Genomic DNA, 56,033 nt, shown 5'->3' with positions numbered 1-56,033 from the left:
AAAAGAAAAGGGCTATATCTTAAAGCTTGGTGACGCTGTAAGGGCGAGAATAATCGCTGTCAGTGAAAAGAGCAAAGTAATTAGAGAGAACAAGATCGGTCTTACTATGAGACAGCCCGGATTGGGCAAGCTCGAATGGATACAAAAAGAAAAAAGAAAAGCCGAGAGTGGTGAGTCAGAATGAGCGAAAAAGCCTGCAGGCACTGCCACTACATAACCAACGAAGATCGATGCCCAGTTTGTGGGAGTAGAGATTTGAGCGATGAGTGGTTTGATCTTGTTATAATCCTTGACCCCGAAAATTCCAAAATAGCTCAGAAACTTGGAGTGAAGGTTCCCGGGAAATACGCCATAAGGGTCAGGTAGAATGTGCCGGGACTTTTACTTTAAACTCACAGAAGTCCTCAGAAAGGAGCTCAAAAGTCCCCTGGGTAGGTTAGTTAGGGGAGAAATGCCGCAACCCTATTTAGCCTCCCGCAAAGAGCTTGAAAGCGCACCCTATTTGGTTACGGTGGGAGATGTTGTTACTGAAAACGTCCTCAGGCTTGGCATAAAGCCTTCCGTTGCAATCTACGACCACAAAACCAAGAGAAAGGAATACGATCCTGAGATAGAACTTGGGGCTGTCGTCTTGACCACAAAGAATCCGCCGGGTACAATAACGAAAGCTTTATTAAATGCTATCAAAAAGTCCTTTGAACTTGCCAAAAGGGGAAAAAGAGTTTACATAAAGGTAAACGGTGAGGAGGATTTAGCCGCCATTCCGGCTGTCCTCTATGCTCCGGAAGGGGCTTTGGTAGTTTACGGACAGCCGGATGAGGGGATAGTGCTTATAAAGGTCACACCCGAATGTAAGCGCAGATGTGCTCAACTACTTAGAAAGATGGAGGTGGTTTACGATGGAGATTAGGGTTACTGAAGTTAAAGAAAACAAGCTCCTCGGAAGAAAGGAAATATACTTTGAGATTATCCACGAAGGTGAGCCAACTCCTTCAAGAAAGGACGTTAAAGGAAAGCTTGTTGCAATGCTTGACCTAAACCCAGAGACAACTGTTATTCAATACATAAGGAGCTACTTCGGAAGCAGGGTCAGCAAGGGTTATGCTAAGGCTTATGAGAGCAAGGAGAGAATGCTTTACATAGAACCCGAATACATATTGAGGAGAGATGGACTAATAAGTGAAGAGGGGGAGTGATGTAAATGGCTAAGAAACCCTCACAAAAATGGAAGCTTTATGAAGTTAAGGATGGAAAAGTCGTTAGGAAGAACAGGTTCTGCCCAAGATGCGGTCCTGGAGTCTTTATGGCAAACCACAAGGACAGATGGACCTGCGGTAGGTGCGGCTACACAGAGTGGAAGAAGTGAACTCTTTTCTTTTTCTGGTGTTTTTATGATTTATCAAGGCCTTAAGATCAAGCTTCACCCCCAGGTTTATGAACCCGCTGAGGACACCTTTTTGTTAGCCAGGAATTTGAAGGTTAAAGAAGGGGACGTTGCTCTTGACGTTGGGATCGGAACGGGGATAATTGCCCTTCTAATGGCCAAAAAAGCAAGATTTGTTCTTGGTGTGGATATCAACCCTATCGCCGTTGAACTTGCAAAGGAAAATGCAAAGCTAAACGGTATCAAAAACGTAGAGTTCCGCGTGAGCGACCTCTTCCAGAACGTTGAAGGAAAGTTTGACATAATAACGTTCAATGCCCCTTATCTTCCAGGTGAGCCAGAAGAGCCGATAGACCTTGCCTTGGTTGGGGGAGAGAATGGGAGAGAGGTTTTGGATAGATTCCTTGAGGAGTTTCCGGATTACCTTAAGGAAGATGGTGTTGTCCAGATAGTTCAGTCCTCAATAACCGGAATAGAGAAAACCCTAAAAAAGCTTGAAGCTAAGGGCTTCAGAGCAGAGATAACGGCTAAGGAAAGGTACTTTTTTGAGGAAATAGTTGTAATAACCGCTAAGCGAGCCTGATTCTCGGAACTTCTTGAATAAACCTAACTTTGGGCTTGTACTCAACCTCGTCGTCTTCTTCAAAGAAGTCCCTTTCAATAGTCCTCTCACGTGTTTTGATTATAATTGTTGGTTTTAACTCGTGCATGGAAGTTCGATATGCATGATAGTATTTAAGTCTTTCGCCGAAATATTTTTCGACGGTGAAATACTCAGGGTATTGCAAAAATTTTTAAACCTTCTCTTGAAGCAAAATTAGGTGAGGCTAATGGATGTAAAGCCAAACATGCCTGAGGAAATTGCGAGCCTTTTCAAAAAGCAGCATTACGCTCTCGTAGGTCATCACAGCTCAGTTAAGCTCTGCCATTGGTTAAAGGAGAGTATAAAGCACGATCGCTTTTGCTACAAGCAGAAGTTCTATGGAATCCAATCCCACCGCTGCCTGCAGATGACTCCGGTAACTGCATGGTGCACCCACAACTGCATTTTCTGCTGGCGTCCAATGGAAGGATTCCTTGGAGTTGAGCTTCCGGAGCCATGGGACGATCCGAGCTACATAGTTGAGAAAAGCATAGAGGCTCAGAGGAAACTCTTAAGCGGCTATTGGGGAGTCAAAGACCAGATAAACGTTAAGAAGCTTGAAGAGGCCATGGAACCCAAGCACGCGGCAATAAGCCTCTCCGGAGAGCCCATGCTTTACCCCAAGATAGGGGATCTTGTTGAGGAGTTCCATAAGAGAGGGTTCACGACGTTTATAGTTACCAACGGAACCGTTCCCGAGAGACTTGAAGAGATGATAGCAGAAAACAAGCTTCCTACACAGTTCTACGTTTCCTTAACGGCTCCAGATGAAGAGACTTACCAGAGAGTAAATGTGCCAATGATCCCGGATGGGTGGGAAAGAATAAACAGAACCCTCGAACTCATGAGGGACTTGCCAGTGAGGACTGTCATAAGGCTTACCCTTGTTAAGGGCGAAAACATGCACAACCCAGAAGGTTATGCGAAGCTTATAATGAAGGCAAGGCCGATGTTCGTTGAGACCAAAGCTTACATGTTTGTGGGCTTTTCAAGAAATAGGCTGACGATCAATAACATGCCAAGCCATGAAGACATAAAGGCCTTTGCCGAGGAGCTAGTTAAGTATCTCCCGGGCTATCACATAGAAGACGAGTATCCTCCAAGCAGAGTGGTTTTGATAATGAGGGACGACATCAGCAAAGAGGATCGGTTTATAAAACACTAACTCTTTTTTCCGCAACCTTTATTTGTTTTGAATGAGTAATACTCAATTAGATAATTGATAAAAGCTATTTAGAGGTGCTAAGAATGAGGAGGATTGCTCCTGTTTTGCTTATCATGATCATTGTGCTTCCTTACGTAGCTGCAGAATCTATTCTTGACGCATCAGCGAGGTTCCTTTTAGAGGGAAGGGATTACATGAAAACTACTCAACAGCTTAGTCTCTCGCTAATGGCTTTAGCGTCTAGCTATTCTGGAGTAGAGAATATTACGATAAGTGACGTTGATTACTTTGTTGACGCTCTCCTAAAAAGGCAAAACCCTGATGGTGGCTGGGGGTATTATGAAGGGAGCGTGAGCAATGTAGTCGATACATCCTATGCAGTGATCGCCTTGAAAAAAGCCCTTAGCCTATATGAGGGCGAGAAAGCTTCTTCAATCTCCCGCACCATTAAGAGGGGCGTTGAATTCTTAATTAACTCGCATAATGGAGAAGGGTGGGGATACGTTCCAAACACTCTAACCGAGTTCTATCCTACAGTTATGGCAGTCTGGGCACTTGGTGAGAACGGGTACTCAAAGGATCACCCATACATCCGGAGCGCCATTAAATATCTTGAGGAAAATGAGCCCTATGGACTCCGTAAAGGAGAGGCAGTGGCCCTTAAGCTTTTGGCTTACCATGCCGTTGGCTACATTTCTCTTGGATTAGTAGAGGAAGCTCGGGATTTAGTTAATTCCCCGGAGATTACCGTTAAGGAGCAAGCGTTTCTTACCTATGCTCTCCTTCTATACGAGGGGCTTACTTTTGAAACAGCAAAATTACTCGCCACACTCGAAGATTTGAAAGAAAAGAACGAAAGCCTTGTTTATTGGGCCAACAAACCGGGAGAACTAGTGGGAAGGGAAGTGTTTGTTACATCTGCCCTTGCTATTTTGAGCTTTGCGGAGGTTAGTGGGGGATTAATGCCTGAGCTAGAAACCCCTTTTGAGGCATCATGCTCAGAATTAGAAAAGGTACAAAACGAGGATGGGGGATGGCCGTACATTGTTGGCTTCTCTTCTACGGATAGGGCTACGTATTATGTTTTAAAGGCCCTCAAAAGATGTTATTTCATGGACGAAAGTATAGAGAAAGGTTTGGGATGGGTGAAGAAAAGGATTGACGAAAACATGGAGATATCATCTGAAAGGGGAGAGCTATACCCGCCTTATATCTATAATCTGTTGACCCTTCTGGAGTTCAATCTGGTTAATGAGAGCGAAAGAGCGAAGCACATAGCCTTTATAAAGAGCCTCAAAAAGGAAAATGTGGCATGGGGGGACGTCCTGGGCTTACAACCATATGACACTGCCCTAGCAATTAAAGCGCTCCTAGCTTTGGGAGTTTCTCCCCAAGATGGGGACATCATCAAGGCAAAGGAATGGCTTCTGTCTTTTCCCACGGAAGGCTGGGGAACGGTAATAACGACCAAATACTATACAAGGTTTTTCCCCTCTGAAGTCTCAACTACGATTGAAGTTCTTGAAGCACTGGAGCCTCTGGTAACAAGACAAGAAGTTGAAAAGCATCTAAATTGGCTTCTTGAACAAAGAACCGAGGATGGAGGATGGCCAAATATCAAAGAGAGCTATATAGTTGGGGTTTTAATGTATCAAGGACAGCCGAGCGTTGAACTTACCATACGGGCTACGGAAGTCCTCTATGCGTTTGGTATTGATTACAGGCAAGAAACCCTCAAGTGGTTGTTGCCTAAGAGAAGAAACAACCTTTGGGGAAGCAGTGTTGTTGATTCAGCCCTTGCGACTCTCTATTTCTCCACCTTCGAAGAGCTTCCAAAGCCAGTGAATCTCTACGAAGTGGTAAGAGCACTCCCCGAAGGAAACTTCAAGATACTCTACACATTTGGAAGGGAGAAAGTTGCGGTTTCAGTGAAGAATTCCCTTGACAGTTTGTTTGGAACCAATTTGACAGTTGAGCAGTTTAAAGAGATCGGTGACGGCAATTACATTGTGTTAGTCGATCTTACAGAATTTGATCTTTCCAAATACAACCCATATATCGAGCTTAAGGTGGACAACGAGAGCATTTATCTAAACGGAGAGAGCTATAAGAGAGACAACACCTTCCTGGTAGTCCCGGGAAAAACGAGCAAGGGATACATCCTCTTTATCCTATACCCGAGGAATTTAGGCAGTGCCGTTAAAGTTTTCTTTGCATCTAACATTGTCAAATACCTCAGTGGTGTTGCCTGTGTTGTTACCTATGAAGACAAAAATCAAAACGGCATCGTTGAGCTTGGAGAACTAAAGGCAGAATTTGTGAGGTGAAGCTGCTGTGAGGGCTTTAATCATTGGAGTCGGTCAGTGCGGGACGAAAATAGCTGACCTATTTGCATTGGTTAATTTTGAGGCACTTGCGGTAAATACTTCCAAAGGTGATTTGGAGTATCTAAAGCACATCCCCCAAGATAGGAGGATACTAGTTGGAGAGAGCCTAACCGGAGGAAAAGGGGTAAATGCCAACCCAGTGTTGGGAAGAGAGGCCGTTAAAAGAGACCTGCCCCTAATAATGAAAAAAATAAGCTCCATGGTTGGCTACAGCGACGTTGATGTATTCTTCCTTACCTTTGGCTTTGGAGGTGGAACAGGGGCTGGAGGAGCTCCAGTTCTTGCAGAAGCCCTAAAGGAGGAGTACCCGGATTCGCTTGTGGTTGCAATAGGTGCTTTGCCCCTAAAGGAAGAAGGCATAAGGCCCACAATAAACGCGGCAATAACCATAGACAAGCTATCCAAAGTGGTCGATTCGATAATAGCGATAGACAACAACAAACTGAAGGAAAGCTCTGAGGACATCTCAAAAGCTTATGAAAAGATAAACTACACAATAGTTGAAAGAATAGCTTCCCTTTTGGCTTTAATAGATGTTCCCGGAGAGCAGACCCTTGATGCAAGTGACCTTAAGTTTGTCCTAAACGCCTTTGGTAGCTTTGCCACAGTTGGATATGCAAAAGCTGATGCCAGCAAGGTTAAGAACCTCTCCCGTCTGATCTTGAAATCCTTTGAGAATGAAGGTCTTTACCTTGAGGCCAATATAGAATCCGCTTTGTATGGTTTGGTTGCCATTCACGGCCCTCCGGAGCTATTAAAGGCGAAAGACATCTTTGAAGCCCTTGAATACCTCACAAGAAAGATAAAGGGCAAGCAGATTTTCCGCGGCTTTTATCCAGATCCGAGAGAGAAGGAGATAGAGGTTGTCACGCTTTTGAGCGGCATATACGAGAGCAAGAGCATAGAGGACATAGTCATAACGGCCAAAAAATACGCTCAATCATTCATGAAAGCAAAGGAAGAGGCTGAAACAAAGAAAAAAGAGCTTTTAACCGGACTGCCGGACTTTGACGATATTTATTCAGGTGAGGCCGATGAAAGACTCGGTTGAAGTTGCTTTGGAGCTCAATGAAAAAGAAGTTTATTCCCACATAGCCAAAGAAAGTGCCGAGGACATGATAAGGATAATCTCCTCCATAGACGCTGAGAGAGCAAAGAACAGGGGAGAAGTGATATACTACGAGGACGACTGGGACGATTTAATAAAGCAGAGAATTGCAAAGGGAAAAAGACACACGGCATTTGACTTTTACAATCCCTCTCTTCTTACGATCTGGGAGAACAAAGTTAAAGATATGAAACGAATTAAAAACACCTTTAAGCTTGCCCTAGCTTTCATCGGGGCTTCCATTGCTTTAGGGATTGGCCTTACTATCATCTATTCCGAACCATGGGTGCTTATACCGCTGAGTGCCCTTCCCCTTGTGGTGTTCTTGCTCGATTACAAAAAGCATGCCCTCGATATGAGCTACTACCAGCTCACCCAGCTTTTTATCGATAAACTGCGGGAGCTTTTGAAGAAGTATGAACTAAATGCGGAACAGTATAAGTTTAAGATTTTCAGCTATGACTACTTTGGAATCTCAATTAAAAAGCTCGGAGGTAACCTTTTTGGGGTTGTAAAGGAAGAAAATAAAGAAAGTGTTAAATAACTTGCAGTCCTTATTATCAGTGAATGGTGAGAAAAATGAAAAAAGGACAAATATCGCTTGAGTTTCTCTTTATTTTCGTGCTGTTCATGGTGCTTCTAACCTTCTCAATTAGGAATATAACGTTCTCAAGCGAGCAGTCTTCGGATATGTTGAGGATTCAGGTTAGTGAGGAGGCGAAGCTCTTTGCAAATACCGTTTCCAACGCAGTTTCTCAGGTTTATGCCCAAGGCCCGGGTGCAAAGGCAACTGAATACTTCACGTTTAGATATCTAAACGATGAGTATTTTCTTACAAGGGCATTTGGGATGGATAATAAGCCCTACATTGTCGTTGGTTATCAGAATGGGACTTATGTAGCAATACTTGAGTTTAACGAGACTATTCTCTTTACCTCTTATAACACAAGTACGGATACTCTCTCAGCAAACATGACCGCAATTCAAAGTGAAACAGACACTTTAAAAAAGAATTTCTTTCTTGCTGGTTCTCTTTATGGAAAAGACCTCAGCAATGCCAGTATTTACAGCGTTGCGGGGATTAGTGTGGAGTATAATGGTACTACGTATTCACCCTCAATCTTAATACTAAACATAACCCCCTATAATGGGATACTACTTCCCCCCGAAATTCTCCCCAAAACGCTGGAAATAGTTGTTGAATGGAACCCAGATAGAAATGAAACTTGGGTGTTTAACTCTACGAGCGGAGAGCTCAGGATAAACATTAACCCCGGTGGTTAGCATGAGGGGTCAGGTAAGCCTTGATTTTCTTTTTGCATTTGTGCTGGTAACTTTAACGGTGCTGAATCTCATACAGCTATCAAGTAGCGAAATAGCCCATGCTGAGAGCTTTGATGTGATGGCAAAGGTTAGGGTCTTTTCGGCTGAAATAGTTGACCACACTGCAAAAGTTTATGCTGTTGGGGAAGGATACAGCCTTAAGGAAGAGGCGCCCCAAATAAAGGATGCAAAGTTTACAATAATATTTAACGGAACTAATAACAAAATAACCGTAAATGCTAATGTGAGTGGAAAAAACTACTGGATAGTGAAAAACTCAACCGTCCCAATAGCGAATGCCTCGATAAGTGTTTATAGTGGAGAGAGTTTTTGGATAAAAACTGTGAGAATAGGTGATATGCTCTATGTCAACATCACGAACAGCACAAACGGCAATTGAGATGGTATTTATCCTCTCGGTAATTTTCATAGGGTTAATCCTAATCGTGCCTGCCTACACGGAGAACAACACAAACATAGCTATAGTTAGCTCTGTAAGAAGCTCTGCATCAAAGGCAATCGCGTATCTAAACATGGGTGTAATGAGTGATGAAGAGCCCTACCAAATACTAAACCCAATGCTGGAAGAGATTCATAAAGCTCAAGGAAACCCCCACTTGGCAATCAAAACCCTAAAATCGGAGGAAAGTAAAAGCGCCGTTAATATAACCATAAACATAACCACTCCATTTTCCTCCGTGGCCAATATTGCCGATCTAAATGAAACGATAAAAGACTTTATTGAGAAAGATCTCATTCGAAGCTTTAGGTTTACAAACTCGTCTGGCAGTTTAATTTATGGGGGGAAAGTTGTGAGAATAGAGGTAAAGGTGGAGAGAGGATGAAGAAGGGGCAACTGCTTTCAATAGATGCCTTGCTTTCACTTGTAATCGTTGTCATGGTTGTGGGGGTAGTTATGAATACGAACGATATGATTAAGGCTGAGATAACTAACCTCTTGGACTGGTACGATAGGGCGAACATTGCCAACAACATGCTTGATGTTTTGACCAAGCGTCCCGGTTATCCCGAGGACTGGGAGAGCAATGTGAGTAGTGTTAAAATGGTAGGATTGAGGGATAAAAAGTATCCGTTTGCCCTTAGCTATGAGAAGATAATTGCACTGAACAGATCAAAGGAGGAATTTAAGGATATTTTTAATCAGCTTGCTCGTGGAAAGGACTTTTTGCTTGAGGTTTATATTTCAAATATCACTCTTAATATTTCTGGCAGGTTTCCAAGGGTTTATTTGGATAACATAACCTTTGCAAATCCGAGAGGAAATCCTCCGGGAGTTAATCTTGATATCACAAACAAGACTGGAGACAATCCGGATAGTGATAATGGGGAATTCAGAGTAAGTTACATTGAGATCAGAAACTTGAATGGTGCTACATATGTAAACGAGGCTATTTGTGATTTGCCTGATCTTACTGGTAATAATCTCCAATTAAATCCGGAAACGGGCATCTATTACTTAAAAGTCATAACGGTTGACCCAGTCTGGATAAAAGCAAAAAGAGGTCAGGGGTATATCGAGCCCTCTCCATTATATCTCCCCCCTGGCACAGTGCTTGAAGTTCATATGAACGATCTTACTCAGAGCAACTTTAAAATAACTTTTGTAAATTGTCCGTTTATTTTCAAGTTTACCGGGCAAGGAAATGTTTTCATAACTATTTCGGGCTATGACAGTACGTTTCCCACTCTTAATTTCACATATGAGTCTGCTAGAAATCTTTTTGATTTAGACAAACCTCTTTACAGGATAGCAATGATAAATGGAACGTTTGAAAGTGATATGAACAAGATAAAGTCCTCAATGGATAGATCTCCTTGGACAGAACCTGTCTACAGAGTTTTCCCGGTAACAAAATTTATTTACAACCTTTCTTCTGGCCCGTCCAAAGAAGAACCAATCCTTTATGGATACTATAAAGAGTATGGAACAAAGAACGTAATAGTAAAAATTAAGGTTAACTCCACATTGAATGGGAATATGACTTTAATAGGAGCTTCAGAAAAAGGCCTTAGAGGTATTTTTGTTTATGGAAACTCCACTGATTTAAGTGCTTCCCTTGTTTGGTACGAGAATAATGAGCCAAAACTGAAGAGGTACCACGGGGAGAACGGAACAATAGCAGTGCCTTTTGAGGATTTGTTTCCTTTGGAGAATACCAAAAGTAAATTGATATCCCTATGGTTCTACTCTCTTGAGGGCTGGAGCAGGGAAGACGTGAGTATTGAATTTGTGCCCGATATTAAGCCTTTCCTTGAACCTGAATTTGATGAAACTTTAATAAGGCTGGTTGTGTGGGATGACAGATGAAGCGGAGAGCGTTTATTTTTACACTCGATGCATTACTGGCTTTAATCTTAGTCATGGTATTTATAAGTAGTTTGGGCGTCTTTACCACAGATACAAACATTCATGGGACTTATTTTAGAGAACAGGAAAAACTGACTGCGGAGGATCTTTTAACTATGTACAAAACGATACCTCTAAAAAACCTTGTTCCCCCAGAAGTTCTGTTAAACTGGACTGTGGAAGGCATTATTGATGAAAATTTTGTCTCTCCAGAAATGCCACCTCTTGAAATCGTTGCCACTTACTGGTCTTTAGATGCCGTGTTCCCAAAGAGAGGATTGAAAAACAAAGCCGAGAAAATATTGGGATACCTGCTAAGCATTACATTGAACGGCTACAATTATGAGCTTTTAATAGAAAATTATACAAGCCCCTATCTAAGGAACGTCTCCACCAGTTACTCGGAAGCAAGAGATGTTTCTGCTGCAACATTGATTCTTTCCGGGTATGAATTTAACCAGACTCCCAGAGGTTATGTTGCAAGAGCGTACATTACCCGCCTAACTAGTAGACGTGCCATCTACATGTACTTTACAGGTGCTGCAAATTCAACTTCTTCAAATATTACTCTCGAATTTTTGGTACCTAATGAAGAAGAGAATCTATTGCCGCCAGATGCCAGTGTAGCTGGAGTAAAGTGGTTCTTTGAACCAATTGATGAGAATTCTACAATAAACTTGTTCATAGATGGTGTTAAAGTGGAGTGCGGTTTAAATGGGCCTCCATATCTCCTGGAAGATTTTGATCCGAATAATACCCAGGAGTGTTATATGTTGGAGATTTTGAGAGAAAAAGAGGATCTCAGACAGCATGAATTCAAAATTGTGATCTCAAATGCAAGTAATGCTGGAATACGGCCAAACGGTTATATAGTCCTTTATTATGATACTGCCAAGCTAAACGTTGTAGAGTACCCAAAAACCTTTTACTTTGACGGCATCGAGGCAAATGGTTCATTTGAAGCAGTTAAAGGCATTTTCATTCCTGGAAACCTTACTAGTGTTACGGTAAACGTTAAGTTGAATCCCAATCCTAAGAATCTTGAACTTTCTATAATTGTTCCCAATGGGAGTGCTTACTTTGTTAAGGGGCCATATACTCTTACTTATGATTCTACTACTGGATCGTACTGGCTGACTTTAAATAATGATAATGGAGAGTTTGATGCTCTTTCCAGAAAGTATGTATGGTTCAAAATAACAGTCAATGCATCTGGGTCTATAAAATTAGAGCCTGAGAGCTCTTTTATTAAGGTTGAATACACTCCGGATATTCCGAAAACCTTGTACACCATGGACATACTCGAAGAGGTGAATAGCACGAACCTTGTATCCTCGAGTGATTACGACTTCGTGTGGAACGTCACCATGCCTTCATACGCAACTCCTTTGTGGGCGAGATTTAACTTTGTTCTAGACACTTCTGCGAAGATTACAAAATTGGCGGTTTCTCCAGGATCATCCACCAATTGGACTTTAGTGTTCAATGCTTCGTCGTCAACTCCTCTCACTTCTGCGAGGTGGCTATTAATTAATAACATGAAAGACAGCTCTAATGAAGCAATAACTGCCCTTGTCCCGGGAGAAAACTATGTGGGTATGAGCTTAAATGAGAGCAACGAGATTCAGAAGTCTCGGGTTGAAAATTACAGTATAGGAGAGCTCGTATATTCCATTGAAGTTTACGTTCCTTACGGAGAAATAAAGCCTTTCCTGCTACAAGGATACCCTGAAGTTGTTGCGTACAATCTCACGTACAAATATGAATACGATGATAAAAATAGGAGCATAATTGTAGGAGACCCACAAGCAATAACTGAAGGAAGGTACATGAACATAACGGTAGCAAACTTAACTCCTGAGGAATATGCAGTTGATGATGCAATACTTTCGCTTTTTAAGAAGCTCGGGGGAGACGGGTGGGATGATCCGATAGATGTGGATATTGGAGGCACAAAAATAAGTTTTGTTTCTTTGGAAGGAATTCCCAAAGCTATTAAGCCGATACGAGTAACACTAAGGGTCTGGAGGGAAGACTGATGCGGAGGAGAGGCTTTATCTTAAACTCTGTAGTTTTGGTGCTTTTAATCCCTATTCTTCTCCTCGTGGCTACTTATGAAGATATTTCCTCATCTATCCTTCAGTCCCAAAGCGAAAGATTACAGGTGGAAAAAACTTATCGTGTTGTAGGCTACTTTAAGGAGGACTTTGAGAATTTGCTTGAAATCTCTACTAGGAGAGCACTTGCTTTGGTTATAGATTATGTAGTTACCCAGAAGCAGTTTATAGATAATGCAAGCTTGGCAATAGAGCATCTTATTCTGGAGGGAACCTACATAGGCTCTGAGACAAATTTAGACAAGTACAATAAAACGAAGGAATTTATGGAAGGCTATACTATAAAGGACTGGTTCAGCACCCTGCGGGAACAATTGGAAAAGCAAGGATACGTACTCGTATTTCCCTCCAATGCAAGTGATTTTGCAAACGAACTTGAAATAACAGTTGCCCCATTGGACTCGTTTCATATAGTGGTTAACGCCTCAATACCACGAGTCCTCATTGAGGACTTCTCTGGGAAAGTGATTTACAATGGAAGCCTTGACAGTGTATACGCAGTAGTGCCTATAGAGAACATGGAAGACCCCTTAATAGCGTATCTTACTGATGGAGGGTTCTCTCAGGTTATTAGGGCGTGCAATTATCCTTACCCAATCATTAATAGGCCAATAATAGCTTTGGAAGGATTTGGGTATAACTCCGGGAGACTGTCTGCTCCGGTTACTACATCCCTAGAGCGTCTGGAGAGCTACAAGATATACGTTGGAAAGAGCTACATACCAATAGATGATCCTCATATATTGGGACATATCATTGGCTCATCCTATGTAATACCTAGCCCGGGAGATAATAGGCCTATAATCTATTCAACAGTCATAAACAACACAAAAATATCTCCGACGGACGTCTTTAGAGATGGGGACTTTGCAGCAATGATCGTAGAAGAAATAGGCACACAAAAGTGGTGTTCTTCGACCTATAGGTATCGGAAGAACTTTACAGTTGAGGTAGGTGATCCGGGGAGCATAGTTTTACTCAAAATTCCTTCTTCTGAACTTGGGGATGTCTACCATAGTGGTACTCTAGCTTCCCTACAGATTTATGAAAAATCCACTTGTGCACCCGTTCCCTTCTGGATTGAAGAGTGGGGAGATGATTGGATATACATATGGATAAAGAAGGCAAATACGGATGAATACGCTATTTACTATGATACCTCTCCTGTAGGGCTTACACCGGGTACTCCCTATGATCTCTTTGATCTCTTTGATGATTTTTATGATTTGATTAATTGGGAAGTGCTGGGAAATGTTACGTATGCAGATAGCATTCTTACTGTCGGGCCCAATACTACCGCTAGTGTTTTGGAGTCAAAGGCTTCGTTCGATTATCCAATATTCGTGAGATATAAAATGGAGGGAGAGGGTGGAGGAATAGCCCTAGCCCCAGCAAGCAAAGGTGAAAATATGATAAAAGTAGAGATATTCAAAGACGACCTTCCAGACTACGCAGATATTCAGATTCCGATAAAGATAACTAATCAAAGTCTCCTGCAATTAATAAAGAGCAATAGCTCCTTGGCTGAAGCAGAAATTAAAGTCTATAATTCTTATTTTGAAGAGGTGCCCTTCTGGATTGAATACTGGAATGAGACTGAGGCCTTGATATGGGTTAGAAGTGATCTTGAGGGCTCCCCCACAATTTTTTACATTGAGTACAACACAGGCAATATGACAAGAGGAGTAGGAGATCAAGTTTTTGAGTTTTTTGACGATTTTGAGGACAGTACATGGGAGGATAAATGGGAGATACCACCTGAAGAAAGAGATAACATCGAAGATAACATCGTACAAGTCAACGGAACACTAATAATAAAAAATGGTAATAACCTACTCGCTTTGAGAAGTAAGCTTATTGAACTCTATGAAAATTACTCAGTGAGGTTTAGAATGCGACCTAGAGATATTGGTAAAGATTGGGACGCAGGAATTGGAATTGAGGACAAGTGGTCTGAAAACAAAACATCTCAGCTATTACTATTTACGGATGATGCTGGAGAGGATACAGGTAGTACCACAGGTAATAAGGATAGTGACGAGAACTATTTGGCAATTCGTAGATCCTGGAGCGGAGATGTTGAGGATATTGATGTCCCAAGAGGAGATAATAAGTTTCATACATATGAAGTTCAAGTGTTCTATTATGTAGACCAGAAGAAGGTAAATAATGTGAAATTCCATGATATTACAAAAAATAGGGTTAACGAGGGTAATCAGAAAGTGCAACAGCCTCTTTATTACATGTATTTGGTCTTGGACAACGAGAAAAATGATAACTGGGCATACTACGACTGGATAGCAGTTAGAAAGTATTTGGACGAATCAAAGCTCAGCTACAGTATTAGCAATGTAAGCGAAGTTCCTTCTGTGCAGTATCTCGATAGTAGTGGATCTTTGAAGATACTCAGAGATTGGGAACAAAATGGGACGAGTAATGGGGCTACAATCGATTACACTGCGTATTACACTTATGAAGTTAACTTCACGTACACCTCCACGAATCTCACAGATAATACAGGCAGATTTTCTTTATCGCAGATTTCTGATATTCCTGAAGGAACTCCTATGAAAGTTCAAATAATTATTAACAGCTCTCAAGAGGTATATTTAGAGGTATATTTCGATTGGATAGCTGTCGGAAAGTATCCTTATCATGTTGCGACTGTCACTCTTAATGAAAGCGAATCAAAGGTCGGAGCCGCTGTAGGGGAGAGAAACGCTAGGGCATATAACCTCCAGCCATTTATTGATTGCCTTGTAGACTGGAGATACTTTGGCATTGATGGTTATCCATCGTTCTTTGAGCGTTTAGAGGGTAGTGACAGGAATAGAGAATATTACAAAGAGCTAAGTAGAAGAATGCAAGAGGCTGTTTATGGGGGATATAAGTATCCAATTGGCCTTGTTAGCTTGGTACTGCCAAGGAACCTTCCTCCAAATCTTGCCTTTTTGAGGGGCATAAACCAGACGGCAGTTGATTATGTATACTTAGATTTGGATGGTGAATATTTGTATCCGGTACATGATGAGAGAGCGTATAAAGTTTTGGGAATATCAACAAACGGTGGATATAGTTCGCCTATAGTTGATACGGACTTTTATCTTGATCCCTATACTGCAGAAGCAATATTTGGAGAACAGGCAGCGTGCGATCTCCTAGAAGGCTATGCATGTGGCTGAGGTGATAATCATGAACTTTGATGAAATCTTCTATAAAGTCGGTGAAGCGGCTGAGAAATCAGTAAAATGGCTCGAAAAATGCTTAAAGGAGATAGCAAAGCCGAAACCCTCAAAAAACCCTCCGAAATTCAAAATCCTTAAAAAGCTGATAAAGAGAGAACTTACAGTTCATGAGCTTTTAAGTTTAAACCTTCAGCTCTCCTTTATCCTCTATCTCGTGCTTTCATTATTGGTAGTCCTTTTTGGAAATGAGCTCTATTTGACCTTGACTTTTGTTGTTTACTTCCTCTATCTTAGGTATACTATTTTAAAAAACCGGGAGTTCTTCATTGAAGTTGAACCTTACAGATTCTTTTATTACGGGCTAACAACTATCGGCTTTCTCTCCTTTCTTGGATATCTTCTGGTAAGGCGGTTCGCAAAGAACGTCTACTATTTCTACGCTTACTTGGTACTCATTTTTATAGTGGTGCTGGCATTTAGGCACATCTACAAATCAAAGTTTACCAGAGATTGGACTTATGGGGTTGTAGAGGAAGTAAAAGGTGAACTTGTGAAGATAGACGTCCATGATGATATAAGGGCCAATGTAAAGCCCGGCAAGTACTGGGTCGAAAGTGCAGAAGAAGTTGAAGTTGGGGACATTGTAAAGGTTCTCGTGGAAGAGAGGATATTCAGGAGCTCTATTCCGAGGAGAGTGCTGGAAGTTCATAAAGCAAAACCCTCATCATCAGAAACTTCAACACAGCCAAAGGCTGAAAGTGAAGAGAGCAGTAGCAAGTAAATCGACGTATACGGTTCTCTTTTGTAAGTTTTCACGAATCCTTCTCCGTTCTTAATTACGAGAGGCTCTACTTCTTCGGTAGCCGGTTTGATAATGAGCTCTCCCTTATTAACTTCACAATCCCAATTAAGGCCGTTGCAGATTCTTTTAACAAATGCACATGCCTTTTCGTGCTCTTTGATGCTTACGCGGTAATAGATGGTGTAGCCCATGTGCATCCCCTATTTACTTTGTTTAATAGTAAAAGGAGAACACTTAAAAATGTTTTTGTTTTTATTCCTTATATGCTTAAGTCTATAAGGGGGCAACTTTTTCTTTTCAAGCCTCGCTCTTCAGTACGGGAAGAGGCCAGAAGGCTACTCTTCAACTTTTCTTAAGTCTATCCTTTTTATTCCCAATCTTTCGTAAACATTATCTGAGCTTATTATTTCTCCTCCGCAGTTTGCCGCATGGAATGCATCAAAGACATTTGCATTGTATTCCCTAATGTAAAGAGCGGCTTTCAGATATTTTGTATCATCTATATTGCATATTGCCATAACGCTTCTTGTGATTTTAATAGGATCAAGATTATAGCGCTTGGCTAAGAGCATTAGCTCAATAAAAGTGACTTCTGAGGTCGTGATTTGGTCTTTGTATTTATTAAGTATCTTTTTTGCATTCTCTTTTAACCAGTCATTTGGTTTTAGAAGAGCAAGGAAAAAATCGGTATCCGCATAAATCATTATAATTCCTCCAGAGCTTGCTTTATTATGTCTTTCTTGAGTTCCTCAATTGACTTTTCTGGAAGTTTTTTTCCAATTTGCTCCAGTTCTTTTATAGGATCTTTGGGTTTGGGGATTATTAATATTCCTTCTGGGGTTTCTACTAGGTATACATCTTTAGTAAGTTTCTTTCTCATGCTCTTTGGGATGTACACCCTGCCTTTGGAATCTATTTTTGATATCATTTTCCCACCACATAAAAATAAGTGGGAAATTATTTAAATTTTTCCACAAAACATTTAAAGCTCTCCACAGAGCTCCGCAAAATTCCTGTAGATATCGCTTCCCTTTTCCGTGTGTGCCACTTCTGGGTGGAACTGCACTCCATAAATCGGCAGGCTTTTGTGTTTCATTGCCTCAACGGGGCAGAAGTCGCTCTTAGCTAAAAGCTCAAATTCTTTTGGAAGCTCCTTTACCTCATCCATGTGGCTCTCCCAAACCTTAAGCTTCTCTGGAAGCCCTTTGAAAATCTCATCTTCCTTTATTATCTCAACCTCGACGAGGCTGTATTCGGCTTTTTCTCCCCTGCCCACTTTACCACCAAAGTGCTTTGCTATAAGCTGGTGGCCAAGGCAAATACCGAGTATTGGCACGTTGAATTCTTCGTAGTGCTCTAGGATTGCTTCACAGTTGCCCGTTCTTTCCAAAGTTGGGCCGCCTGAAAAGATTATACCCTTTGGGTTCATCGACTTTATTTCTTCGAGGGGTGTTGTGTTCGGGATTATTTTAGCTTCAACGCCGAGGTAGCGGAGGGTTCTCCAGATCCTGTGCACGTATTGTCCGTGATTATCCATTATGATTATCATCTCCCCTCACTCAAACTCAATCGTTGCCGGAGGCTTGTTCGTTATGTCGTAGAGAACCCTTCCCACCTGTGGAATTTCGCTCGTTATGCGGAAGGCTATTCTCTGCAGCACTTCAAAGGGAACGTTCATTGCATTTGCAGTCATGCCGTCCAAGCTCTCAACTACTCTGACCGCTATTGTCTCTTTGTAGGCCCTTATGTCGCCCTGCACGCCAACTGTTTTGACTCCCAAGAGGACGGCAAAGGCCTGCCATGGCTTTAGACCGGCTTTCTCAATCTCCTCTTCAACTATGGCGTTAGCTTCCCTAACGATAGCGACCTTTTCTGGTGTTACCTCCCCCAAGACTCTTACGGCTAATCCTGGTCCCGGGAAGGGCATGCGGTTGTATATCTTCTCAGGAAGGCCGAGCTCCTTTGCCACTTGCCTGACCTCATCTTTGTAGAGGTCTCTTAGCGGTTCTATGAGCTTAAGGTTCAGCCTCTCCGGAAGTCCGCCGACGTTGTGATGGCTTTTAATTTTTCCTTGGCTTTCAATCCAGTCAGGGGCTATCGTGCCTTGAATCAGAAAATCAGCGTTTATTTCTCTTGCAACCTCCTCGAAGACGTCTATGAAGGTTTTCCCTATTATCTTTCTCTTTTGCTCGGGGTCTACCACGCCTCTTAACGCATTAAAGAACCTCTCCTGAGCATCGACGTAGATTAGGTTAAGTCCAAATTCGTCTCTGAACGTCTTTATAACGAACTCTGGCTCTCCCTTTCTCAAAAACCCCGTGTTTACGAAGACAGCATAAAGCCTATCGCCAATGGCTTTGTGAGCGAGTATTGCCGCTGTAGAGCTGTCTACGCCTCCGCTTAAAGCGATTATTGCCTTACCATCACCTACAGTTTCTCTAATCTCTCTAACCTTCTCTTCGATGAATTCCTTCCACATGATCGCCACCTTCAACATAAAATTGTAAAATTTGATTTAAAAAACTTATCATTTAAACATGAAAATGTAAAAACTATCTCTCAAGGGGATAGTTCGGAGCTTCATTTGTTATTGCAATGTCATGTGGGTGGCTTTCTCTAACTCCAGCCTGGGTTATTATCACGAACTGGCCCTTCTCTTTGAGCTCCTGTATGTTCCTCGCTCCAACATACCCCATTCCGGCTTTTAATCCTCCTACAAGCTGATAAAGCACTTCGCTGACCTTTCCTTTATAGGGGACGACCCCCTCAACGCCCTCCGGCACAAACTTCCTCGTTTTCATGTAACCCTTTTGATAGTATCTCTCTGCTCCACCTTTCATCATGGCTCCTAAGCTCCCCATTCCTCTGTACTGTTTATATTTTCTTCCGTTTATTGTTACTTCTCTTCCGGGGGCTTCTTTTGTTCCGGCTAAGAGGTTTCCAAGCATAACTGCGTCTGCTCCAGCTGCTATGGCTTTGACTATGTCGCCGGAGTACCTTATGCCTCCGTCTGCGATCACTCTAATTCCATACTCCATGGCTCTGTCCGCCACCATGGAGATTGCCGTTATTTGGGGCACCCCAACTCCGGCTACTATCCTCGTTGTACATATGCTCCCTGGCCCTATGCCCACTTTCAGGGCATCCGCAAATGTTAAGTCATCAACGGCTTTTGGATTCGCTATGTTTCCTACTATCATCTCCGCATCGACCTTTTTTCTCATCTCTTTCATGGCCCTTATTGCCTTGAGGTTGTGTGCATGGGCTGTATCTACAACTATTACATCCACATCGGCTTTATCGAGAGCTATTGCCCTTTTAATGTCAAAAGGCGACACCGCAGCGGCCACTATTAGCTTTCCTTCCTCATCCCTTATAGCGTTTCTGTGCTTCTTCCTCGCTAAGAGGTCGCCCATGGTTACAATTCCAACCAGCTTGCCCTCTTCATTTACTATTGGAACCCTGTCTATGTTGTTCTCTATCATTAGGCCCATTATCTCCTCTATGCTTGCGCTTTCTTTTGCCGTTATAACGTCCCTTGTCATGACATCTCTAACCTTCTGCCCCTCTCTGGTCGTTATGTCGGTCTTCGTTATTATTCCGACAAGTTCTCCATCTTCAATAACGGGCAGACCGTCTATCCCCTCTTTCTCCATCAAGAAGAGCGCGTAATCTATTGTCTCCTCTGGGGAAATCGTTATGATCTCTTCTATTGTCTCTTCCCTCTTTACCTTTTTTACCATCTCGACCTGCTGCTCAATGCTCATATTTCTGTGTATTACCCCTAAGCCACCTTCCCTTGCCATTGCAATGGCCATCTCCCACTCTGTAACGGTGTCCATTGCCGCGCTTAGAATCGGAATGTTGAGTTTAATCCTTGGCGTTATCTGTGTAGAAACGTCCACATCCTTTGGCTCGACTTCAGTTGCCTGTGGAATCAAGAGCACGTCATCAAAAGTGTATCCCTTTATGGCATTAACAAGTTTTTGTGTAAATTTGCCCATCCTTTTTCTCCCCCTTACCCTTTTTAAGGTGAGAATGCATAGGGCTTTTAAAGTTTACTTTGCCAAAACCTTTGGTTGAGAGTTATGGAATAATCAAATTTTTGTTAAAATTAAAATGAGAGGAGAGAATCTGCAGTCCCTAACTGTTACCCAAACTTCAGGTTAGAATCTCATCAAGCCTTTCTTCCTCAATTGCCTGCTTTATCTCTCTGGCAATCCTTCTCCCGGTGCTCATTGGCTCGTTGTATCGCAGCCATGTGTAAGGGGAGCCGTTTATGAAAGGATTGGTTCCAGCCACAATTCTCGCTGAAATCTCAAAGACCACGAACTCCATATCTTCAGTAATAACTCCTTCAAGGCAGAAAGGCCCCCATAAGCCACCCATAAGCTTCTTTGATGCCTCCACCACTCTTTCTCCAGCCTCAATTACGTCCATGAGCAGGCTTTCCCTAAGGACTATTGGAATGTTCCCTACAACCGTGTAGCTTGTCTCTACACCAAATTCGAGCTGCTGTTCAGCACTTATCCTCCCTATTGCATCTGCGTTGCTTTCGTATCTTTTATCTATGCTCATAAGCTCGAGTTCTTCGTTTAACTTCGAATAGAAGAAGTGTGGGTATACGGGAACTCCTATGACGTATTCCTGTATTTGGACTTCTTTTAGATCTTCTTTATCTCTAATGCCGAGCTTCGATGCCTTCTCCCAGAACTCCTCTGGTGTTTTTGCTATGAAGTATCCTTTTCCCCCTTTGGCGCCATGGGGCTTTACTATTACGGGTCTATCTATGTCATCTGGGTCTTCAATAACCTCGGGAACCCTTATTTTTGCCTCTAAGAGCCATTTTCTCTCAAGTTCCCTATCGCTCTCCCACCTGAGGACTTTTTTGTTCCCATAATACAAGGCTTTCATATTTTCTACCTTCTCAGTTCCCAAGTGAGCAACGAAAGACCCAGTGGGGATTACTATCGCTTTCTTTTTAAGCAACTCCTCTTCGGGATACTCGCCAACTAAGAACTCATCTGCCACGGGAAAATACCTTGTATAGAGTGGTTTAACCCTCTCTTTTCCAAAGGCTATGGTTTTAAATCCCTCCTGCTTGGCTCCGTGAAGTATCTGGAGTGCAGAGTGAGAGGCATAAGTAGCGATGCTAAACTTCATTTTATCACCAAGAAAATGTAAAAATCAAATGCTTTTAAGGTTTATTTTTACATAAAAATGTAAAAATCAGAGGGCCTTTTTAAGGAAGTATTCGTGGAGTCTTGTATCGTCAGTAAGCTCTGGATGGAACTCGAGTCCGATTAAGTTTTCCTGTTCTACGCCCACTACTCTGTCTCCAAGCCACGCTATGGGCTTTACCTTGTTGCTCAGCAGTTCAACAATCTTCGGAGCACGTATGAAAACTCCTATAAATGGTTCGGGGCTGAATGCCAGCTTTAACGGTGCCTCAAAGCTGTCAACCTGCCTCCCATAAGCGTTTCTGTTGACCTTAATCTCAAGGAGCTCCAAGAATTTCTGCTCTTGCGTAGCGCCTATTACCTCTTTGGAGAGCATTATCAGGCCGGCACAAGTTCCCATTATTGGAATTCCCTCTTCTCCGAGCTTCTTGACTACATCAAAGAGGCCGTTTTTCACCATGAGCCTTGATATAGTCGTGCTCTCTCCGCCCGGGATAATTATTGCATCTATTTCTTTCAAGTGCTCCGGCTTTTTAAGCCAAAAGACCTTGCCATTAACACCAAGATTCTCCATTGCTTTTTTAGTGGCTTCGATGTGCTCACTTACAGCCCCCTGAACGCCAATTACGCCCACTTTAACCATCATCTCTCCTCCGAAATTAAACTCCTCTCTCTTCTAGGCGAACTTCGAGCTTCTCGAGCTCAAGTCCATGCATTGGCTCACCTAAGTCTTTACTTATCTCTGCAATTACGTCAGGCTCATCGTAGTGATTTACAGCTTCAACTATTGCCCTTGCCATCTTCTCTGGATTTGAACTCTTGAATATGCCGCTTCCAACGAATACTCCGTCCATGCCCATCTGCATCATTAAAGCTGCATCCGCTGGAGTTGCGACACCACCTGCGGCAAAGTTAACAACCGGAAGTCTTCCAAACTTCTTAATCTCAAGAAGAATCTTGTAGAGCCCATCCACTATCTCCCGGTAAGTGTATTCCTCGTAGACAGGTTCATTCTCAAGAATCTTTGGCTCAAGACCGCTTATCTCCCTTATCTCTAAAGCAAGCCTCAAATACGGCTCGGCAAACTTCTCTGCAACCCCATATATCTGTTCATCCGTCATTCTTTGGAGCAATCTGATGTTTTCATTTACCAATCTAACGTGCCTTACAGCCTCGATAATGTTTCCGGTTCCTGCCTCACCTTTAGTCCTAATCATTGCGGCTCCTTCCCATATCCTTCTAACGGCTTCTCCAAGATTTCTTGCTCCACATACAAACGGAACCTTGAACTTCCGTTTATCTACGTGGAAGTAGGGGTCTGCTGGGGTTAGAACTTCACTTTCATCGATCATATCAACGCCCAAAGCCTCCAAAGCGAGAGCTTCAGTGTAGTGGCCTATTCTAATTTTGGCCATAACTGGAATCGTGACTGCGTCCATAATCTCTTGAATTTTCTCAACCGGTGCCATTCTTGCAACTCCGCCGGCTTTTCTTATATCGGCCGGAACTTTGTGAAGGGCCATAACCGCAACTGCTCCGGCTTCTTCGGCTATTCTTGCTTGCTCGGCATTTGTAACGTCCATTATAACACCACCTTTGACCATTTTGGCGAATCCTCTCTTCAACCTTTCAGTCCCCTTTTGCTCAATAATATCGAACTTCCCCATTTGCACCACCTCAAGATATTGTCTTCAATATTATTCAAGTTAAAACTTGAATATAAAATTTGCGATTAGAAATAGCAGGAAATGTATTGCTCATGTGTGTCCAATACACCATGCGGTTGGAGTAACCAGATATTTCTGTAATATATGTAAAGGAATTAAAACACAGTATTACCATGCATATCAACAATTATCCCAACAGTATCCAACGCACAACCAACGAATAGATAAAGATCGAGTGGTAATATTTTTACTATTCTTATGAACTTGTTTACTATTTGAAATAGAAAATTTTTTAAAGTATAAGATGGAAATTCTTGTTGGATAATTTGTCCGGAGGTGACCCTATGAAGCGGAAGTCATTGGTGGCACTGTTTGTGAGCTTTTTGATTCTCGGGCTGACTATCAGCGGGGCAAGCGCTACAGCGAGCTTCGTTAACGTGACGGTGAACAGTACCGTAAAGGTTCCACAGGAGTTCAGTCCGGAGAAGAGGCCGGGGGATGAAGTACAGCCACAGTTCGGAGGCGCCACTATTATGGTGGAGCCTTTCCTTGAGGTCTTTGTCTCGGGTATAGGATGGATAGTGGCAATAGGGAGCATCGTTGCGGCAATCGCTAAGTACGTGTATTCGAAACCGGTTAGCGAGTTCACCGAGGCTTTCGTAAGCGAAATTCCTGACAAGATTTCGTACAATGGTCAGAAACTGGCAAAAGGAGTTAAGATGAACTTCTGAGGGAATAAGGCAGAAATCGGTTACGGGTACGTTAAGAAGAAATGGTGGGGCCTCAAAAAGGAAGCCATCATAGTGAAGCCCATCATCACAATAACCAGGGACGAGGTCAAGGCTGTCGAAGACTTATTCAGCCCGAAGGAGCTTGGGAAAATATTGGCACAGGCTTACAAAAAGGGCTGGAATGCCAAAGATGCCTATGAGATAGCACGTGAATTTAGAGAAGCTACGCAGAATTTCCATGCAGAGTTTAAAGGACTTGAGAGATGCGAAGCTGGAGATGTCACAATGGATCCTGGGTGGAGGGAACATATAATCGAACGCCACATTACTATGGAAGCCGCGACATGGAAGAAACGAAACAGCAAATGGAATGTTGATTCAGGGGAGGATATAGCAAACGTGATTAAGGAGGTCATAGAGTCCTTTGACAGGAGTGCATCAGAATGTAATAAAAACGGTAAAGAAGCAGTTCTCAGGAAGAACAAGGGTGGAGTGTGGTACAGGGTCGTGATAGAGAAGATAAAAGGTGAGTGGAAGGTGAAGACTGCCCTTCCGGAGGGTTAACTTTTGCCCTCCGCATTTTTATCATGGGGTGATGAACTTGATAACCTGGTACTTCGATGTTGAATACTTGGCTCAGAATAAAACTTGAGGGGGCCCTTCAATGATTCACAAAAAGATGCTCAGCTGGCATTTCGACTTGGAGAGAATTAGGTGGGAGCTCACTAAAGGGGTTATTCCTCCCGAAAAATCCATCCCTATCCAGCGCCTCTCACCGCTGTTTATATTAAGACCAAGCGAATACTCACTGAAAATTGATGGGAAAGAAGTCCTCGCCGAGCCCCTAGAATCACTTGATTTCCTCAACGTTCCCCTCAGTGCATTTTTGGTTAGCATATACCTGCATGGATGGATTGACGAATTCAACAGAAGAGTTGTCGCCAGAAAGTGGTTCGAGGACTTCCTGCGAAAGTTCATGTATCCCCCGGAACTCAGGAGGTTACCAGACCCGCGGCTAAAGGAAACACCCATCCCGGAGCTTGAGTACGAGTACGGCCTCAAATGCTCTGAAATAAAAGGTACAGCGTTTGAAGCCTGGTTTGGGAAGATTGACCATCCCATTCTTTTTAAACTGGAAGGTGAGGGCTCTCAAGTATGTGCCAACATAGCAGTCCCCACTGGCGACCATGCTTACGAAATGGTGGAAGTTTCACTGAGGTGCAATGCAAGAGGTCTCGCCGCTGAATTTCATAAAATGGGGATGATTACCCTCGGGGAGCTGGAAGGGCTTGCATCGCTGATCAGAGAACCCCTGCAGGATGTGATGAGAGCCTACCTCGACTTCCTAAAAAGAATCGGAGAGTTCTCTTCCAAAGTTGCAGGTGAGTGTAAGTAGAATTATAAAAAACCAAAAATGTAGTGGAGAACAGTAAAAGATGATAAACACCGTTGTACCTTTGCAAAAGCATGGCTCAACGGATGGGACGCAAACAAAGCGAAGAAACTTGCAGAGGATTTTGACAGAAAGTACAAAAATTTCAGAGCGCACTTTAGGGGGAGATACAGCTGTGGTGGCTATTTCCCAGAGGGAGACGTTATCATAGAGAAAGGTAACGACAGATATGGAGCCAAACACATTATTAGGCGTCACATTTTAGGAAAGAAACGACCTGGAGAACGAGATCCAACGCTCTTTCCAGCAGACTGGTCTGCTGGATTCATTTTGGACATTATTAAAGAAACTATTGAACAAGGCGAAATTGACTGCAATGATAGGGAACACACACCAGACAAATTTGTCATCGAGAAGGGATTTAAATACTTTAAAGGAAAATGGGTTGGCAGGAAAGTGAGAGTAGTTCTTACGTATGACAGGGCAAGAAAACTCTACAAGGTGATAACAGCATATTTGGAGTGATGTGCTTTATGCTCCCCTTTAATTTTTCTATCTAATCACTAGGAGGGAAATAAGGATGGCTGTTAAGCTTTGGATAGATGCATCCCTGAAGGAACTGAAAGAATCTGGAGGGTTTGGGGCATGGATAATCATGGAAGTCAATGGAAAGCGACTTGTGTGGGCAAGTTGCTACATTAAACAGGCTTTAAGCGGCCTCCTTGCCTCAATAGCCTACGCGTTAGACTCCTGCAGTGCAATTCCACATGTACTTGGAAGTTTCAATGAAGAGGATGTTAATGTAATATTGAGGAATTGCAGGGATAAAGAGTTCATAGAGAGCTTTGGAACATACGAGCCCCTTGTCACTGTAGTATTCAGGAAGATTGGGGGGCATCTCCTTATTGAATCTTGGGAAAACAAAAAGCTAGTAGGGAGAGAAAAGGTTGAGATTGAAGAATATGTGAAGGCAATATTGGAATTTTTAAGAGAGTACCTTGAAGAGACTGATAATGAAGCCTATCTTACTGCTTTTAAGCGGGCTGAAGAGCTTGCAAGATTGAAACAAGTAGAAATCTTCCCAAAGTAACAACGCCATACTTAGTAGACTGGGAATAAACTTAATTACTTAATTAGCAAGCTCCTGGCAAGAGCATACCTGAACAGATGGGATGCTAGTAAGGCGAAGAAGCTTGCAAGAGGATTTGCCAAAGAATACAAGACATTCAGAGCATACTATAATGCCAGAAGCTTGTGTGGAAGCGTCAATTGCAAACCCGGAGAAGTCATAATTACGGAGAAAGGTGCGAAGCATATAATCAAAGCCCACATCTTGGTTGATAGCCACCCACTAAAATCAAAGTTTGAACAATTAACTGCAAAGCAACTATTAAAACTAATAAAAGACAGTATCGAAAATGGAGAGGTTAATTGTGCCGAGAGCAGAACCGATTTAAAAAGGATAGCAATAGAAAAATACCAACCAAAATTAGGTGTTAAACTGAGGGTCGTGATTCAGTGTATAGGCAAGAGCCGGTGGAAGGTCATTACGGCGTTTCCAGTTACAAAGGGATGACTTCATCGTTTTTGTTTATCTTTGTCCTAAAAGTAAGGCTGGTGGAAAGTATGATAGTTCGGCATAATGCCAATCCAGGAATTTACTGGTACTGGTATACCACAAAAACGCTGGATCCAACCGCTAAAAGCGTGGACGAGCTTTTGGAGTGGACAGAGGTACTTTTTGACTTCGATAATGTTCTCAAGCACCACCTGCCGGAGCTCAGAGGTCACTGGATTGAGAACCCCTCACTCCTAACTGGGGTTCCTAGGAACATCAACGTTCTCTCCACCACCGTAAGCTTCCCCCGCTTTCTTGGAAACTTCATAGCTGGAATTTTATACGCGCTCGAAAGGGAGAACGAGTTTAGAAAGTTCATTGGAGGGCCGGGGGTTAAAACGCCTGCCGGGGACGGTAGAATGGTTCCCGAGGATATTCTAAAGCCCATTGGAGAGCTCCCCGACTGGGCAAGGAGAACGCGAGCAAAGGTCAAACTCTACGTGGACATGGACTTTGGAGCCTTTGATCCCACCCTTCATGCGGTACTTTTGAGGAGTGGAAACTCTCTGATTTGGATTTTCGACAATGGCAGGGTCTACAAGATGGAGGAAAGAGAGTTCACGAGGTTTGCTTTGGACATTCTCATTGCAGGGAAGGACTCAATAAATGTCCTAATCGATCGTATTGATACTCGTTCATCCCTGGCCAAGGCCACAATAAGGCACATTGACAGGTCAATTGAAATGCTTGGACTTATCAGATAGGAAAGACGCCTTTGGAGGGGGTAGCCTTGATAAGCTGGTACTTCGATGTTGAATACCTAAGAGGAAAGGTGAAAAGCGGGGAATACGTTAAGGATTTTTTGGTCCGGAACAAAAAGCCTATGCGCCTCCATACTCTTTCGAGGCTCTTTCTTTTACCTCCGGGCAGATATTCACTAAAAATCATGGGGCATGAAGTCCTCTCAGACGACTCTATGGAGCCATTAAGGTTCTTTCTTGTTCCGCAGGATTCGTTTCTTGTGAGCATTTATCTCAAAGGATCTCTCGAGAAATTTAACAAAGAAGTCGTCATAAGCGATTACTTCACCGAATTCCTGCGAAGATGGATTTATCCCCCAGAACTAAAGCGAATACCTGATCCTAAACTAAAAGAGGTGTCCATTGAAGAACTAAGGCACGAATATATATTGGAGTGTCCTGACATCGAGGGATCTGTTTTTGACGTGTTATTTGGAAAGTATCTGAACCCGGTGATATTTAAACGCGTCGGGGAAAGGGCGATTGTATGCTCGGAGATTTACTTCGCCGAGAGGAATGGAACGCTTAACCCGAAGAGGATCCTGATAGAATGCGATGCCGACTCCCTGTCAGAGGCTTTCTTCGAGATGGGTGTGGAAACGTTGAATTCCTTGGAAAAACTGGCCCAGCTGCTTCCCGAGGGCCCATGGAGAGAGCCATTATTAACATATATTGAAGTCTTAAGGAGATTTAGAAACTTTCTCCATAGCCTATAAGCTTGCACAAGCTGGGAACTAATACTTTGAAGAGCACCTCGCAAGAGCATACCTGAACGGATGGGACGCTAACAAAGCTAAGAAGCTTGCGGAGGATTTTGACAAGGAGTACAAGAACTTTAGGGTGAAGTTCAAGGGGAGATACAGCTGTGGAGGCTACTTTCCAGAAGGAGACGTTATCATTGATAAGAGGGGAGCAAAGCACATAATCGACAGGCATATCTTAGAAGAAAAATGGAAATATAAGTCAAAATTCAAGTACTTAACCGCAGATATGCTCCTTCAAATACTCAAAGAGACAATTGAAACTGGTGAAATAAACTGTGACAGAAGTAATCCACCAAATGAGGTAGTCCTTGAAAAGTATTACTACGGGCTCGGCGCCAAGAACAGGCTAAGGGTAGTTATCAGAAAAGTTTCTGATGGCCTCTACAGGATAGTAACAGCACATCCAGTAGATTGGGACTGAATAGTGTCTAACTGATCATATAGGGTGATACAGATGGGAGGATTCGAAATCATGTTCACACTTGGTGAATCCTCTGGATCATTAGAAAAGATTGTGGAAGAGGCCATAACGGCTGGGAAAGAATATGGATATTCAAAAGAATCAATAATAGAGATTGCTCTCAGCGAGTACGATGTTTTTATTCACTGTCAGGGGAAAGAGGTCTTTAATGCGACTGTTCACTTCAATGAATTCCTCTATGAGCTTCTCAGATTTGCATTTTATGCTATGACTGGAGAAGTTCCCAAGAACATGAGATCCTACGGATGGAGTTTCAAAAGCTCTAAAGAGCTCCCGGACTGGCTTGATGAGGAAGTTAGAACCTTAAGAGAGCTATTAGGAGGGGAATTTAATGAGCTAACCTCCAACCTATTTTTAAGGTCTTTTCTCGGAAGTTACGATCCGAGATTTATTGTCTATGGATTCAGGGGAAGTGAGTATGTCTATTTCATAAGTGTGGACTACCGGAAGGTCTGTAAGGTGTCAATCAAGGAGTTCGTGAAGATTATAATGAACGTCACAGAAGATGCAATCCAGGAGCTGGAATCCTACACCCCCATATTCGAGAAGAACGGGATTAAAGGGTACCAAGAAATGATTAACGACTACAAGAGACTTCTTGAAAAGCTGAGGGCGTCATTAAGAAAGCAATAACAAGTAGAGAGGTGAACTGTGGCAAAAAAGACTCTGGGGTCATCAAGGTGGTACGCATGACAAGAGTTCACCTCTGGTACACACTCCCAACTAAAGATTACCTGAAGGACGCCGTTTTATCGTCACTCTCGGACACCATGGAAACCTACACTGAATCCGTGGAGGAGGGTGATGAGGAGGACTTCAACGAGCTCCTCAAAGGCATTATCTCAAGAGCATTTGAATACAACATGATTAGATATGGTTTAAAGATAGGGGATATAGAACTCATAGCCCCCGCTATAGGGAATTTAATTGACTTCTTGGAAGATGTTGCCCTGTCCATACTTTATGCTAGGAAGGGCAGAGAGGGAATCCTTGATCTCTCAAATCTTCCCTTGGAGGTAAACCCACTTAGAGGCATGAATTTGGAGAGATCACTCTTCTATACTGAGTCTCTCAAACTGCTTTTTGGAACTTTTGACCCTATAAGAACGCTTTTCTTTCATAAAGGGGGAGATATCCTTGAGATAACATCACTCGACAGGAGGCTGAAGATTAATATAGATGCTGGAGAGTACGCAGATGTCCTTGAGAAGGATATCTTAAGGGCCGTTAGAGACGTGGAAAGAATATTAGAGATGTTTAGCCCCCTAAAATTGCTTAGACCTCGTATCCAATGGATAAAAGCCATAATAAAATATAGCCACATGGGGTGAGAAGAGTAGGGAGGGGCATCATGGAGGACTTCGAAATCACATTCACACTTGACGAACCCTTTGGACCGCTGAAGAAGAGAATAAAGGAGATAATAGGGCTGGAGAGGGAATATGAGTATTCAGAGGCATCGATAATCGAGATAACCCTCAATGAGTACGATGTTTTCATTTATTATCAGGGAGAAGAATTCTTTAATGCAACTGTCAATTTTGACGAATTCCTTTATGAGATCCTTCGCTTCGCCCTTTATGCCTTGAGCAGCGAGATTCCGAAGAATACTAAATCATACGGAGGGAGCTTTAACAACATAGACGAGCTTCCGGAATGGCTTAATAAAGAGGTGAAGGTTCTCAAAGGACTACTAAAAGACAAATTTGATGAATTAACCTCAATGCCCTTCCTGCGATCCTCCCTTGGAAGCTATGACCCCATCCTGAGAACATATGTCTTCAGACATAGAGATGAATTTTACATTGTAAACATTGATTACAGAAAAGTGGCCGTCCTGCCTGCCAGAGAGTTCACAGTAGTTATCTTGAAAACGGTTGAGGATGCCATTAATGAGCTGGAAACAGGTGTTGGTATATCTGAAAAACATGGAATTAAAGAGTACAAAAGACTGTTAATGGACATAAGGCTACTAGTGGGAAAATTAAGGGAGAAAATGGGGACATTATGATGGAGCTGTTAAAGTTTACTCGATTGTCTGCAGGTTTCCAAACATATAGGATAATCTGACAGGCTTTCAAGCACATACAAAGTTTATAATGGAATTTTTATAGTTTTCATAGATATAACATAATTCTTCAGGGTTTTTTATCCCGCAAACTTTTTAAAATTCCGCTAAAAACCTAGTTTTGAAATTTAAAAACTTTATTATAACAAAGTTATGGTGATTACCATGACCCAGATGGAAGACGCCAAAAAAGGAGTAATAACGGAAGAGATGAAGTTCATCGCTGAAAGAGAAGGGATAAAAGCAGAAGAGCTTAGAAAAAACGTTGCTAAAGGTTATACTGTCATTTTTAGAAACCTCGTTCATGATTGGGTAAAGCCAGTTGCCGTAGGTAGAGGAGTGAGGGTAAAGATTAATGCAAACATCGGAACCTCAAGGGACATAGTGGATGTTGAAGAAGAGATTGAGAAGGCCAAGATAGCCGTGAAATATGGGGCAGATACAATAATGGATCTCTCCACTGGCGGAGATATAGATGCCATAAGAAAGAGAATTATGAAATCCGTTGATGTGCCTATTGGAACGGTGCCAATATATCAAGCTGCTGAGGAAATGCTCATCAAGGGGAAGGCCATTATCGAGATGAGCGAGGATGACATGTGGAACGCCGTTGAGAAGCACTTTAAGGATGGTATTGATTATGCAACTATTCACGTTGGCGTTACTAAAGAAGTTGTGGAAAAAATGAAGCGCACAAAGAGAATAGTCGGAATGGTCTCTCGCGGCGGAACGTTTTTGGCAGCGTGGATACTCCACTGGGAAAAAGAGAACCCGTTCTACAAAGACTACGACTACCTTTTGGAGCTTGCCAAAGAATATGATGTGGTTTTGAGCTTAGGCGATGGTCTTAGACCCGGCGGCCTGCCAGACGCTGGGGACGAGCTTCAGATGAGTGAGCTCTATACATTGGGGCGCCTGGTCAGGAGGGCGAGAGAATTTGGAGTTCAAACGATGGTTGAAGGGCCCGGGCATGTCCCAATAGACCAAATCCCAATGCAGATAAAAATAGCGAAGGTTGCAACCGATAATGCTCCCTTCTACGTCCTTGGTCCCTTAGTGACGGACATTTTCCCGGGCTACGATCACATAGCTGGGGCCATTGGAGGGGCAATAGCCGCTTTGAATGGAGCGGACTTCCTTTGTTATGTTACACCAGCCGAGCACTTAGGTTTGCCGACTAAGGAGCATGTTCGCCTCGGCGTGATAGCTACAAAGCTGGCAGCCCATGCCGTAAACCTAACGCGCTTTGAAGAGGAGTACCAGAAGGACTATCTCATGGCTTTGGCGAGAGGAAGACTGGATTGGGAAAGGCAGTTTGAGCTTGCCATGGACAAAGAGCGTTTCCTAGAGATTAGAGAGACTAGGCCAACTTCGACAGAGGCCTGCTCTATGTGCGGCGACTTATGTGCGATAAAGCTCATCAACAACATGCTCAAAAGGTGATAGCATGAGGCTCGTTTATCAGGGAAAGACCAAGGATGTGTATGAAGATGATGATTGCCTGATCTTCCACTTTAAAGACAATATCTTGGGTTTTGAAAGCAAAGAAGATACAGGGGGTAATGAGGTTATAGGGAGGAGAGAAGGCAAAGGAAGTGCAATTTTAAAGGAGACAGAATTCTTCTTCAAGCTTCTTGAGGAGAATGGAATAAGAACTCATTTTGTTGAGCGAATTAACGAAAGGAGGGCAAAATTCTTAAAGGCTGAAAAAATACCACTCGAGGTTATCTACCGCTTCAAAGCCTACGGGAGTTTTTTGAGACGCTATGGGAAAATTGTCAAGCCTCTTCAGAAGCTTGATATTATTGAATTTACGCTTAAAGATGATGCTCTTGGGGATCCTTTAATCTGCGAGGAAGCCGTGGAAAAGCTTGGCATAGCCTCAAAGGAAGAAATCGAAGAAATGAAGAGGATAACAAGAAAAGTTGCCCAGATTTTGAAGGAATTCTTTGAGAGCAGGGGGCTTGAAATAATCGACTTTAAACTTGAGTTTGGGAGAAGGAACGGAGAACTTTTGGTAATTGATGAGATAAGCGGCGACACGATGAGAGTAATGAAAGAGGGGCAGGTTTTGAAGCAGGAAGAGATTTTGGAGGTGATTGAATGATAATCTCAACCATAGCATCTCATTCTTCACTTCAAATCATTTTAGGGGCTAAGAGAGAAGGATTCAAAACTCGCCTTTATGCCTCTCCAAAGCGGGGAAAATTCTACGCTTCGCTTCCAGCTGTCGATGAGCTCATAGTAGTGGATGACATGAAGAAGATCCTAAGCGACGAGGGAATCATCATCCCGCACGGCTCCTTCGTCGCATACTTAGGCCTTGATGCAATAGAGAAAAGCGAAGCAAGGTTCTTTGGCAATAAGCGCTTTCTTAAGTGGGAAACAAAGTTCGAGCTTGTGGATAAAGCACTCGAAAAGGCGGGAATTCCGCAGGTGGAGAGCGTTGATTTGAGCGAGGTTAGGGATGATAAGCTATACTTCGTTAGAATTGAAGGTCCAAAAGGGGGAAGCAGCCACTTTATTGCCTATGGAGGGGAACTTGAAGAAAAACTGAAACCTATAGAAGAAAAATACAGAATTGAGCGCTTCATTGATGGCGCCTACATCTACGTCCACTTCTTCTACTCACCAATTTTAAACCGCTTGGAGCTCTTCGGAGTCGATGAGCGCTTAGTAATAGCCGACTCAAACAAGAGAAGGCCGTTCAAAGCCCTACCGTATACCATAGTTGGAAACAAGGCCGTTGCCCTTAGGGAATCCCTCCTCCCGAGGCTTTACGACTACGGTTTGGCCTTTGTCGAGGCAATGGGAAAGCTCGAGCCGCCTTTCATAGGACCTTTCGCGCTCCACTTCGCTTACGATGGCGACTTCCACTGCATAGGCTTTGCTTCGCGCATAGACGGTGGGAGCAACGCGAAGCACTGGTATTCCGCCCTATACTGGGGCGAGGAGATGCTCATGGGTGAGAGAATTGCGCGTGAGATTAAACTTGCCCTTCAGGAGGAGCGCTTAGAGGAGGTGGTAACATGAAAGGAGTTTACGTCGGGAGAATGGTTGGGGTAGGCCTGAACGATGGAAAGCCCTTTGCCTTCTACCGCTTAAGCTCTCGTTCATTCCCAAACAGAAAGGCCCTAATAAAGGGAGATGAAGTGTATATAGTCAACCTAACTGAAACGGACAACCCCTACGTGAGCTATCCTGTGGTTAAGCTCCTCCGTGAGTACGCGGTTGTGAGCAATGGGTCTCATACACCATTTATAGCCCAAGCCCTCGGGGAGGAGAGTCCTAAAAAAGCGCTGATTCACGTTTTAGACGCCATGGGGTACGAGCGCGATGAGTATAACACGCCAAGAATTGCTGCGGTAGTTCAAAAGGAAGGCGATAAAGCTTGGCTCGGCTTCGTGGGGAAGAATGAGCTCTGGGTAAAAGAGATGAAGCTTGAGGAGGGGAAAGCATTCTTCACCGCGACGTACAACGTTGATGGTGTTGAAACGCTAAGCTTGGACTTTAAAGACGAAAATGACCTGGCAGAGAGAGCTTTGAATCTTAGCTTTGCACATCCAGTGCTGGCTATTGGAGTACTCGATTATGGGGAAGAATTTAGGGTGGGGGTGAAAACCATAAAGTAAATCCCTTTAAGCTTACTCACGACAAATACCTTTTTAACCCTGCAGTCCCAAACACGTCCGGTAAAAATGAGGAAGCAAACTTTAGGCATAGCTCTACTCATAGCATCGGCATTCACAGGTACAATCGGTTTCAGACTGGCCACTCCGGCTGTAGCGTTTTATACACGCGATGTATTGAACGCTTCAATGATTTCAATCTCATTAATTTCCATAGCTTTTGTGCTCTCTCGAGCCTTTTCCTCCGTAATTGGTGGCTCACTCCTCGAGAAAAAGAAGGAGTTGGTCTTCTTAGGGGCTTTAGCGATGTTTGGGAACGCGTTCGTAATGCCCCTCTACGCCCTGACGAATTCTTGGGTGCAGGTCGTTGGAATTAAGCTTTTGAACGGTGTTTTTAACGGCCTCTCTTGGCCCATAGCTCAGTTTGTAATAGTCGTATCTTCACCCAAAGAGCTCAAAGGAAGAGTAACCGCTTTATACTTCCTCTTTGGGAACTTTGCCGCTTTCCTCGGAAACTACACCTACGCCCTCACCATAGGCTTAGGCATAAAAGCTCAAATGCTTCTTGCATCGCTGTCCTTCGTTGTAACCTCCCTGCTGATGCTCACAGCATATTATGCCCTTTATGAGTGGATTGTGCCTAAAAGAACTCAAAAGACTTCTGGCTCATTTGATGCAAAGAAAATCTTAGCTTTGAGCGGACTTTTCTTCTTCACGATAGCCTTCTCCTCCGGCGACATAACATACGTCTACGTTGCTGAGGCTTTGGGCATAGAAAAGGGAAGTGCCGCCACACTCATTGGATTATCCTCGTTAATTGGTGCTCTCTTAGCATATGCTCCTTCATGGCTCGCCGATATTGGAAAAGAGGAGAGAGTGCTTAGATTTGCAGTGATTTTGGCAGCGCTTTCCCCAATTTTAGCCGCAATTAAAACTCCCTACACAGTGTTTCCAGCTCTGGTCATGGCCCTATTTGCTATACACACGTTTAGGCCTCTCGTAAGAAAGCTCTTAGCCATAAAGGCCTCAAGAGTCTCTGCATCCATTGGTGGGCTGAACGCTGTTTCAAACTTAGGGACTACCCTCGGCCAGCTCCTCTTTGGCTTTGCTTATGGAATCCTTGGAGATGTGAAGATTGGAGAAATCTCAGTTAGACTGTCCCTCCTAATCTTTGCCCCATTTTCGGTGCTTTTGATTTTGCTGGAAAAGAAAAAGGACTAATGAAGAATCTCCAAGCTGACATCGAAGTTCTTCACGCTGTGCGTTAAAGCTCCGAGGCTTATGACATCAATGTCGAGCTTCGCGTAGCTTTGAATGTTCTCCTCAGTTATGCCGCCGCTCACTTCAATTTTAACTCTCTCCCTAAGCCCTTCGCGCTTTAAAGCCTCAAGGACTTCTTCGATTTGCTCTGGCGTCATGTTATCGAGCATTATTACATCAGCCCCGGCTTTAGCGGCTTTTAGAGCATCCTCCAGGCTCTCCACCTCGACCTCAACAACCTTATAGACGCTGAAGGCCTTTGCACGCTTAATTGCCTCTTCAAGTGGCACCAATGCTAAATGGTTATCTTTTATGAGTATAGCATCACTTAGGGAAAAGCGGTGAGACTCACCTCCTCCGAGAAGTATAGCCCTCTTATCGAGGGGCTTTAACAGCGTCTTCCTCGTTCCGGCAACTCTTACATTTGGGTTAACAGCTCTAACTTTCTTCATAAGCCTTCTCACTTGAGTAGCTATGCCGCTCATCCTCCCTATGATGTTGAGAGCTGTCCTCTCCACCAGCAAAATTTTTCGTGCGTTGCCCCTGAGTTTTATAACTACGGTTCCCTTCTTCACTTCATCGCCGTCCTTAGCTTTAAGCTCAACTTTAACGCCGAAGTGCTCAAAAAGGGCTTTCGCTTCCTCCAAACCGGCGATAATCCCATCTTGCTTTGCTATAATTACAGCCTCTGCCTCCAAATCCTCGGGAATAACAGCTTCGCTCGTGACATCGCCGAATGGGGCGTCTTCCTCCAGAAAGCGGAGAAGGTATGTAAGGGGAATCATTTTTCATCACCTTTTGGTCAGGAATTTCCACAGCGGAATAAGCTCCACACTCATGCCTTTAAACTCTTCCCTCCCTTCTCTATCCCATGTTACAATCATCAAATTCTCACATCTCAGCTCCTTCGAGGCCTTCACAAGTCCCTTTAGCTCCCTCTCCCATGTGCTGGCATCATCGACTGAATACGACACCTGTATAAGCGCCACAATTTTACCGTCCTCCCTGACCACAAAGTCAACCTCTCTGCCATCCTGAGTTTTAAAGTAAAAGACCTCCTTGTTCCTCCGTCTGAGCTCCAAAAATACCGTGTTCTCCATGAGTCGCCCTATATTGCTTGTGAAGCGGAGAGAGTATGCATTTATCAGACCGTTATCTATGACGTATATCTTCGGAAGGCTCCGTTCAATCTCCTTCAAGCTGTATGAGAACCTCTTGAGGGGAAAGACTATGTATGCATCGGTAAAGTATTCAAGGTAGTTGTACAGAGTGTTTTTGCTAACCTCTATCCCAATGCTCTTCATGTAGTTTGCAGTTCTGTTTATGGAAAACTCCTTGGCAAAAGAGGTCACTAGGAGTTTTAAAAACATGCGCACAGCCTTTAAGTTCTTCAGGTTATAGCGTTCGACCACATCACGGTACAGCATGACATCTATGTACTCCTCCAGCACCTTACGTTTCAGGTACTCATTCTCTATCATAACAATCTCCGGAAAGCCTCCAAACTCAAGGTACTCCTTTAGGAGAGCCTTAATCATTGCCTCTTCTCTCGTGGACAGATATTTGCTGGGTTTTACGCCCTTAGCTCTCAGAAACTCCCGGAAGCTGAATGGAAAGAGCTCAAATGTGAGCGTTCTGCCCCTTAAAGCGGAGGCTATCTCCTTGCTGAGGAGCTTTGAGGAAGAACCCGTGAGAAAAACCTTAAAACCCTCTCTTTCAACCGCCCTTTTAACAAAAAGCTCCCAGTTGGGAACGTTTTGAATCTCATCGAGGAATAAGTACTTCTCGTCTGCAGTAGAAAAAAGCTCATAAAAGACTTTTATAAGTGCCGACAAGTCCTCTATGGATGGGGGATAAAGCCTGTCATCGTCAAGCGGTAAAAATAACGCGGCCTTCCCCTCTTTTCTGAGACGGGCAAAATGAGACAGCAGATAAAATGTTTTTCCAGCTCTTCTTGGCCCAATTATTGTGATTGCCTTTCTAAGGTCCGAATCCAAAGGCACATCTAAGTCTCTCTCAACACCATCAACTTCGAGATCAAAGAAATCCTTAACAATCTGACCTATTATCTCTTCGCGTGTCATGTTAAGTATAGAGGTAAAAAAGTTTAAAAAGTTTACCTCCATACTTAACTACTTGCTCATCTCCAGCATCCTCTCGATGGCCTTTTTGGCTTTTTCAGCAATTTCTTTGGGCACTTCAATTTCGTACTTTTCGTCTCTGAGAGCTTCGTAGATGTGCTTGAGCGTAATTGATTTCATTCCAATGCAGAAGGCATCCTCATTTGCAGGATAGAACTTTTTGTCAGGATAGATCTTCTTCAAGCGGTAGCACATCTCTTTCTCAGTAAAGACAACCCACTCGCCGTGCTGACAAGCATTTCTAACCATTCCGCCTGTTGAGACTATTAGATCCGCTTTTTCCTGCACCTCAGGAATGCACTCGGGGTGAACCATTAACTTTGCATTTGGATAGAGCTTTTTGGTTCTCTCAACATCTTCAGGCGTGAATCTTTTATGGACATAGCAGTACCCTCCCTCTGGAATTGGTATAATTCTTTTTCCAGTGCGCTTTGCAACATAATAAGCGAGATTGTTATCTGGGCCAAAAATTATCGTATCTGCATCAAGCTTGGCAACGATTTTATCGGCGTTTGCTGATGTGACAGTAACATCAGCGTAGGCTTTGCTTTCGGCGGTCGTGTTTACATAGAGAACGACGGGAGCATCGGGATACTTCTTTTTGGCTTCAAGGATGTGGTCAACTTTAAGCATGTTTGCCATTGCACATGTGGCTCTCTTAGTTGGAAGGAGAACTTTCTTTTCGGGGTTTAGGATTTTTGAGGTCTCTGCCATAAAATCGACGCCAGCAAAAACTATGATGTCCGCGTCAACATTTACAGCCTTCCTTGCTAATTCGAGGCTGTCTCCAAGAAAATCTGCTATGTCCTGAATTTCTGGGAGTTGATAGTTGTGAGCCAAAATTATGGCATTCTTCTCTTCTTTGAGCCTGATAATTTCGTCCACCAAATTCATAAAATGCACCTCCCGTTAAAGATGCTGTGCCTTTCAAATTCCTTTCTTATAATGGGATAATCCTCTCTGTAATGAACGCCTCGACTCTCTTTTCTTGCCAGGGCACACTCTAAAATACCTTTCGCCAAAAGCTTAATCCTCTCATCAACTTCCAATTTTTCCAGTTCTTTCAATCCTTCTAAAAGGCCGTTCTCATTTCTTACGATTCCAGCATATTTCCATAGAATTTCTTTGACGCTTTCAATATCTCCTAGCTCTTGGGCTGTATCTCTGATTTCTCCACTTCCACCTTTTGGTTTGTCTCTCCTCACAGTCCTCGCTACTTCAAGCCCGCTAACTATGCACTCCAGGAGAGAGTTGCTCGCCAATCTATTCGCCCCATGAAAGCCGTTGTTTGCAGCTTCCCCTATTGCGTAGAGGTTTTTGATATTGGTTCTATAATAGAGGTCTACCTTCAAGCCGCCTATGGAATAGTGGGCAATTGGAGTTACCGGGATTAGGTCTCTTTCTGGATTTATGCCCTTTTTAACCAGAAAACTGTAAATCTGGGGGAACTTTTCTTTAAAGTTTTCAATCCCTGTGGCGTCCAAATAAACTCCACTGCCACTTTGCATCTTCCTATAAATTGCTCTTGCAACCACGTCTCTTGGTTCAAGTTCGTTGACAAAGCGCTCACCATCTTCGTTGACAAGCTTTGCCCCGGCTCCTCTTACAGCCTCACTTACAAGCTTTACTCCATCCTTCCCAATAAAACCCGTTGGATGAAACTGAACGAATTCTAAGTCACTTGCTAAAGCCCCTTTCATTATGGCATCTCCAATTAGAATGCCTAGGTTAAGGGGAGAGCCGGCGGTGTATTTAAACAATGCCGTGTATCCTCCTGTTGCTAGGATTGTGGCGTCGAACTTTAGGAGCTCACCATCAAGAAACACACCATAGCACTTTTTACTTTCGATGGCTAATGATTCCGCAAGGCCTTTTACGAAGTGAACGCCCAATTCTTTGGCTCTTATGTGGAGGAGTCTTATCACGTGCTTTCCAGTTTCATTTTTGATTGTGAAAACCCTGGGAAAACTGTGTCCCCCTTCAATTTCATTTTCCTCAAAGTTCAAGCCCAAGGAGAGTAAAAAATCATAAACTTCACTGGATTTTGAGATAACTGCCCAAACAACCTCTTCATCATTTAGGTATCTTCCCGCTTTGATGGTGTCTAAGACGTGTGCCCTTATCGAGTCTCCTTCAAGAAGGGGAAGAGCTATACCTGCCTGGGCTAGGTAAGAATTCGTTTTATCTATTCTCTCTCCGATGATAGTAACTTCAAAGCCCTTTTTAGCTAGCCCTATTGCCGCAGTCAAACCTGCTATCCCATTTCCGATTATTCCTATTTTCATACATTTTCCCCGAACAAATGTTCGGGAATTTGTTTTAAAGCTTTTCTAATGGGATCATAAAAACACAAAAATTGTATTGCAAAATTAAAATTAAAGAAGTTTCACTCTCCCAAAAGTGCAGGAAGTGAATTGTACAGTTCTTTGGCTTTTTCTAAGTTTATGGAAGCAAGTTCTCCATCTCCGCTCTTAAACACAAGTTCATTTCCTCCAACCCTTCCAATGACTGCGAATTCCTCGAAGAGCTCTGCAACCTTTTCAAGCTTTTCTTCTTCAAAGCTTATCACGAATCTTCCATGGCTTTCCGAAAACAGTGTTTCGAGGGGTTTGAGCTTTCCTTCCACTGGAACTTTACCTATGTCCACTTCAAATCCAACGTTCCCGCTTAAGGCCATCTCCGCAAGTGCCACCGCTATTCCACCCTTGCTGACATCGTGAACCGCTTTAACAACTCTAAGTTCTATGGCTTTTAAAATTCCCTCAGCATTCCTCTTTTCTCTCTCTAGATCAACTCTCGGTGCTATCCCTCCATTGATGTTTAAAACCCTGTAGAGCTCGCTTCCTCCAAGTTCTTTCTTTGTAACACCAACAATGGCTATGAGGTCTCCTTCGTCTTTGAAATCCATTGTCATAAGATTTTCAAGCTTTACTTTCCCCAAACCAGCAACCACGGGTGTTGGTTTTATGGGTTTGTTGCCTACCTCGTTGTAAAAGCTGACGTTTCCGCTTACATATGCTAAGCCAAAGGCCTTTGCCCCATCAGTCAGTCCTTTAATTGTCTCTATGAAGCTCCAGTAAACTTCAGGTCTTTCAGGTGATGCGAAGTTTAGATTGTCCACTAATGCTAAAGGCTTCGCTCCTACACTTGCTAGGTTCCTCACAACCTCAGCAACAGCACCCACTGCCCCATGGTATGGGTTCAGATAGCTGTGGGAAGGATTTCCATCGCTCACGAAGGCTAAACCATATTCGTCGTTTATCTTGAGAACTGCTGCATCAAGGCCAGGCTTTAAGACCGTCCTCCCTTGGACTTCATGATCATACTGTTGCCATATCCATGCTTTACTAATTATATTGGGGCTTGAGAGAACCTTAATTAGGGCTTCTTGTGAGCTAATTTTCGGAGTCTCGAAGTCTTTTTCAATGTTGTATGGCTTTGCTTTCCATTCTATCGTTGGCACGTCAGTAAGAAGGTCTATTGGCAGGTCTGCAACTTTCTTTCCTTTCCAATAAACGATGTATCGGGGCTCTTCTATGATTTCACCTACAACAGTCCATTCAAGATCATATTTCTCAAAGATTTTTGTGATTTCATTTAAGTCCTCCTTTCTAACGGCAAAAAGCATTCTCTCTTGGCTTTCTGAAATCATGATTTCCATGGGATTCATGTTTGGCTCCCTTTGCGGCACTCTGTCTGCATAGATCACTGCACCAAAGCCCTTCTTTCCAGCCATTTCCGATGAAGCACACGTTAAACCGCCACCGCCGAGGTCTTTAAGAGCTTTTACCTTACCTGTGTGCACTGCTTCAAGAGTTGCCTCAATCAACAGTTTCTCCGTGAAGGGGTCGGGAATTTGCACCGCAGAACGGTCTTCCTCTTCGGCATTTTCGCTTAGCTCTTCACTCGCAAATGTAACTCCATGAATTCCATCCCTTCCCGTTTTGTTCCCTACTAAAACTAAGAGAAGCCCGCTCTCCTCAACATAGCTATGCACAAGCTCTTCGGGCCTCATCAGACCAATGCATGCTACGTTTACAAGTGTGTAGTTATCTAAACTCTCATCGAACTCCGTTTCCCCTCCAACTGTTGGGACGCCTATCCTGTTGCCGTAATCGGCTATTCCCTTAACGACGTACTCGAAGAGATACCTATTGCGCTCCTTTTCAAGAGGACCAAAGCGTATGGGGTCGAGCAAAGCTATTGGTCTTGCCCCCATACAGAGGATATCTCTTACGATTCCGCCAACTCCAGTGGCAGCTCCGCCGTAGGGTTCAACAGCCGAGGGATGATTGTGGCTTTCTATTCCAACGACTATTGCGGTATTATCATCAAACTTCACAACACCGGCATCTTCTCCGGGGCCCAAAATCACGTGCTCATTTTTGGTTGGCAAAAGCTTGAGCCATTTTCTGCTCGACTTGTATGAGGCATGCTCACTCCACATGACCTCAAGCATGGCCTTTTCAACTTCGTTCGGCTCCCTGCCAAGCCTCTCTTTTATTAGCTCTTCCTCGTGAGGAAACATGAGACTCACCTCTTGGCATACTCCACCATTGACTTGAACACTTTTAGCCCGTCCTCGCTCCCGAGCCATTTGTCGCTGGCTCTTTCCGGATGGGGCATCATGCCGAGAACGTTTCCCTTTTCATTGCTTACTCCGGCGATATTCAAGAGAGAACCATTTGGATTTGCGTCTTCCGTTACATTTCCTTTTTCGTTGCTGTACTGGAAGACGATTCTAACTTTCGGAGAATCGGTATAGTAATTCCCTTCAGCGTGGGCTATTGGCATTCTAATGACTTCTCCTTCTTTGTAAAATTGGGTAAACGCTGTTTGGGCATCGTTAACTCTAAGGTAAACCCACTTGCATAGAAACCTTGGAACCTTGTTTGGCCTCAATGCTCCGGGCAAAAGGCCGCTTTCGGTTAAGATTTGAAAGCCGTTGCAGATTCCTAACACAGGTTTACCCTCACTGACGAGAGCTTTAACTTCCTCCATTATCTCTGCCCTTGCGCTTATTGCTCCGGCCCTCAAATAATCGGCATAGCTAAAGCCTCCTGGCAAAACCACGCCGTCAAAGTCTTTGAGGGATGACTTATACCACACTCGCTCTGCTTCTCCACCGGCTTTTTTGATTGCTTCAACTGTCTCAAAGTCGCAGTTTGTCCCTGGGAATACTATAACGGCAAACTTGGGCATCTCACTCACCCAAGGGTTCAAGTTGGTACTCGTAGGTGTGGATAACTGGGTTTGCTAACAAACGCTTGCACATCTCTTCCACTTCTTTCTCTGGCTTATCGCTCTCAAAAACAACCTCAAAGTATTTTGGAACCTTTAGATCTTCAATTTTATAGCCTAAGTTTTTGAGCGCCTTCCCGATTACTCTTCCTTCTGGGTCGTTAAGCCCTTCCTTTAGGCGTACAATAATCTTTGCCTTATATTTCATGAGCATCACCTCACGTAACAACCTTCTCAAGCTCATCCAGCTCAATAGCCCTCTTAATTTCAAGAGCGATCCTCCTTCCGGTGCTCATTGGCTTTCTCCAGAGGGCGTTTCCATATGGGTGCCCCATTGCCATGTGGATGTTTGTTCCTCCACCAGTCCTCGGAGCGACGTCGTAGATGTAGAAGTTAAGGTCTTTGTCAACTGCAGTCTGCAGTGTGAAAGGTCCAATTATGCCGGGTGAGTAGTACTTCTTCGTGGCTTCAACGTAGCGCTCGGCCATATCGAAGACTTTCTCCAAGAGGCTCTCACGGAGCGTTGAGCTTGCATGCCCGCAAACTGTGTATTCTGGCTCGAACTGGCGCTTTGGCAGAGTAAGCTGCTGAGAAGCTGGCAATCTAACATGCCCATCCAAACTTGTCTCAAAACGCCAGTCTATGCCGAGGAGTTCTATTTCCCCGTCAATGGGTGAATAGAAGAAGTCAAAGTTAAATACCGGTCCGATGATGTAGCGCTCAATTCTCGCTTTGGCTAAGTCTTCCTCAGTGATTACGCCGAGTTTCATAAGCTTCTCAGCTTTTTCTCTAAACTCCTTATAGCTTGCAGCAGTGAAAAATCCTCTTTCGAGTCTCTTCTTTGCGTGAGGAAGCTTAACAATTACAAGGCCAACATCGTTTATCTCCTCAGGTTCTACGGGCTCGGGATAAGGCAACCCAGCTTTCTCAAGGAGCCAGTAGTAGCTTTTCTCCTCGCTCCTTTCCTCGCTCCTGAGTAAATTGCGGCTCCCAAAGAGAGGCACCAGAAATTCATTTTCTACTCTATCAATACCCGTATAGACCACGAAGGAGCGGTTGGGTATAAAGATAACGTTCTTTTTCCTCAGTTCCTCTTGAATATCAATGATTTGGGCGAACTTTTCCAAAACTATTACTTCATCAATAAACCCCTTTGTTAGGTCGTCTTTTGTCTTCTTTTCCTTGAAGTACTCCGCATAGGTTCTATGTCTCCCCTTTTGAGACACGATGAGAGTCTTAAAACCCTCTTCTTTAGCACCATCCGCTATGTCAAGGGCAGAATGGCTCCCGATTGCCCCGATAATTATGTTTTCTTTGTCGTAATTCTCCAAAACTTCCAGAATCTGCTCCCTTTCAATCATTTCGCCCACCTCTAATTGTTTTCATGAGTTCAATCCTTTTTGCAATGCTTTCTTTGGTTCCAACATCTCTGCGGTAGAAAATCTCACCCTTGACGTGCTTTATCCCGGCGGAAGCTATTTTTTCAGCCTCTTCTAAAGAATCGGCTATTCCCACAATGGCCAATGCCCTTGAACCAAGCATTGTGAGGTTTTCATCTACCGAGGCATAGTAGACCTTAGCTCCCTCTTCTCTGATTTTATCCTCGCTGATTTGAACTTTGGCTCCCTTGATTGGATTAGTGGGATACCCTTTTGGCACCAGATACTTCACAACTGTGGCTTTCTGCTCAAATTCAGCTCTCTTTAAGTTGCCATCGACAATTTCCTCTGCAATTTCAAGAAGGGAAGTCTTTAGAATTGGAAGAACATTCATTGCCTCCGGATCCCCAAAGCGGGCGTTGTACTCGATTATCTTAGGTTCGTCCCTTGCAAGCATGAACTGGCCGTAGAGAATGCCCTTATACGGAATCCCTTCTTTACGCATAGCATCGATGGTCTTTTTGAGAGTCTCAAAGGCTTTTTCGTAGTCTTTCTTCTCGACAAATGGTAGTAGGTGGTTTTCACAGGAATAAGAGCCCATTCCACCGGTTATTGGTCCGATGTCGCCTTCATACGCATGGGGATAATCCTGAGCCAGAGGCATTGGAATAACTTTCTTTCCATCGGTAAAAACTTGGAACGTGAACTCTACTCCATCAGTTCTTTCCTCAACGAGTACTTTCCCATCCTTCTCTATCAAGGCCTTTGCATATTCCTTTGCCTCTTCATTGTCTTTGAGCTGGTATCCGACGACTTTAACTCCTTTGCCTCCGGTAAGCCCAAGGGGTTTAACAACAACGGGTTTTCCAAACTCATCTATCCATGTTTTCATTTCAGCAACGTCATCGAAAACTTTGAACAATTTCCTTCCCGGAATTTTGTATTTCTCCATTATTTGTCTTGCAAACGCCTTATTTGTCTCAAGCATGGCAGCTTCTTTTGAAGGGCCGACTGTTGGGATTCCATTTTCTTCAAGGACATCCACGATTCCCTTCTCTAACGGAGTCTCCGGTCCAATAAAAGCCATATCAACATTCCACTTCAGAGCAAAATCGAGGACTTTTTGAACGTCGGTCTCTTTAGCAATCCCGTACTCCGCTGCAATTCTCTTGATGCTTGGGTTTTTGTGTTTTGCAACAACGTAAAGTTCTGCATCCTCTGACAGGGCCTCAGCAATTGCATTTTCTCTTCCACCTGCACCTACAAGTAAAACTCGCATGATCTTCACCATAAATTTGTTAAAATTACTTGTTTTTAAGCTTTATTTTGACATTTAAATGACAAAATTTATAAGGGTAAACTTCCCAGAGGGATCTGGTGATATCATGAAAGTGCTCGTGGTAATGGGGAGCAAGAGTGATTCTCACATTGCGGAAAAAGTTACGAAAGTGCTTGATGAATTTGGAGTTAGCTACGATGTAGAAGTGGCATCTGCCCATAGAAACCCGAAAAAAGTTGAGGAATTAGCAAAGAAAGACTATGATGTCTTTATTGCCATAGCTGGTTTAAGCGCCGCCTTACCTGGAGTGATAGCGGCTCATACGACTAAACCTGTGATAGGAGTTCCAGTTTCAGCAAAGCTCGGTGGTTTGGATTCTCTCTTGAGCATTGCCCAAATGCCACCGGGGGTTCCAGTAGCTACTGTGGGAATAGACAACGGAAAGAACGCCGCACTGCTAGCCATTGAGATTTTGGCATTAAAAGATGAGAGCTTAAAGAAAAAGCTTGAAGAATACAGGAAAAGGATGCAGAGTTAAACAAGTGCTTCTAAGCTTCTTTTTGCAATTTCTAGGAGATCCTCGGGAGTTAACACTTCAATCCCTTTAGGTTCTTTTTCAAGGACTTCCTTAGATGGAACAACAAGAACTTTCCTGCACTTGAATTTAGAAAGCTTCTCTTCAATTTTTTTCACTTCTTCACGCTTAACCCTGCTTTTCCACTTAACCTCCCCTACCAGCTCAAGTTTGCTGAAGCTCATTAATGCGATATCAAGCTCAAGAGCTGGGAGCTCAACTTTCACCGGTCTTAAACCATAAGTCTTAGCCAGAAGGCTCTCAATGAAACCCTCAACATGCCTTGGAACCTTTTCATCAACGGCTTTCCTGATGAACTCTTTGGGTGTCTCGAGCTCAGTATAGGCGTACTTTGCCTCGAGATAGAAGTGGAGGTCGAGGAGAGGTGAGACTATTGAGTAGCGGAAGCGCCTTTTCTTTCCATGGATTGGCTTTTTCTTTATGAGCCCCATTGAGGACAGTACTTTAAGATACTTCTGAATGCTGGAAGGTGATTCAATTAATCCTTTGGAAAGTAGATAGCTTCCAATTTCGCCACTCTTTGATTTTCCGTCTGCTATCGAATGGAGGACACCTTGGTAGACCTCAGAGAAGAAAATTTCCTCTTGAGTGAAGGTTTCTCCTATGATATCCTTGATAATTGGGCCAGATGAGTGTAGGTAATCGGTTAGGAACTCCCTGAGCGGTGGCTTATAAGAAGGCACAAGCATCGGTTCACGAAGGTACGTTGAAGCCTCAATAAGCTCTTTCCCATTGACTTCCCTCGACAGTTCTACGAGAATTTCCCTTTCGTCGATTAGACCAATCTTAACAGGAAGCACTATCCCGAGGAGGGGACTCTCACGCATTGAGAGAATTCTCACTGTCAGCCATAGGGTCGAAGTTATAAGGATAAGCTCGCTATCCAGAGTTGAGTGAGCGTGGAGAAGATCAAGAAAGCCATCTGGAAGGCGGTGAAACTCATCTATTACAATTTTCTCTTTTCCGAGATTATCAAGGAATTCTCTCCGAAACTCATCGTAGTTCATGTATTTTCCTGATGTTAAATCGAGTATGGTTCCATCCCGATTTACGAAGTAGAATCTATCATGTTCAACGAAGTGCTGAACGAGAAAGGTCTTTCCCGTCTTTCTTCTTCCATAGAGCATTTTCCAGCCTTCACTCTCAAGCTGTGCAAGTTCAATTCTTCTTGGAATGATTCTCATGAGAATGATTCCGATTAGAATCTTTTTAAGGATTTCGGTTGAAAAAGGTGCTACGTATAAAGCGGGTTGGAAAGATGTTAAAGCTGATTTGCTGGGAAATAAGAAGGAAACTCAAATAGAAAAAACAAACTCAAAGCAGATGCTTCTTTTTTATGAAGCCCTGACCCTGCCATTCCCCGCTTCTTGTTTTGAGCTCTATTATGTGGGCAACTTGCTCTGCTTTCCTCTTTGCCACTTGAACGTCACTATCCCATGCAAGGGCAACGCCAAGGCGCCTTCCTTTATACGCTTCGGGCTTTCCGAAGAACCTAACGGTCGTGTTTGGAATGTTCAATGCCTTAAAGACGTTCCTGAACCTTGGAGCGTAGCCTTCTTGGTTTGACAAGATCACGTGGGTTGCAGCTGGCGTTAAGATTGGGAACTTTCTAATGCCATTTTCTTCTACCGCTGGAATTGGAAGCCCCAAAATAGCCCTAACGTGGAGGCCAAACTCGGAAAAGCCTGTAGGATGTGACGCCATGGTCACCATTCCCGTGTCGTGGGGTCTCGGGGAGACTTCATTAGCCCATACCTTGTCCCCTTTGACGAACATCTCAACTCCAAAGATTCCAACTCCCCCGAGGACGTCGGTAATCTTTTTGGTTATTCTATAAACCTCACGCTCCGCTTTCTCGCTTATCTCTGCTGGCTGCCAGCTTGAGTGGTAATCCCCTTCAATTTGGTAATGACCAACGGGCTTTGGGAAAGTGGTAACTATCTTCCCGTTCTCATCGAAATGCCTCACTGCAAGCTCGGTTATTTCGATGTCGAAGTCTATATGCTCTTCAACTATTATTTTATCGGCACTGCCACGGGCTTTTTTCTTTGCAACTTCCCATGCCTTTGGAATATCTTCGGGGCTTTTGACGAAATAAGAACCTTTTCCACTGGAGCTCATTATGGCTTTGGTGTGGCATGGGTATCCTATCTTTTCGCATGCCTCATAAAGCTCATCTAATGTTGTCGCGTAGGCGTATCTTGATGTGGGGACTTTTGCTTTCTTCGCGAGCGTCTCTCTCGTTCTCTCGCGGTGCATTGCGATCCAGGTCGCTTTGGCATTTGGGACAACGAAGTAGCCCTCCTCCTCAAACTCAAAGAGTGCATCGAGGTTTATGGCCTCTATCTCCGGCACTATTGCGTCGGGTTTTTCTCTCTCCACGATGCTCCAGAGGAAGTCCTTGTCCTTCATATTGCCGACGTAGCTTTTGTGAGCTACCTGCATTGCAGGAGCATTGGCATAGCGATCAACTGCAATAACTTCCACTCCCAATCTTTGAGCCTCTATGGCTATCTCTTTTCCAAGCTCCCCGCTTCCAAGGAGCATTATCTTGACGGCAGAATCAGTTAAGGGAGTTCCAATTTCGTCTCTAATACTTATCATGGGTATCACCTAAATTTATTGACGTTTGTATGTTAAAACTATAGAAATATTTAAGAGTTTTTGAACATAAAAATGATAAAACAAGATCAGTTTATTTCTGTCTCTATTCCTTCAATATTATATTTTTTGTTCTCGTTTACTATCCATTCATTTGGATCGAGGATTATTTTTGTTGGTGCATCATCTAATTCAAAACTTATCTTTGCAGTTCCATTGACCCAGACTCTCTTAACGAGCTTTTCTTTCGAAGTCGTTATCTCAACTTCAAGAGGCATTGTGAAGTTGTTTTTGTCAACAATTTCAAAAGTTAGGAAGTATTTATCATCCCTCTGAGTTACACTTAAGTTTCTTACTTCATAATCAGGCACTTTTGGGGTGTAAAACCATTCCTTGAAGAACCAGTCTAAGTCCTGCCAAAAAGCTTGAAAAAAGGTGCGATGGATTAATAGCAGGCTGTACGGAAATAAGCGTAGCTCTAAGGCAAGAAGATTTAAGGGTCCCCCTGGTAGACCCCTTGGATGTCATAGCCGAAAAAGCCGTGAAACTTGCTTTAGGAATTTGCGATGAAAGTGATAAGGGGCTTTCTGATGATTAAACCTATAAAGCAGTTTAAGGAGGGACAAAAGTGAGAAAGAAGCCATTATTTGGCAGATTCTTAGAAATTGACTTGTCTAAAGAAAAAACAAGCGAAATGGAGGTAGAACCTGAAATCATCAGAAAGTTCATCGGGGGCAAAGGAATAGGAGCGTATTTCCTATATACTTTTCTCAAACCAAAAACGAATCCTTTATCTCCCGACAATTTGCTAATGTTTTTAAATGGACCATTGACTGGAACTCCATTTCCGAGTTCTGGAAGAACAACAGTAGTTACTAAATCCCCGTTAACTGGACTTTATCTAGATTGTCATGCGGGAGGATATTTTGGTCCAGAACTCAGAAAAGCTGGTTGGGATGGGATAATCGTAAAAGGAAAAAGCAAGGATCCAATATATCTTTGGATAATAGACGATGAAGTAGAATTTAGGGATGCTAGTAAAATATGGGGGTCATCCATAAGCGAAACCGTTGAGAAAATCAGAGCCGAGACTGATAAAAAGGCCCATATAGCTTCAATAGGCCCCGCGGGAGAAAACTTGGTTAAATTTGCAGCAATAATGATCGATAAAGACGATGACCCATGGAGGGCTGGGGTGGCGGCTAGAGGTGGTCCAGGAGCAGTTATGGGGAGCAAAAACCTCAAAGCAATAGCAGTAAAAGGTTCAAAAGAAATTAGCACCTTTGATAAAGGAAAACTTAGAGAGCTAGCAGTTAGACTTAACAAAAAAATAATGGAGCACAATTACATTCATATAAGGCGAGTAATAGGAACTGCATATCTAGTAGACCCAATGAATAGATTGGGGATACTACCAACTAGAAACTTCCAACAGGGATTTATAGAAGACCATTATGGGATAATTGGCCCAAATTTGAGGTACTACACGAAAAGGGATGTCAGCTGTTACAATTGTCCTGTTGTCTGTGGTAGAGTTGTTGAAGTTAATGGAAAAGAAGTGAAAATTGAATACGAGTGCATAGCTCTACTAGGAAGCAATAATGGAATAAAAGACATTAGAGACGTTGCAAAAGCAGTATTACTATGTAATGAGTTTGGATTAGACGCAATTTCTACAGGTAACATTGTCGGGTTTGCAATGGAGTGTGCTGAAAAAGGTATTTTACCTGATGTGCCAAAGTTTGGGGATGCTGAAGGACAAAGAAGGCTGATAGAGGATATAGTCTACAGAAGAGGAATAGGAGATGTGCTCGCAGAAGGTGTCAAAAAAGTAGCAGAAAAGATAGGCCAAGGGACAGAAAAATTTGCAATGCATGTTAAAGGTTTAGAAATTCCAGGTTATGAGCCAAGAAGCTCTTGGGGAATGGCATTAGCATATGCAACTTCAGATAGAGGGGCTTGCCACCAAAGAGCTTTCACAGCAAGGGCTGAAGCAGATGGAATTTTGAAGCGTTTCTCTACTAAAGGTGTTGCAAGATTCGTGAAAGAGGTACAAGATGAGAGAGCTGCAGCATTTTCCTTGGTTGTATGCGACTTTATGCCATTAAGTATCGAGGATTTCATAAGTGGCTTGAAGTATGCAATAGGAGTTGAGTTTTCTCTGGTAGAGTACTTGAAAGTTGGAGAACGGATTTGGAATTTAACTAGAGTGTTCAACATTAGAGAAGCCGGAATCTCAAGAAAAGACGACACCTTGCCTCCAAGAGTGTTCGAAGAACCACTACCAATGCCCCCGGATGGAGAAGAGAAAATTAGGCTTCCAAAAGAAGAATTTGAAAAAATGCTTGAGGAATATTACACGCTAAGAGGATGGGATGAAAACGGTATCCCTACTAAAGAAAAACTTGAGGAATTAGGTCTAGACAAAATTTAATAAGAAGATTACATGTTTCCTTACGGAGGTGAGTGAGATGGTCGAGATAATTGATACTACATTTAGGGATGCTCATCAATCACTCATTGCTACGAGAATGAGCACAAAAGACATGCTTCCAATTGCAGAGAAAATGGACAAAATTGGCTTTTATTCGATGGAAGTATGGGGAGGAGCTACTTTTGACGCGGCTTTGAGGTTCCTGAGAGAAGACCCCTGGGAGAGACTAAAGCTTTTAAGGGAGCACATAAAGAGAACGAAACTCCAAATGCTTCTTAGAGGTCAAAATGTCGTTGGTTACAGGCATTACCCAGATGATGTTGTGGAAAAATTTGTTGAGCTGGCTTACAAAAACGGTATTGACATTTTTAGAGTCTTTGATGCTCTGAATGACGTTAGGAATATGGAAACCGCAATTAAAAAAGCCAAAGAAGTGGGAGCAGAGGTTCAAGGAGCAATATGCTACACCACGGGGAAGATTTTCACAGTGGAGTATTACCTCCAGAAAGTTGATGAGCTTATTGAGCTTGATGTTGATTATATAACAATTAAGGACATGGCTGCCCTTTTAGATCCTCAGACGGCTTATGAACTTGTGAAAGAGATTAAAGACCGCTATGGAGTAAAAGTCAACGTTCATACTCATGCAACGAGTGGGTTAGCTTCGGCAACCTACTTGAAAGCGATTGAGGCCGGGGCAGATTATATAGACACGTCTATTTACCCACTTGCTAATGGAACAGCTCAGCCTGCAATCCAGAGCATTTATTATTCCTTGAGAGAAGAGGATAAGCCCAAGATCGATATGAAGTTAATCTTTGAAATTTCCAGATACCTAAGGAAGCTCTTAGACGAAAAATACGAACACTTACTGAACAAGAGAGCTCTTCATGGAGACCCGAACGTCCTGATCCACCAGATCCCAGGTGGAATGTATTCTAACTTAATAAAGCAGTTGAGCGAGCTTAAAGCCTTGGACAAGCTCGATGAGGTTCTTGAAGAAGTTCCTAGGGTTAGGGAGGAACTCGGCTACCCACCGCTAGTAACGCCAACGTCCCAAATAGTTGGGGTACAAGCAGTTCTTAACGTCCTCTTTGGAAGGTACAAGCGAGTGACCCAAGAGACTAAGAATTATGTTAAGGGTCTTTATGGAAGGCCTCCAGCCCCGATAAAGGAGGAAATCAAGAAGCTTATTCTCGGCGATGAAGAACCGATAACTGTTAGACCAGCTGACTTGCTTGAACCAATGCTTGAGAAGGCAAGAAAAGAGCTTGAAGAAAAAGGCTACCTTGAGAAAGAGGAGGACGTTGTAACTTACTGCCTCTTCCCACAGGTGGCTTTGGAGTTCTTTGAACTTAGAAAGCAAGGAAAATTAAAGCCAGTTGAGGAGAAGCCAAAGGGCAAAGTAATCAAGATTTATGTGGGCGGAAGAGAGTACGAGGTTGGCGTTGAGGGAGTAAAGCTTGAGGCTTTGGCAATGCCGAGTTATGCTCCTTCAGAAGTTTCAGCTCAACCTGTGAGTGTGTCTTCTGTTTCAGCTCCTTCTGTTTCGGCTTCAACTCCTTCGGCGCCTGTTGAAGCAGCGGCTCCGGCACCGGCGGCTGGTGAGAATGTGGTCACTGCGCCCATGCCTGGGAAGGTGTTGAGGATTCTTGTGAGGGAGGGTGAGCAGGTTAAGGTTGGTCAGGGGTTGCTTGTTTTAGAGGCTATGAAGATGGAGAATGAGGTTCCTTCGCCGAAGGATGGTGTTGTGAAGAAGATCCTCGTGAAAGAAGGCGACACCGTTGATACAGGCCAACCACTAATAGAACTTGGTTAGTTTTTTACTTTAGATAAAATGACTTTTGCTCTTTTTATTGTATTTACTGTACATTTATCAAAATTCACTCCTAAAAATACCACTGATTTCGAAAGACATATATACCCTTAGATATCCATTTTATAATGACTGTCTTTAGTGGGGGTGTCTAAATGAACTCGGCAGTTATTGTATTGGCGGCCGCGATTATATATGTGGCCATGTATTTTACTTATGGAAAAGCTCTCCAGAACAAAGTCGTCAAAGCCGATCCCAACAGACCAACACCTGCACACAAGCTTTACGATGGCGTTGACTATGTCCCAGCACATCCGTTAGTTCTATATGGACATCATTTTGCTTCAATAGCTGGAGCCGGACCTATTACGGGGCCGGCACTAGCAATGGCATGGGGATGGTTGCCATCAATACTTTGGATATGGTTTGGAAACGTATTTATTGGGGCAGTGCATGACTACCTGGCTTTGATGGCATCAGTAAGGTATGATGGTAAGTCAATTCAATGGATTGCCGGAAAGATAATGAGCAAAAGGACAGGAGTTGCTTTTGAGGTATACATATGGTTCACATTGCTTCTTGTAGTGGCGGCATTCGTTGCTGTAGTTGCAAAGCTAGTCACAACAACACCCCAAGCAGCCACAGCCACATTGCTCTTCTTAGTCGTGGCAGTAATTCTCGGATGGCTCATGTATAAGGTGAAGCTCAACTTCTATGTGAGCACTATAATCGGTTTAGTGCTCTTAGTAATTGCAGTATGGTTAGGTCTCAAATATCCATTGGTCTTCGTTCAAGGACAGGAGGCAGGAAGTGGGGCGGCATATCTTCAGGCATACCACTACTGGAACATCATCCTGTGGCTCTATATCATAGCAGCATCTTCACTTCCGGTCTGGATACTCCTACAGCCAAGAGATTATCTTAATGCCTACATACTGTGGTTTGGTCTCTTAGTTGGGGGTATAGCATTTATAGCACTGGCAAAGCCCTTTGAAGTTCCAGGATACACAATGTTTTCGGCCAACGTAGTTGGAGGACAGCCATCGCCCTTCTGGCCAACAGTGCCATTGGTTATTGCATGTGGTGCATTGAGTGGATTTCACTCTCTTGTAGGTTCGGGAACATCATCGAAACAGCTTGACAATGAGATACACGGACTTATGGTTGGTTATGGAGGAATGTTCACAGAGGGATTCCTTTCAACAATTGTTGTCACCGCCATAGCTGTTTATGGTGTTAAGCTCACGGGACTCAATGTTGCAGACTGGGGAACTCAATATATCACCAAAGGCGGTCTTGGAACATTTATCTCTGGCTATGCAAGCGGTCTCCACGACTTCTATGGATTGGACATGACCTTAGGCAAAACCTTTGCGACCCTTTGGGTTTCAGCTTTCGCATTAACATCTCTCGATACCGCTACAAGGCTTGGAAGATTTGCATGGCAGGAAGTCTTTGGAATGGTAACCGACACAAGCCAAGGAATCTGGAAGACCATAACGAACAAATGGGTGGCCTCGTTCATCATAGCTTCCCTTGGAACATATTTAGCATGGGGTGCCAGTTATAAAATACTATGGCCAGCATTTGCTGGTATGAACCAGCTTTTAGCGTCAATAGCAATGATGACAGCTGCAGTATGGGCTTACAAGATACAGAAAGCAGGAAGATGGGGTTATGCCGTTTTAATTCCAGCACTGTTCTTGTGGATAACAGTTACGGCAGGTCTTATATGGTACATAGCAGTAGTTCCACTATCTGGAGGCACTCTAATAGCGGTAAAAGGCTCTCTCTTGGTAGGTTTGTTGCTCAACTTCCTCTTAATTTATGACTTCTACCTTGCGTGGAAGAGACCGGAGGAAGAATACGAGGCCGTTGCAGCTTGAACCTTTCATTTTTCTTAACTTTTTTGAGGTGAGTTTATGGAAAGAATATTTAAAAGAGTTCTGTACTGGATCTCCCTGCCAATTCGTGTCCTATGGGATTTTACCGGAGTTGAAATACCACTTCTTGCCTTATATACTAAGAGAGCTTTATATTATATCGGAAAAAACTTAAACCCAATAACAATGAAAATGGGGGTGGTTGAATGCTTGAAGGATTAAAAGCATTCCTTAAGGGATTTTTTAGCTCTTTTAAAGAGCAGTCTACAGAATATATAGAATTTGAGGAGAGGGAACTTGAAAATGTCTTTGCCCTCCTTCTGATGGGTTCTTTCGTTGGAATACCCTCACCACCGAGCACACTAGTTCTTCGACTTATGCCCTACATGGTGAGGGAAATTTATGTTATGCAGAGGAGGGTAGCAGATATGGATGATATATTTGGAGAGATGGCAGGAATGTTCGATATAACATGAGGTGATAGGTGTGAGAGAGTACCTTATTCCAAAAGAGGGATTTAGGGTTTTATTTTTTATAGGAAAGGGCGGAGTGGGAAAGACTACCAGTTCTGCAGCGGTATCAGTCGCCCTTTCTAAGAGAGGCTATAAAACGTTAGTAGTTTCAATAGATCCAGCCCATAATTTAGGGGAT

Annotated in this window: 62 protein-coding genes and 1 pseudogene (2 of these 63 cut by a window edge); 42 read left to right on the top strand and 21 right to left on the bottom strand. The window is 43.3% G+C overall.

Going from position 1 to position 56,033, the window contains the following annotated elements:
• The 6 genes in view from NF865_RS01915 to NF865_RS01890 are tightly spaced (at most 25 nt apart) and all read left to right on the top strand, a layout consistent with a single transcriptional unit that may run on beyond the window.
• Positions 1-184, top strand: the end of a protein-coding gene (locus NF865_RS01915; RefSeq protein ID WP_253304941.1) for a DNA-directed RNA polymerase. The gene continues 386 nt to the left of window position 1, outside the view; the window shows 184 of its 570 coding nt (coding positions 387-570); its start codon lies off the left edge, out of view; the stop codon is at positions 182-184.
• Positions 181-366 (top strand): transcription elongation factor subunit Spt4, encoded by a 186-nt coding sequence (spt4, locus tag NF865_RS01910; RefSeq protein WP_253304940.1) that lies wholly within the window; start codon positions 181-183, stop codon positions 364-366. Before NF865_RS01915 ends, spt4 begins: the two co-directional genes overlap by 4 nt.
• Position 367: 1 nt before the next feature.
• Positions 368-910, top strand: coding sequence for a GTP-dependent dephospho-CoA kinase (locus NF865_RS01905; protein ID WP_253304939.1), 543 nt, complete (start codon positions 368-370; stop codon positions 908-910).
• Entirely contained in the window at positions 900-1,196 is a 297-nt protein-coding gene (locus tag NF865_RS01900) for a 30S ribosomal protein S24e (protein ID WP_253304938.1), read from the top strand. The genes NF865_RS01905 and NF865_RS01900 overlap by 11 nt, the downstream gene beginning before the upstream one ends.
• A gap of 5 nt (positions 1,197-1,201) precedes the next feature.
• Positions 1,202-1,366: a 30S ribosomal protein S27ae gene (locus tag NF865_RS01895; protein ID WP_253304937.1), complete on the top strand. Its 165-nt coding sequence runs from the start codon at positions 1,202-1,204 to the stop codon at positions 1,364-1,366.
• Positions 1,367-1,391: 25 nt separating this feature from the next.
• Entirely contained in the window at positions 1,392-1,967 is a 576-nt protein-coding gene (locus NF865_RS01890; protein WP_253304936.1) for a HemK2/MTQ2 family protein methyltransferase, read from the top strand.
• Here the strand turns inward: NF865_RS01890 and NF865_RS01885 are convergent.
• Positions 1,954-2,094: a hypothetical protein gene (locus NF865_RS01885; protein WP_253304935.1), complete on the bottom strand. Its 141-nt coding sequence runs from the start codon at positions 2,092-2,094 to the stop codon at positions 1,954-1,956. The two genes, NF865_RS01890 and NF865_RS01885, sit on opposite strands and share 14 nt — an antisense overlap.
• 120 nt (positions 2,095-2,214) lie before the next feature.
• Here NF865_RS01885 and twy1 point away from each other — a divergent pair, with 120 nt between their 5' ends.
• The 11 genes from twy1 (at position 2,215) to NF865_RS01830 (ending at position 16,461) form a co-directional block, all read left to right on the top strand.
• Positions 2,215-3,192 carry a 4-demethylwyosine synthase TYW1 gene (gene twy1 / locus NF865_RS01880; RefSeq protein ID WP_253305707.1) on the top strand — a complete coding sequence of 326 codons (978 nt, stop codon included), beginning with the start codon at positions 2,215-2,217 and terminating at the stop codon, positions 3,190-3,192.
• Between the two features lie 83 nt (positions 3,193-3,275).
• The gene (locus tag NF865_RS01875) at positions 3,276-5,519 is read left to right on the top strand and encodes a prenyltransferase/squalene oxidase repeat-containing protein (protein ID WP_253304934.1); all 2,244 of its coding nucleotides are present in this window, start codon (positions 3,276-3,278) and stop codon (positions 5,517-5,519) included.
• 7 nt (positions 5,520-5,526) lie between these two features.
• Positions 5,527-6,630: a tubulin/FtsZ family protein gene (locus NF865_RS01870; protein ID WP_253304933.1), complete on the top strand. Its 1,104-nt coding sequence runs from the start codon at positions 5,527-5,529 to the stop codon at positions 6,628-6,630.
• The gene (locus NF865_RS01865; RefSeq protein ID WP_253304932.1) at positions 6,614-7,231 is read left to right on the top strand and encodes a hypothetical protein; all 618 of its coding nucleotides are present in this window, start codon (positions 6,614-6,616) and stop codon (positions 7,229-7,231) included. Before NF865_RS01870 ends, NF865_RS01865 begins: the two co-directional genes overlap by 17 nt.
• A 35-nt stretch (positions 7,232-7,266) precedes the next feature.
• A complete protein-coding gene (locus tag NF865_RS01860; protein WP_253304931.1) occupies positions 7,267-7,971 on the top strand; it encodes a hypothetical protein in 705 nt (234 codons plus the stop codon).
• Between the two features lies 1 nt (position 7,972).
• Positions 7,973-8,410, top strand: coding sequence for a hypothetical protein (locus tag NF865_RS01855; protein ID WP_253304930.1), 438 nt, complete (start codon positions 7,973-7,975; stop codon positions 8,408-8,410).
• A complete protein-coding gene (locus tag NF865_RS01850; RefSeq protein WP_253304929.1) occupies positions 8,364-8,855 on the top strand; it encodes a hypothetical protein in 492 nt (163 codons plus the stop codon). The genes NF865_RS01855 and NF865_RS01850 overlap by 47 nt, the downstream gene beginning before the upstream one ends.
• On the top strand, positions 8,852-10,339 hold the full coding sequence (locus tag NF865_RS01845) for a hypothetical protein (RefSeq protein WP_253304928.1): 1,488 nt from the start codon (positions 8,852-8,854) through the stop codon (positions 10,337-10,339). Before NF865_RS01850 ends, NF865_RS01845 begins: the two co-directional genes overlap by 4 nt.
• Entirely contained in the window at positions 10,336-12,417 is a 2,082-nt protein-coding gene (locus NF865_RS01840; protein ID WP_253304927.1) for a hypothetical protein, read from the top strand. Before NF865_RS01845 ends, NF865_RS01840 begins: the two co-directional genes overlap by 4 nt.
• Positions 12,417-15,677 (top strand): DUF2341 domain-containing protein, encoded by a 3,261-nt coding sequence (locus NF865_RS01835; RefSeq protein WP_253304926.1) that lies wholly within the window; start codon positions 12,417-12,419, stop codon positions 15,675-15,677. The genes NF865_RS01840 and NF865_RS01835 overlap by 1 nt, the downstream gene beginning before the upstream one ends.
• 10 nt (positions 15,678-15,687) lie before the next feature.
• The gene (locus NF865_RS01830) at positions 15,688-16,461 is read left to right on the top strand and encodes a DUF2101 family protein (protein ID WP_253304925.1); all 774 of its coding nucleotides are present in this window, start codon (positions 15,688-15,690) and stop codon (positions 16,459-16,461) included.
• 356 nt (positions 16,462-16,817) lie between these two features.
• On the opposite strand, the gene NF865_RS01825 is transcribed toward NF865_RS01830, so the two are convergent.
• The 8 genes from NF865_RS01825 to pdxS form a co-directional block, all read right to left on the bottom strand.
• Positions 16,818-17,186, bottom strand: a complete 369-nt coding sequence (locus NF865_RS01825) for a type II toxin-antitoxin system VapC family toxin (RefSeq protein ID WP_253304924.1) — start codon at positions 17,184-17,186, stop codon at positions 16,818-16,820.
• The gene (locus tag NF865_RS01820; protein WP_253304923.1) at positions 17,186-17,410 is read right to left on the bottom strand and encodes an AbrB/MazE/SpoVT family DNA-binding domain-containing protein; all 225 of its coding nucleotides are present in this window, start codon (positions 17,408-17,410) and stop codon (positions 17,186-17,188) included. Before NF865_RS01820 ends, NF865_RS01825 begins: the two co-directional genes overlap by 1 nt.
• Before the next feature lie 54 nt (positions 17,411-17,464).
• Complete coding sequence (locus tag NF865_RS01815) at positions 17,465-18,031, bottom strand: GMP synthase subunit A (RefSeq protein ID WP_253304922.1); 567 nt, start codon at positions 18,029-18,031, stop codon at positions 17,465-17,467.
• A gap of 6 nt (positions 18,032-18,037) precedes the next feature.
• Positions 18,038-18,961 carry a glutamine-hydrolyzing GMP synthase gene (gene guaA / locus NF865_RS01810; protein ID WP_436317673.1) on the bottom strand — a complete coding sequence of 308 codons (924 nt, stop codon included), beginning with the start codon at positions 18,959-18,961 and terminating at the stop codon, positions 18,038-18,040.
• 73 nt (positions 18,962-19,034) lie between these two features.
• Complete coding sequence (gene guaB, locus NF865_RS01805) at positions 19,035-20,486, bottom strand: IMP dehydrogenase (RefSeq protein ID WP_253304921.1); 1,452 nt, start codon at positions 20,484-20,486, stop codon at positions 19,035-19,037.
• A gap of 157 nt (positions 20,487-20,643) precedes the next feature.
• Complete coding sequence (locus NF865_RS01800) at positions 20,644-21,645, bottom strand: formate--phosphoribosylaminoimidazolecarboxamide ligase (RefSeq protein ID WP_253304920.1); 1,002 nt, start codon at positions 21,643-21,645, stop codon at positions 20,644-20,646.
• Positions 21,646-21,711: 66 nt separating this feature from the next.
• Positions 21,712-22,305, bottom strand: coding sequence for a pyridoxal 5'-phosphate synthase glutaminase subunit PdxT (gene pdxT / locus NF865_RS01795; RefSeq protein ID WP_253304919.1), 594 nt, complete (start codon positions 22,303-22,305; stop codon positions 21,712-21,714).
• Positions 22,306-22,321: 16 nt separating this feature from the next.
• Complete coding sequence (gene pdxS / locus NF865_RS01790) at positions 22,322-23,329, bottom strand: pyridoxal 5'-phosphate synthase lyase subunit PdxS (RefSeq protein WP_253304918.1); 1,008 nt, start codon at positions 23,327-23,329, stop codon at positions 22,322-22,324.
• A 344-nt stretch (positions 23,330-23,673) separates the two neighbouring features.
• Between pdxS and NF865_RS01785 the strand changes: the two genes are divergently transcribed.
• The 17 genes from NF865_RS01785 (at position 23,674) to NF865_RS01705 (ending at position 35,974) form a co-directional block, all read left to right on the top strand.
• Entirely contained in the window at positions 23,674-24,060 is a 387-nt protein-coding gene (locus NF865_RS01785; protein WP_253304917.1) for a hypothetical protein, read from the top strand.
• Between the two features lie 72 nt (positions 24,061-24,132).
• Complete coding sequence (locus NF865_RS01780) at positions 24,133-24,624, top strand: hypothetical protein (protein ID WP_253304916.1); 492 nt, start codon at positions 24,133-24,135, stop codon at positions 24,622-24,624.
• 100 nt (positions 24,625-24,724) lie between these two features.
• Positions 24,725-25,456: a hypothetical protein gene (locus tag NF865_RS01775; RefSeq protein WP_253304915.1), complete on the top strand. Its 732-nt coding sequence runs from the start codon at positions 24,725-24,727 to the stop codon at positions 25,454-25,456.
• A 327-nt stretch (positions 25,457-25,783) separates the two neighbouring features.
• Positions 25,784-25,978 (top strand): hypothetical protein, encoded by a 195-nt coding sequence (locus tag NF865_RS01770; RefSeq protein WP_253304914.1) that lies wholly within the window; start codon positions 25,784-25,786, stop codon positions 25,976-25,978.
• A 55-nt stretch (positions 25,979-26,033) separates the two neighbouring features.
• A complete protein-coding gene (locus NF865_RS01765; protein ID WP_253304913.1) occupies positions 26,034-26,543 on the top strand; it encodes a hypothetical protein in 510 nt (169 codons plus the stop codon).
• Positions 26,544-26,705: 162 nt separating this feature from the next.
• On the top strand, positions 26,706-27,029 hold the full coding sequence (locus NF865_RS01760) for a hypothetical protein (protein WP_253304912.1): 324 nt from the start codon (positions 26,706-26,708) through the stop codon (positions 27,027-27,029).
• 50 nt (positions 27,030-27,079) lie between these two features.
• Complete coding sequence (locus tag NF865_RS01755; protein ID WP_253304911.1) at positions 27,080-27,775, top strand: hypothetical protein; 696 nt, start codon at positions 27,080-27,082, stop codon at positions 27,773-27,775.
• Between the two features lie 26 nt (positions 27,776-27,801).
• A complete protein-coding gene (locus NF865_RS01750) occupies positions 27,802-28,527 on the top strand; it encodes a hypothetical protein (RefSeq protein WP_253304910.1) in 726 nt (241 codons plus the stop codon).
• A gap of 124 nt (positions 28,528-28,651) precedes the next feature.
• Positions 28,652-28,996: a hypothetical protein gene (locus NF865_RS01745; protein ID WP_253304909.1), complete on the top strand. Its 345-nt coding sequence runs from the start codon at positions 28,652-28,654 to the stop codon at positions 28,994-28,996.
• Positions 28,997-29,029: 33 nt separating this feature from the next.
• Complete coding sequence (locus NF865_RS01740) at positions 29,030-29,689, top strand: hypothetical protein (protein ID WP_253304908.1); 660 nt, start codon at positions 29,030-29,032, stop codon at positions 29,687-29,689.
• Between the two features lie 56 nt (positions 29,690-29,745).
• A complete protein-coding gene (locus NF865_RS01735; RefSeq protein WP_253304907.1) occupies positions 29,746-30,387 on the top strand; it encodes a hypothetical protein in 642 nt (213 codons plus the stop codon).
• Between the two features lie 20 nt (positions 30,388-30,407).
• On the top strand, positions 30,408-31,067 hold the full coding sequence (locus tag NF865_RS01730) for a hypothetical protein (RefSeq protein ID WP_253304906.1): 660 nt from the start codon (positions 30,408-30,410) through the stop codon (positions 31,065-31,067).
• Positions 31,068-31,289: 222 nt separating this feature from the next.
• On the top strand, positions 31,290-32,567 hold the full coding sequence (thiC, locus tag NF865_RS01725) for a phosphomethylpyrimidine synthase ThiC (protein WP_253304905.1): 1,278 nt from the start codon (positions 31,290-31,292) through the stop codon (positions 32,565-32,567).
• 4 nt (positions 32,568-32,571) lie between these two features.
• Entirely contained in the window at positions 32,572-33,231 is a 660-nt protein-coding gene (locus NF865_RS01720; RefSeq protein WP_253304904.1) for a phosphoribosylaminoimidazolesuccinocarboxamide synthase, read from the top strand.
• Positions 33,228-34,157 (top strand): formate--phosphoribosylaminoimidazolecarboxamide ligase, encoded by a 930-nt coding sequence (locus tag NF865_RS01715; protein ID WP_253304903.1) that lies wholly within the window; start codon positions 33,228-33,230, stop codon positions 34,155-34,157. The genes NF865_RS01720 and NF865_RS01715 overlap by 4 nt, the downstream gene beginning before the upstream one ends.
• On the top strand, positions 34,154-34,756 hold the full coding sequence (locus NF865_RS01710; protein WP_253304902.1) for an IMP cyclohydrolase: 603 nt from the start codon (positions 34,154-34,156) through the stop codon (positions 34,754-34,756). The genes NF865_RS01715 and NF865_RS01710 overlap by 4 nt, the downstream gene beginning before the upstream one ends.
• A gap of 66 nt (positions 34,757-34,822) precedes the next feature.
• Positions 34,823-35,974: an MFS transporter gene (locus NF865_RS01705; protein WP_253304901.1), complete on the top strand. Its 1,152-nt coding sequence runs from the start codon at positions 34,823-34,825 to the stop codon at positions 35,972-35,974.
• Here the strand turns inward: NF865_RS01705 and nadC are convergent.
• From nadC to purD, 9 genes are all read right to left on the bottom strand, one after another.
• Complete coding sequence (nadC, locus tag NF865_RS01700) at positions 35,971-36,798, bottom strand: carboxylating nicotinate-nucleotide diphosphorylase (protein WP_253304900.1); 828 nt, start codon at positions 36,796-36,798, stop codon at positions 35,971-35,973. The two genes, NF865_RS01705 and nadC, sit on opposite strands and share 4 nt — an antisense overlap.
• Positions 36,799-36,804: 6 nt before the next feature.
• On the bottom strand, positions 36,805-38,097 hold the full coding sequence (locus NF865_RS01695; protein WP_253304899.1) for an ATP-binding protein: 1,293 nt from the start codon (positions 38,095-38,097) through the stop codon (positions 36,805-36,807).
• Positions 38,098-38,145: 48 nt separating this feature from the next.
• Positions 38,146-39,048: a quinolinate synthase NadA gene (gene nadA / locus NF865_RS01690; protein ID WP_253304898.1), complete on the bottom strand. Its 903-nt coding sequence runs from the start codon at positions 39,046-39,048 to the stop codon at positions 38,146-38,148.
• Positions 39,045-40,439, bottom strand: a complete 1,395-nt coding sequence (locus NF865_RS01685; RefSeq protein WP_253304897.1) for an L-aspartate oxidase — start codon at positions 40,437-40,439, stop codon at positions 39,045-39,047. Before NF865_RS01685 ends, nadA begins: the two co-directional genes overlap by 4 nt.
• Positions 40,440-40,540: 101 nt before the next feature.
• Complete coding sequence (purL, locus tag NF865_RS01680; RefSeq protein ID WP_253304896.1) at positions 40,541-42,682, bottom strand: phosphoribosylformylglycinamidine synthase subunit PurL; 2,142 nt, start codon at positions 42,680-42,682, stop codon at positions 40,541-40,543.
• Positions 42,683-42,687: 5 nt separating this feature from the next.
• Positions 42,688-43,356 (bottom strand): phosphoribosylformylglycinamidine synthase I, encoded by a 669-nt coding sequence (gene purQ, locus NF865_RS01675; RefSeq protein ID WP_253304895.1) that lies wholly within the window; start codon positions 43,354-43,356, stop codon positions 42,688-42,690.
• 1 nt (position 43,357) lies between these two features.
• Positions 43,358-43,603 (bottom strand): phosphoribosylformylglycinamidine synthase subunit PurS, encoded by a 246-nt coding sequence (gene purS, locus NF865_RS01670; RefSeq protein WP_253304894.1) that lies wholly within the window; start codon positions 43,601-43,603, stop codon positions 43,358-43,360.
• 10 nt (positions 43,604-43,613) lie between these two features.
• Positions 43,614-44,756 carry a formate--phosphoribosylaminoimidazolecarboxamide ligase family protein gene (locus tag NF865_RS01665; protein WP_253304893.1) on the bottom strand — a complete coding sequence of 381 codons (1,143 nt, stop codon included), beginning with the start codon at positions 44,754-44,756 and terminating at the stop codon, positions 43,614-43,616.
• Positions 44,749-46,053, bottom strand: coding sequence for a phosphoribosylamine--glycine ligase (purD, locus tag NF865_RS01660; RefSeq protein WP_253305705.1), 1,305 nt, complete (start codon positions 46,051-46,053; stop codon positions 44,749-44,751). The genes NF865_RS01665 and purD overlap by 8 nt, the downstream gene beginning before the upstream one ends.
• A gap of 106 nt (positions 46,054-46,159) precedes the next feature.
• Between purD and purE the strand changes: the two genes are divergently transcribed.
• A complete protein-coding gene (gene purE / locus NF865_RS01655) occupies positions 46,160-46,591 on the top strand; it encodes a 5-(carboxyamino)imidazole ribonucleotide mutase (protein WP_253304892.1) in 432 nt (143 codons plus the stop codon).
• Here the strand turns inward: purE and NF865_RS01650 are convergent.
• The 3 genes from NF865_RS01650 to NF865_RS01640 all read right to left on the bottom strand — a co-directional run bounded on the left by NF865_RS01650 (position 46,588) and on the right by NF865_RS01640 (position 49,620).
• The gene (locus tag NF865_RS01650) at positions 46,588-47,832 is read right to left on the bottom strand and encodes an AAA family ATPase (protein WP_253304891.1); all 1,245 of its coding nucleotides are present in this window, start codon (positions 47,830-47,832) and stop codon (positions 46,588-46,590) included. The genes purE and NF865_RS01650 overlap by 4 nt on opposite strands.
• Positions 47,833-47,962: 130 nt before the next feature.
• Positions 47,963-49,252, bottom strand: coding sequence for a phosphoribosylglycinamide formyltransferase 2 (purT, locus tag NF865_RS01645; protein WP_253304890.1), 1,290 nt, complete (start codon positions 49,250-49,252; stop codon positions 47,963-47,965).
• Positions 49,253-49,338: 86 nt separating this feature from the next.
• Positions 49,339-49,620, bottom strand: coding sequence for a hypothetical protein (locus NF865_RS01640; protein ID WP_253304889.1), 282 nt, complete (start codon positions 49,618-49,620; stop codon positions 49,339-49,341).
• 35 nt (positions 49,621-49,655) lie between these two features.
• On the opposite strand from NF865_RS01640, the pseudogene NF865_RS01635 reads away from it, so the two are divergent.
• The 7 genes and pseudogenes from NF865_RS01635 to NF865_RS01605 form a co-directional block, all read left to right on the top strand.
• Positions 49,656-49,847, top strand: a pseudogene (locus tag NF865_RS01635) (hypothetical protein); the annotation flags it as partial.
• Positions 49,848-49,877: 30 nt separating this feature from the next.
• Entirely contained in the window at positions 49,878-51,683 is a 1,806-nt protein-coding gene (locus NF865_RS01630) for an aldehyde ferredoxin oxidoreductase family protein (protein ID WP_253304888.1), read from the top strand.
• A 37-nt stretch (positions 51,684-51,720) separates the two neighbouring features.
• On the top strand, positions 51,721-53,502 hold the full coding sequence (gene oadA / locus NF865_RS01625) for a sodium-extruding oxaloacetate decarboxylase subunit alpha (RefSeq protein ID WP_253304887.1): 1,782 nt from the start codon (positions 51,721-51,723) through the stop codon (positions 53,500-53,502).
• A gap of 152 nt (positions 53,503-53,654) precedes the next feature.
• On the top strand, positions 53,655-55,385 hold the full coding sequence (locus tag NF865_RS01620; protein WP_253304886.1) for a carbon starvation CstA family protein: 1,731 nt from the start codon (positions 53,655-53,657) through the stop codon (positions 55,383-55,385).
• Positions 55,386-55,421: 36 nt separating this feature from the next.
• Positions 55,422-55,604: a hypothetical protein gene (locus NF865_RS01615; RefSeq protein WP_253304885.1), complete on the top strand. Its 183-nt coding sequence runs from the start codon at positions 55,422-55,424 to the stop codon at positions 55,602-55,604.
• Positions 55,589-55,858: a DUF7990 family protein gene (locus NF865_RS01610; RefSeq protein ID WP_253304884.1), complete on the top strand. Its 270-nt coding sequence runs from the start codon at positions 55,589-55,591 to the stop codon at positions 55,856-55,858. Before NF865_RS01615 ends, NF865_RS01610 begins: the two co-directional genes overlap by 16 nt.
• 10 nt (positions 55,859-55,868) lie before the next feature.
• A protein-coding gene (locus tag NF865_RS01605) for an ArsA family ATPase (protein WP_253304883.1) crosses the window boundary here: on the top strand, positions 55,869-56,033 show its 5' end (the start). It continues 828 nt past the right edge of the window; only the first 165 of its 993 coding nucleotides appear in the window; its start codon is at positions 55,869-55,871; the stop codon falls past the right edge of the window.

This window comes from Thermococcus aggregans, assembly GCF_024022995.1.
Lineage (GTDB): Archaea > Methanobacteriota_B > Thermococci > Thermococcales > Thermococcaceae > Thermococcus_A > Thermococcus_A aggregans.
The sequence above is the reverse complement of the archived record's forward strand: the minus strand, read 5'-3'. Positions and strand labels throughout refer to the sequence as shown.

Coding starts and splice junctions, on each gene's coding strand:
- NF865_RS01900 (WP_253304938.1), top strand. CDS start 900: ATGGAGATTAGGGTTACTGAAGTTAAAGAAAACAAGCTCCTCGGAAGA.
- guaB (WP_253304921.1), bottom strand. CDS start 20,486: ATGGGCAAATTTACACAAAAACTTGTTAATGCCATAAAGGGATACACT.
- twy1 (WP_253305707.1), top strand. CDS start 2,215: ATGGATGTAAAGCCAAACATGCCTGAGGAAATTGCGAGCCTTTTCAAA.
- NF865_RS01650 (WP_253304891.1), bottom strand. CDS start 47,832: ATGAGAATCATTCCAAGAAGAATTGAACTTGCACAGCTTGAGAGTGAA.
- NF865_RS01715 (WP_253304903.1), top strand. CDS start 33,228: ATGATAATCTCAACCATAGCATCTCATTCTTCACTTCAAATCATTTTA.
- spt4 (WP_253304940.1), top strand. CDS start 181: ATGAGCGAAAAAGCCTGCAGGCACTGCCACTACATAACCAACGAAGAT.
- thiC (WP_253304905.1), top strand. CDS start 31,290: ATGACCCAGATGGAAGACGCCAAAAAAGGAGTAATAACGGAAGAGATG.
- pdxT (WP_253304919.1), bottom strand. CDS start 22,305: ATGGTTAAAGTGGGCGTAATTGGCGTTCAGGGGGCTGTAAGTGAGCAC.
- nadC (WP_253304900.1), bottom strand. CDS start 36,798: ATGATTCCCCTTACATACCTTCTCCGCTTTCTGGAGGAAGACGCCCCA.
- oadA (WP_253304887.1), top strand. CDS start 51,721: ATGGTCGAGATAATTGATACTACATTTAGGGATGCTCATCAATCACTC.
- NF865_RS01855 (WP_253304930.1), top strand. CDS start 7,973: ATGAGGGGTCAGGTAAGCCTTGATTTTCTTTTTGCATTTGTGCTGGTA.
- NF865_RS01695 (WP_253304899.1), bottom strand. CDS start 38,097: ATGACACGCGAAGAGATAATAGGTCAGATTGTTAAGGATTTCTTTGAT.
- NF865_RS01835 (WP_253304926.1), top strand. CDS start 12,417: ATGCGGAGGAGAGGCTTTATCTTAAACTCTGTAGTTTTGGTGCTTTTA.
- NF865_RS01730 (WP_253304906.1), top strand. CDS start 30,408: ATGGAGGACTTCGAAATCACATTCACACTTGACGAACCCTTTGGACCG.
- NF865_RS01885 (WP_253304935.1), bottom strand. CDS start 2,094: ATGCACGAGTTAAAACCAACAATTATAATCAAAACACGTGAGAGGACT.
- NF865_RS01800 (WP_253304920.1), bottom strand. CDS start 21,645: ATGAAGTTTAGCATCGCTACTTATGCCTCTCACTCTGCACTCCAGATA.
- NF865_RS01775 (WP_253304915.1), top strand. CDS start 24,725: ATGATTCACAAAAAGATGCTCAGCTGGCATTTCGACTTGGAGAGAATT.
- NF865_RS01740 (WP_253304908.1), top strand. CDS start 29,030: ATGGGAGGATTCGAAATCATGTTCACACTTGGTGAATCCTCTGGATCA.
- pdxS (WP_253304918.1), bottom strand. CDS start 23,329: ATGGGGAAGTTCGATATTATTGAGCAAAAGGGGACTGAAAGGTTGAAG.
- NF865_RS01840 (WP_253304927.1), top strand. CDS start 10,336: ATGAAGCGGAGAGCGTTTATTTTTACACTCGATGCATTACTGGCTTTA.
- NF865_RS01875 (WP_253304934.1), top strand. CDS start 3,276: ATGAGGAGGATTGCTCCTGTTTTGCTTATCATGATCATTGTGCTTCCT.
- purT (WP_253304890.1), bottom strand. CDS start 49,252: ATGATAAGTATTAGAGACGAAATTGGAACTCCCTTAACTGATTCTGCC.
- guaA (WP_436317673.1), bottom strand. CDS start 18,961: ATGTGGAAGGAATTCATCGAAGAGAAGGTTAGAGAGATTAGAGAAACT.
- NF865_RS01765 (WP_253304913.1), top strand. CDS start 26,034: ATGGCTGTTAAGCTTTGGATAGATGCATCCCTGAAGGAACTGAAAGAA.
- NF865_RS01705 (WP_253304901.1), top strand. CDS start 34,823: ATGAGGAAGCAAACTTTAGGCATAGCTCTACTCATAGCATCGGCATTC.
- purL (WP_253304896.1), bottom strand. CDS start 42,682: ATGTTTCCTCACGAGGAAGAGCTAATAAAAGAGAGGCTTGGCAGGGAG.
- NF865_RS01845 (WP_253304928.1), top strand. CDS start 8,852: ATGAAGAAGGGGCAACTGCTTTCAATAGATGCCTTGCTTTCACTTGTA.
- NF865_RS01665 (WP_253304893.1), bottom strand. CDS start 44,756: ATGATTGAAAGGGAGCAGATTCTGGAAGTTTTGGAGAATTACGACAAA.
- NF865_RS01620 (WP_253304886.1), top strand. CDS start 53,655: ATGAACTCGGCAGTTATTGTATTGGCGGCCGCGATTATATATGTGGCC.
- purQ (WP_253304895.1), bottom strand. CDS start 43,356: ATGCCCAAGTTTGCCGTTATAGTATTCCCAGGGACAAACTGCGACTTT.
- NF865_RS01720 (WP_253304904.1), top strand. CDS start 32,572: ATGAGGCTCGTTTATCAGGGAAAGACCAAGGATGTGTATGAAGATGAT.
- purD (WP_253305705.1), bottom strand. CDS start 46,053: ATGCGAGTTTTACTTGTAGGTGCAGGTGGAAGAGAAAATGCAATTGCT.
- NF865_RS01785 (WP_253304917.1), top strand. CDS start 23,674: ATGAAGCGGAAGTCATTGGTGGCACTGTTTGTGAGCTTTTTGATTCTC.
- NF865_RS01895 (WP_253304937.1), top strand. CDS start 1,202: ATGGCTAAGAAACCCTCACAAAAATGGAAGCTTTATGAAGTTAAGGAT.
- NF865_RS01610 (WP_253304884.1), top strand. CDS start 55,589: ATGCTTGAAGGATTAAAAGCATTCCTTAAGGGATTTTTTAGCTCTTTT.
- NF865_RS01865 (WP_253304932.1), top strand. CDS start 6,614: ATGAAAGACTCGGTTGAAGTTGCTTTGGAGCTCAATGAAAAAGAAGTT.
- NF865_RS01815 (WP_253304922.1), bottom strand. CDS start 18,031: ATGATAATCATAATGGATAATCACGGACAATACGTGCACAGGATCTGG.
- NF865_RS01825 (WP_253304924.1), bottom strand. CDS start 17,186: ATGATTTATGCGGATACCGATTTTTTCCTTGCTCTTCTAAAACCAAAT.
- NF865_RS01755 (WP_253304911.1), top strand. CDS start 27,080: ATGATAGTTCGGCATAATGCCAATCCAGGAATTTACTGGTACTGGTAT.
- NF865_RS01820 (WP_253304923.1), bottom strand. CDS start 17,410: ATGATATCAAAAATAGATTCCAAAGGCAGGGTGTACATCCCAAAGAGC.
- nadA (WP_253304898.1), bottom strand. CDS start 39,048: ATGAATTTGGTGGACGAAATTATCAGGCTCAAAGAAGAGAAGAATGCC.
- NF865_RS01830 (WP_253304925.1), top strand. CDS start 15,688: ATGAACTTTGATGAAATCTTCTATAAAGTCGGTGAAGCGGCTGAGAAA.
- NF865_RS01905 (WP_253304939.1), top strand. CDS start 368: ATGTGCCGGGACTTTTACTTTAAACTCACAGAAGTCCTCAGAAAGGAG.
- NF865_RS01860 (WP_253304931.1), top strand. CDS start 7,267: ATGAAAAAAGGACAAATATCGCTTGAGTTTCTCTTTATTTTCGTGCTG.
- purE (WP_253304892.1), top strand. CDS start 46,160: ATGAAAGTGCTCGTGGTAATGGGGAGCAAGAGTGATTCTCACATTGCG.
- NF865_RS01685 (WP_253304897.1), bottom strand. CDS start 40,439: ATGAAAATAGGAATAATCGGAAATGGGATAGCAGGTTTGACTGCGGCA.
- purS (WP_253304894.1), bottom strand. CDS start 43,603: ATGAAATATAAGGCAAAGATTATTGTACGCCTAAAGGAAGGGCTTAAC.
- NF865_RS01615 (WP_253304885.1), top strand. CDS start 55,422: ATGGAAAGAATATTTAAAAGAGTTCTGTACTGGATCTCCCTGCCAATT.
- NF865_RS01735 (WP_253304907.1), top strand. CDS start 29,746: ATGACAAGAGTTCACCTCTGGTACACACTCCCAACTAAAGATTACCTG.
- NF865_RS01890 (WP_253304936.1), top strand. CDS start 1,392: ATGATTTATCAAGGCCTTAAGATCAAGCTTCACCCCCAGGTTTATGAA.
- NF865_RS01710 (WP_253304902.1), top strand. CDS start 34,154: ATGAAAGGAGTTTACGTCGGGAGAATGGTTGGGGTAGGCCTGAACGAT.